Source organism: Gluconobacter kanchanaburiensis NBRC 103587 (assembly GCF_007988905.1).
GTDB lineage: Bacteria > Pseudomonadota > Alphaproteobacteria > Acetobacterales > Acetobacteraceae > Gluconobacter > Gluconobacter kanchanaburiensis.
Genome location: NZ_BJVA01000017.1, coordinates 1 through 56076, shown reverse-complemented (window position 1 = coordinate 56076; position 56076 = coordinate 1). Strand labels below are relative to the sequence as shown.

General features: G+C 57.5%; 56 protein-coding genes and 1 tRNA gene (1 of these 57 only partly in view). 40 read left to right on the top strand and 17 right to left on the bottom strand.

The window, feature by feature from the left end; all coding sequences use genetic code 11:
- Positions 1-180, bottom strand: partial view of an imidazoleglycerol-phosphate dehydratase HisB gene (gene hisB / locus GKA01_RS11670; RefSeq protein ID WP_146863225.1) — the 5' end (the start) only. Its footprint begins 417 nt before the window's first position; only the first 180 of its 597 coding nucleotides appear in the window; it begins with the start codon at positions 178-180; its stop codon lies off the left edge, out of view.
- Between the two features lie 210 nt (positions 181-390).
- Between hisB and GKA01_RS11665 the strand changes: the two genes are divergently transcribed.
- The 3 genes from GKA01_RS11665 to GKA01_RS11655 are packed head-to-tail and all read left to right on the top strand — an operon-like array spanning position 391 to position 3236.
- Positions 391-993, top strand: coding sequence for a nitroreductase family protein (locus GKA01_RS11665; protein ID WP_146863222.1), 603 nt, complete (start codon positions 391-393; stop codon positions 991-993).
- A 4-nt stretch (positions 994-997) separates the two neighbouring features.
- Positions 998-2182, top strand: a complete 1185-nt coding sequence (gene ubiM, locus GKA01_RS11660) for a 5-demethoxyubiquinol-8 5-hydroxylase UbiM (protein WP_146863219.1) — start codon at positions 998-1000, stop codon at positions 2180-2182.
- 40 nt (positions 2183-2222) lie between these two features.
- Entirely contained in the window at positions 2223-3236 is a 1014-nt protein-coding gene (locus GKA01_RS11655) for a zinc-binding alcohol dehydrogenase family protein (protein WP_146863216.1), read from the top strand.
- 7 nt (positions 3237-3243) lie between these two features.
- Here GKA01_RS11655 and GKA01_RS11650 read toward each other — a convergent pair whose 3' ends face one another.
- The 3 genes from GKA01_RS11650 to GKA01_RS11640 form a co-directional block, all read right to left on the bottom strand.
- Positions 3244-3729, bottom strand: a complete 486-nt coding sequence (locus GKA01_RS11650; protein WP_146863213.1) for a hypothetical protein — start codon at positions 3727-3729, stop codon at positions 3244-3246.
- A 93-nt stretch (positions 3730-3822) separates the two neighbouring features.
- Entirely contained in the window at positions 3823-6249 is a 2427-nt protein-coding gene (locus GKA01_RS11645) for a DUF3772 domain-containing protein (protein WP_194265887.1), read from the bottom strand.
- Positions 6250-6459: 210 nt separating this feature from the next.
- The gene (locus GKA01_RS11640) at positions 6460-7533 is read right to left on the bottom strand and encodes a quinone-dependent dihydroorotate dehydrogenase (RefSeq protein WP_146863210.1); all 1074 of its coding nucleotides are present in this window, start codon (positions 7531-7533) and stop codon (positions 6460-6462) included.
- Positions 7534-7657: 124 nt separating this feature from the next.
- Here GKA01_RS11640 and GKA01_RS11635 point away from each other — a divergent pair, with 124 nt between their 5' ends.
- Entirely contained in the window at positions 7658-7945 is a 288-nt protein-coding gene (locus tag GKA01_RS11635; protein ID WP_167506368.1) for a hypothetical protein, read from the top strand.
- Here GKA01_RS11635 and GKA01_RS11630 read toward each other — a convergent pair.
- Positions 7893-8141: a hypothetical protein gene (locus GKA01_RS11630; RefSeq protein WP_146863204.1), complete on the bottom strand. Its 249-nt coding sequence runs from the start codon at positions 8139-8141 to the stop codon at positions 7893-7895. The two genes, GKA01_RS11635 and GKA01_RS11630, sit on opposite strands and share 53 nt — an antisense overlap.
- Before the next feature lie 113 nt (positions 8142-8254).
- On the opposite strand from GKA01_RS11630, the gene dusB reads away from it, so the two are divergent.
- From dusB to hflX, 6 genes are all read left to right on the top strand, one after another.
- A complete protein-coding gene (gene dusB, locus GKA01_RS11625; protein ID WP_146863201.1) occupies positions 8255-9361 on the top strand; it encodes a tRNA dihydrouridine synthase DusB in 1107 nt (368 codons plus the stop codon).
- A gap of 57 nt (positions 9362-9418) precedes the next feature.
- The gene (locus GKA01_RS11620; protein ID WP_146863198.1) at positions 9419-10162 is read left to right on the top strand and encodes a sigma 54-interacting transcriptional regulator; all 744 of its coding nucleotides are present in this window, start codon (positions 9419-9421) and stop codon (positions 10160-10162) included.
- Positions 10159-12558, top strand: coding sequence for a sensor histidine kinase NtrY-like (locus GKA01_RS11615; RefSeq protein WP_146863195.1), 2400 nt, complete (start codon positions 10159-10161; stop codon positions 12556-12558). The genes GKA01_RS11620 and GKA01_RS11615 overlap by 4 nt, the downstream gene beginning before the upstream one ends.
- A complete protein-coding gene (gene ntrX / locus GKA01_RS11610) occupies positions 12548-13960 on the top strand; it encodes a nitrogen assimilation response regulator NtrX (protein WP_146863192.1) in 1413 nt (470 codons plus the stop codon). The genes GKA01_RS11615 and ntrX overlap by 11 nt, the downstream gene beginning before the upstream one ends.
- Before the next feature lie 62 nt (positions 13961-14022).
- Positions 14023-14262 carry an RNA chaperone Hfq gene (gene hfq / locus GKA01_RS11605; protein ID WP_228120049.1) on the top strand — a complete coding sequence of 80 codons (240 nt, stop codon included), beginning with the start codon at positions 14023-14025 and terminating at the stop codon, positions 14260-14262.
- On the top strand, positions 14259-15572 hold the full coding sequence (gene hflX / locus GKA01_RS11600; protein WP_146863186.1) for a GTPase HflX: 1314 nt from the start codon (positions 14259-14261) through the stop codon (positions 15570-15572). Before hfq ends, hflX begins: the two co-directional genes overlap by 4 nt.
- Before the next feature lie 9 nt (positions 15573-15581).
- On the opposite strand, the gene GKA01_RS11595 is transcribed toward hflX, so the two are convergent.
- Entirely contained in the window at positions 15582-16742 is a 1161-nt protein-coding gene (locus GKA01_RS11595) for an OpgC family protein (RefSeq protein ID WP_146863183.1), read from the bottom strand.
- A 149-nt stretch (positions 16743-16891) separates the two neighbouring features.
- Positions 16892-18346, bottom strand: coding sequence for a SulP family inorganic anion transporter (locus tag GKA01_RS11590; RefSeq protein WP_146863180.1), 1455 nt, complete (start codon positions 18344-18346; stop codon positions 16892-16894).
- A gap of 493 nt (positions 18347-18839) precedes the next feature.
- On the opposite strand from GKA01_RS11590, the gene GKA01_RS13875 reads away from it, so the two are divergent.
- Both GKA01_RS13875 and GKA01_RS11580 read left to right on the top strand, forming a co-directional pair.
- Positions 18840-19007 (top strand): hypothetical protein, encoded by a 168-nt coding sequence (locus GKA01_RS13875; protein WP_228120044.1) that lies wholly within the window; start codon positions 18840-18842, stop codon positions 19005-19007.
- A 150-nt stretch (positions 19008-19157) separates the two neighbouring features.
- Positions 19158-19233: transfer RNA gene (locus GKA01_RS11580), tRNA-His, on the top strand.
- A 37-nt stretch (positions 19234-19270) separates the two neighbouring features.
- Here GKA01_RS11580 and GKA01_RS11575 read toward each other — a convergent pair.
- The gene (locus GKA01_RS11575; protein ID WP_146863177.1) at positions 19271-20200 is read right to left on the bottom strand and encodes a DMT family transporter; all 930 of its coding nucleotides are present in this window, start codon (positions 20198-20200) and stop codon (positions 19271-19273) included.
- Positions 20201-20453: 253 nt separating this feature from the next.
- Here GKA01_RS11575 and GKA01_RS11570 point away from each other — a divergent pair, with 253 nt between their 5' ends.
- Positions 20454-21875: a mannose-1-phosphate guanylyltransferase/mannose-6-phosphate isomerase gene (locus GKA01_RS11570; protein WP_146863174.1), complete on the top strand. Its 1422-nt coding sequence runs from the start codon at positions 20454-20456 to the stop codon at positions 21873-21875.
- A gap of 10 nt (positions 21876-21885) precedes the next feature.
- Here GKA01_RS11570 and GKA01_RS11565 read toward each other — a convergent pair whose 3' ends face one another.
- Together GKA01_RS11565 and GKA01_RS11560 are read right to left on the bottom strand one after the other, a co-directional pair.
- Positions 21886-22809 (bottom strand): SDR family oxidoreductase, encoded by a 924-nt coding sequence (locus tag GKA01_RS11565; protein WP_146863170.1) that lies wholly within the window; start codon positions 22807-22809, stop codon positions 21886-21888.
- On the bottom strand, positions 22806-24254 hold the full coding sequence (locus GKA01_RS11560; RefSeq protein WP_146863167.1) for a hypothetical protein: 1449 nt from the start codon (positions 24252-24254) through the stop codon (positions 22806-22808). The genes GKA01_RS11565 and GKA01_RS11560 overlap by 4 nt, the downstream gene beginning before the upstream one ends.
- Positions 24255-24581: 327 nt before the next feature.
- On the opposite strand from GKA01_RS11560, the gene rplM reads away from it, so the two are divergent.
- Complete coding sequence (gene rplM, locus GKA01_RS11555; RefSeq protein WP_011252036.1) at positions 24582-25055, top strand: 50S ribosomal protein L13; 474 nt, start codon at positions 24582-24584, stop codon at positions 25053-25055.
- 10 nt (positions 25056-25065) lie between these two features.
- Positions 25066-25557 carry a 30S ribosomal protein S9 gene (gene rpsI / locus GKA01_RS11550; RefSeq protein ID WP_062028979.1) on the top strand — a complete coding sequence of 164 codons (492 nt, stop codon included), beginning with the start codon at positions 25066-25068 and terminating at the stop codon, positions 25555-25557.
- A gap of 81 nt (positions 25558-25638) precedes the next feature.
- Here the strand turns inward: rpsI and GKA01_RS11545 are convergent, their stop codons facing one another.
- Positions 25639-26184, bottom strand: a complete 546-nt coding sequence (locus GKA01_RS11545; RefSeq protein WP_146863164.1) for a DUF2975 domain-containing protein — start codon at positions 26182-26184, stop codon at positions 25639-25641.
- Between the two features lie 279 nt (positions 26185-26463).
- Here GKA01_RS11545 and GKA01_RS11540 point away from each other — a divergent pair, with 279 nt between their 5' ends.
- A complete protein-coding gene (locus tag GKA01_RS11540) occupies positions 26464-27543 on the top strand; it encodes a branched-chain amino acid aminotransferase (protein ID WP_146863160.1) in 1080 nt (359 codons plus the stop codon).
- A gap of 10 nt (positions 27544-27553) precedes the next feature.
- Here GKA01_RS11540 and GKA01_RS11535 read toward each other — a convergent pair whose 3' ends face one another.
- Positions 27554-28150 (bottom strand): nucleotidyltransferase family protein, encoded by a 597-nt coding sequence (locus tag GKA01_RS11535; protein ID WP_228120043.1) that lies wholly within the window; start codon positions 28148-28150, stop codon positions 27554-27556.
- Entirely contained in the window at positions 28147-29118 is a 972-nt protein-coding gene (locus tag GKA01_RS11530) for an XdhC family protein (RefSeq protein WP_146863157.1), read from the bottom strand. The genes GKA01_RS11535 and GKA01_RS11530 overlap by 4 nt, the downstream gene beginning before the upstream one ends.
- A gap of 165 nt (positions 29119-29283) precedes the next feature.
- Between GKA01_RS11530 and GKA01_RS11525 the strand changes: the two genes are divergently transcribed.
- The 7 genes from GKA01_RS11525 to GKA01_RS11495 all read left to right on the top strand — a co-directional run bounded on the left by GKA01_RS11525 (position 29284) and on the right by GKA01_RS11495 (position 34246).
- On the top strand, positions 29284-30480 hold the full coding sequence (locus GKA01_RS11525; RefSeq protein ID WP_146863154.1) for a molybdopterin molybdotransferase MoeA: 1197 nt from the start codon (positions 29284-29286) through the stop codon (positions 30478-30480).
- Positions 30470-31504 carry a GTP 3',8-cyclase MoaA gene (gene moaA / locus GKA01_RS11520; RefSeq protein WP_146863151.1) on the top strand — a complete coding sequence of 345 codons (1035 nt, stop codon included), beginning with the start codon at positions 30470-30472 and terminating at the stop codon, positions 31502-31504. Before GKA01_RS11525 ends, moaA begins: the two co-directional genes overlap by 11 nt.
- 31 nt (positions 31505-31535) lie before the next feature.
- Positions 31536-32018 carry a cyclic pyranopterin monophosphate synthase MoaC gene (gene moaC, locus GKA01_RS11515; protein ID WP_146863148.1) on the top strand — a complete coding sequence of 161 codons (483 nt, stop codon included), beginning with the start codon at positions 31536-31538 and terminating at the stop codon, positions 32016-32018.
- Positions 32015-32854 (top strand): NTP transferase domain-containing protein, encoded by an 840-nt coding sequence (locus tag GKA01_RS11510; protein WP_146863145.1) that lies wholly within the window; start codon positions 32015-32017, stop codon positions 32852-32854. Before moaC ends, GKA01_RS11510 begins: the two co-directional genes overlap by 4 nt.
- Positions 32851-33345, top strand: a complete 495-nt coding sequence (locus GKA01_RS11505) for a molybdenum cofactor biosynthesis protein MoaE (RefSeq protein WP_146863142.1) — start codon at positions 32851-32853, stop codon at positions 33343-33345. Before GKA01_RS11510 ends, GKA01_RS11505 begins: the two co-directional genes overlap by 4 nt.
- Before the next feature lie 113 nt (positions 33346-33458).
- Positions 33459-34049, top strand: coding sequence for a hypothetical protein (locus GKA01_RS11500; RefSeq protein ID WP_194265886.1), 591 nt, complete (start codon positions 33459-33461; stop codon positions 34047-34049).
- Positions 34049-34246, top strand: coding sequence for a hypothetical protein (locus GKA01_RS11495; protein ID WP_146863136.1), 198 nt, complete (start codon positions 34049-34051; stop codon positions 34244-34246). Before GKA01_RS11500 ends, GKA01_RS11495 begins: the two co-directional genes overlap by 1 nt.
- A gap of 41 nt (positions 34247-34287) precedes the next feature.
- Here GKA01_RS11495 and GKA01_RS11490 read toward each other — a convergent pair whose 3' ends face one another.
- Both GKA01_RS11490 and GKA01_RS11485 read right to left on the bottom strand, forming a co-directional pair.
- A complete protein-coding gene (locus tag GKA01_RS11490) occupies positions 34288-34494 on the bottom strand; it encodes a TOBE domain-containing protein (protein ID WP_146863133.1) in 207 nt (68 codons plus the stop codon).
- Positions 34495-34641: 147 nt separating this feature from the next.
- Entirely contained in the window at positions 34642-35781 is a 1140-nt protein-coding gene (locus GKA01_RS11485; RefSeq protein WP_146863130.1) for a type III PLP-dependent enzyme, read from the bottom strand.
- Between the two features lie 411 nt (positions 35782-36192).
- Here GKA01_RS11485 and GKA01_RS11480 point away from each other — a divergent pair, with 411 nt between their 5' ends.
- Positions 36193-37233: a YihY/virulence factor BrkB family protein gene (locus tag GKA01_RS11480; protein WP_244289208.1), complete on the top strand. Its 1041-nt coding sequence runs from the start codon at positions 36193-36195 to the stop codon at positions 37231-37233.
- 61 nt (positions 37234-37294) lie between these two features.
- On the opposite strand, the gene GKA01_RS11475 is transcribed toward GKA01_RS11480, so the two are convergent.
- Positions 37295-37945: a septal ring lytic transglycosylase RlpA family protein gene (locus tag GKA01_RS11475; protein ID WP_146863127.1), complete on the bottom strand. Its 651-nt coding sequence runs from the start codon at positions 37943-37945 to the stop codon at positions 37295-37297.
- A 153-nt stretch (positions 37946-38098) separates the two neighbouring features.
- Here GKA01_RS11475 and aroQ point away from each other — a divergent pair, with 153 nt between their 5' ends.
- Genes aroQ through GKA01_RS11455 form a run of 4 tightly spaced genes read left to right on the top strand, consistent with a single transcriptional unit; the run spans position 38099 to position 40930 of the window.
- A complete protein-coding gene (aroQ, locus tag GKA01_RS11470; protein ID WP_041112562.1) occupies positions 38099-38548 on the top strand; it encodes a type II 3-dehydroquinate dehydratase in 450 nt (149 codons plus the stop codon).
- Positions 38545-38994: an acetyl-CoA carboxylase biotin carboxyl carrier protein gene (locus tag GKA01_RS11465; protein WP_146863124.1), complete on the top strand. Its 450-nt coding sequence runs from the start codon at positions 38545-38547 to the stop codon at positions 38992-38994. Before aroQ ends, GKA01_RS11465 begins: the two co-directional genes overlap by 4 nt.
- Positions 38994-40346 carry an acetyl-CoA carboxylase biotin carboxylase subunit gene (gene accC / locus GKA01_RS11460; protein WP_146863121.1) on the top strand — a complete coding sequence of 451 codons (1353 nt, stop codon included), beginning with the start codon at positions 38994-38996 and terminating at the stop codon, positions 40344-40346. Before GKA01_RS11465 ends, accC begins: the two co-directional genes overlap by 1 nt.
- Positions 40347-40360: 14 nt before the next feature.
- Positions 40361-40930: an NIPSNAP family protein gene (locus GKA01_RS11455; protein ID WP_146863118.1), complete on the top strand. Its 570-nt coding sequence runs from the start codon at positions 40361-40363 to the stop codon at positions 40928-40930.
- A gap of 90 nt (positions 40931-41020) precedes the next feature.
- Here the strand turns inward: GKA01_RS11455 and GKA01_RS11450 are convergent, their stop codons facing one another.
- Complete coding sequence (locus GKA01_RS11450) at positions 41021-41695, bottom strand: YfdX family protein (protein ID WP_146863115.1); 675 nt, start codon at positions 41693-41695, stop codon at positions 41021-41023.
- Between the two features lie 401 nt (positions 41696-42096).
- On the opposite strand from GKA01_RS11450, the gene edd reads away from it, so the two are divergent.
- From edd to flhA, 12 genes are all read left to right on the top strand, one after another.
- Positions 42097-43944, top strand: coding sequence for a phosphogluconate dehydratase (gene edd, locus GKA01_RS11445; protein ID WP_146863113.1), 1848 nt, complete (start codon positions 42097-42099; stop codon positions 43942-43944).
- Between the two features lie 12 nt (positions 43945-43956).
- The gene (eda, locus tag GKA01_RS11440) at positions 43957-44580 is read left to right on the top strand and encodes a bifunctional 4-hydroxy-2-oxoglutarate aldolase/2-dehydro-3-deoxy-phosphogluconate aldolase (protein ID WP_146863110.1); all 624 of its coding nucleotides are present in this window, start codon (positions 43957-43959) and stop codon (positions 44578-44580) included.
- Between the two features lie 137 nt (positions 44581-44717).
- On the top strand, positions 44718-45281 hold the full coding sequence (locus GKA01_RS11435) for a metal-dependent hydrolase (protein WP_146863107.1): 564 nt from the start codon (positions 44718-44720) through the stop codon (positions 45279-45281).
- Positions 45278-46855 (top strand): bifunctional phosphoribosylaminoimidazolecarboxamide formyltransferase/IMP cyclohydrolase, encoded by a 1578-nt coding sequence (purH, locus tag GKA01_RS11430; protein ID WP_146863103.1) that lies wholly within the window; start codon positions 45278-45280, stop codon positions 46853-46855. Before GKA01_RS11435 ends, purH begins: the two co-directional genes overlap by 4 nt.
- Positions 46852-47202: a hypothetical protein gene (locus GKA01_RS11425; RefSeq protein ID WP_146863100.1), complete on the top strand. Its 351-nt coding sequence runs from the start codon at positions 46852-46854 to the stop codon at positions 47200-47202. The genes purH and GKA01_RS11425 overlap by 4 nt, the downstream gene beginning before the upstream one ends.
- Positions 47203-47452: 250 nt before the next feature.
- Positions 47453-48709 (top strand): flagellar hook-length control protein FliK, encoded by a 1257-nt coding sequence (locus GKA01_RS11420; RefSeq protein WP_146863097.1) that lies wholly within the window; start codon positions 47453-47455, stop codon positions 48707-48709.
- A gap of 14 nt (positions 48710-48723) precedes the next feature.
- On the top strand, positions 48724-49455 hold the full coding sequence (locus GKA01_RS11415) for a flagellar hook assembly protein FlgD (protein WP_146863094.1): 732 nt from the start codon (positions 48724-48726) through the stop codon (positions 49453-49455).
- A gap of 175 nt (positions 49456-49630) precedes the next feature.
- Entirely contained in the window at positions 49631-51310 is a 1680-nt protein-coding gene (gene fliF, locus GKA01_RS11410) for a flagellar basal-body MS-ring/collar protein FliF (RefSeq protein WP_146863090.1), read from the top strand.
- Positions 51310-52320 carry a flagellar motor switch protein FliG gene (locus GKA01_RS11405; RefSeq protein WP_167506369.1) on the top strand — a complete coding sequence of 337 codons (1011 nt, stop codon included), beginning with the start codon at positions 51310-51312 and terminating at the stop codon, positions 52318-52320. Before fliF ends, GKA01_RS11405 begins: the two co-directional genes overlap by 1 nt.
- Complete coding sequence (locus GKA01_RS11400; RefSeq protein WP_146863084.1) at positions 52320-52964, top strand: FliH/SctL family protein; 645 nt, start codon at positions 52320-52322, stop codon at positions 52962-52964. The genes GKA01_RS11405 and GKA01_RS11400 overlap by 1 nt, the downstream gene beginning before the upstream one ends.
- A 13-nt stretch (positions 52965-52977) precedes the next feature.
- The gene (gene fliN, locus GKA01_RS11395) at positions 52978-53295 is read left to right on the top strand and encodes a flagellar motor switch protein FliN (protein WP_146863081.1); all 318 of its coding nucleotides are present in this window, start codon (positions 52978-52980) and stop codon (positions 53293-53295) included.
- Between the two features lie 24 nt (positions 53296-53319).
- Positions 53320-55458, top strand: a complete 2139-nt coding sequence (gene flhA, locus GKA01_RS11390) for a flagellar biosynthesis protein FlhA (RefSeq protein WP_228120040.1) — start codon at positions 53320-53322, stop codon at positions 55456-55458.
- Positions 55459-56076 lie beyond the last annotated feature (618 nt).

Genomic DNA, 56076 nt, shown 5'->3' with positions numbered 1-56076 from the left:
CCCTACCGCTTTCAGCTCCAGATCGAAGCCGCCATGTTTGGCCAGCGCTGTCAGCATATGGTCGAAAAAACCGATGCCGCTGTCCACGTCCGAGCGGCCGTGGCCGTCAAGCGTGAGGGCAAGCGTGATATCGGTTTCGCTGGTTGCGCGATGCAGGCGGGCGTGACGGATTTCGTTCATGAACTTCCTGCTACACTACAGTGGTGCGGATTTCCACGCTCCGCGGCGAACATGGCTGTAAAAACCTGAGTTGGCCCGCAGGAAAAGCCATGCCTGGGAAGATGCCGAAGCGTATCGACCGTCCTGAATTGTCCTCACTATTTCTTGAGATGTGCCGGGACGGGAAATTGCCCTTGGCGGGGCGGGGAGAAGGGGCCATATTTCCGGACTATGGCACATCATCATTCCCCCCTCGACGTCCTTCTCTCCCGCGCCTCGACGGACCATCTCGTCGAGCCGCCGCCTAAGGGGGATGAACTCCGGACCATTCTGTCGGCCGGCCTGCGGGCCCCCGATCATGGAAAGATGCGCCCCTGGCGCTATACCGTCATCAAGGGCAAGCACCGGGAGGCCTTTGCCGATCTCGTCGTGGAGGCGATGGGACGGCAGGAGCCGGATGCGCCTGCTGCCAAGAAGACCAAGCGACACCAGCGTTTCTCCAGTATGCCGATGATTGTCGCGCTGGGCATGCATCTGCGTCCGGAAGGCAAGATCCCTGTTATCGAACAGGAAATGGCAGTTGCCGCGGGAGCGATGAATGTTCTCAATGCCCTTCATGCTGCTGGATTTGGCGGAATGTGGGTGACTGGTCCCTTCTGCGAGGATCGTGCCCTGCTTGAGGCTCTGGGTCTGCCCGAGCCCCATCGTCTTGCGGGGTTCTTGTTTGTGGGAACGCCTGCCAAACATTCTGACGAACGCAAGCGTCCCGAAATCGATGACTATATGGCGGTGTGGAAGGGAGAGCCCGTAAAATTTCCCGCAGATGCCGGCTGATCGGATGCGTTACGACGTTATTGTTGCCGGAGGTGGCCCGGTCGGTCTGGCCTGCGCCATTTCTCTTGGACGGGCCGGCCGGAAGGTCTGTATTGTCGAGCGCTCTCCCGCAGCCGTACTGGCCGACGCGCCTTTTGACGGGCGTGAGATCGCACTGGCGCACCATGCATCCGAGTGGCTCCGGTCGATCGGGGCATGGGAGGAAATCCCGGCGGGCAGCATCTGTCCGATGCATACCGCCCGGATCGAGACCGGCAAGGCCGGGAATCCCCCCCTTCTTTTCGATGCGCCTGCGGACGGCCCGGATGCTCTCGGTCATATGGTCGCGAACCATCTGATCCGTCGCGCCCTTTATCGGGTGGCGCAGCGGACGCCAGGCGTGGAGATCCGGGCCGGCGAAGGCATTGCCAGTTCGTGGCATGATGCCCGGTCGGCAGGGGTTGTGCTGGCGAACGGGGAGCGTCTGGAAGCGGACCTGCTGGTCGCGGCGGACGGGCGTTTCTCGCGCCTGCGCAAAGAAGCCGGAATTGGGGCGATTGTTCATGACTTTCAGCGGAACATCATGGTCTGCCGGATGCGCCATCCTGAGCCTCATGCCAATACCGCGCTCCAGTGGTTCGACGAAGGGCAGACGATCGCTCTTCTTCCCGTCGCTCCTGACGACCGCCCGGGCTCGTGTTCATCGCTGGTCCTGACGCTCGAACCCGAAGAAATCGCACGTCTTCAGGCGCTGGACGGGCGGGCTTTCAGTGAAGACATCACGGCCCGGACGCAGGGGCGAATGGGACAGATGACCCTGGAAAGTGCCCGCTGCGTCTATCCGCTCAAGGCTGTCTATGCCCACAGGTTCCAGGCGCAGCGTCTGGCGCTGATCGGCGATGCGGCCGTGGGGATGCATCCCATCACGGCTCACGGATTCAATCTCGGGCTCAAGGGGCAGGAGGTTCTGGCGCGTGCCATTGCTGACGGCCCGGGAGACGCGGGAGACCCGTCGGTCCTGTCGCGTTTCGAGAGGACGCACCGCCTGGCGACAGCGCCGCTCTTTGCGGCCACCAATGCAATCGCAACCGTTTATACCCGCGACGAGACGCCATTCCTGATGGCGCGCCGGGCGGGTCTGGCACTGGCCAACCGGCTTCTGCCCTTCAAGGCAGCGGTGACGAACATGCTGATGGATCGTCACGGCTGAGCCACTCTGCTGCGACATTCCGGACTGAAGGATCATTCTTATGAAAGCTTTCGGACACAGGCGTGCCACGCGGATGGACGAGGCGGACGCTCTGGTGGAACTGGATATTCCGACGCCTGTGCCCGGACCGCGCGATGTCGTTGTTGAAATCCGGGCTGTTTCGGTCAATCCGGTCGATACGAAACTACGGTCGATGGACCCGCCGGACAACGAGCCTCGTGTTCTGGGATATGATGCCGTCGGGACCGTCGTTGCAACGGGAGGACAGGTGCGGGGCTTCCGCGCCGGGGATCGGGTCTTCTATGCAGGCAGTGCCCAGCGTCAGGGCAGCGATGCGCGGTTTCAGGCCGTTGATGAGCGCCTGATCGCATTAGCTCCGAAGACGCTTTCGGATGCAGAAGCCGCCGCGTTGCCCCTGACGTCCCTGACCGCTTGGGAACTGCTGTTCGACCGGCTGGGGGTTACGCTGGGCCAGATGGAAAATCCGGATGCGATCCTGATTGTCGGCGGGGCAGGAGGCGTAGGCTCGATCCTGACCCAGATTGCCCGTCGTCTGACGGGGCTGACCGTTATCGCCACCGCGTCCCGTCCCGAAACGATAGCGTGGTGCCTCGAAATGGGTGCCCACCATATCATTGACCATCGCCGCCCGCTGGATCAGGAACTGGCGCGGATCGGACTTCCGCAGGTGCGTTATGTGGCAGGCCTGACAGCATCGGGCGAACATCGGGATGCGATCGTCCGCTCTCTGGCGCCGCAGGGTGCGCTGGCGCTGATCGACGATCCCGGTGAGTTCGATATCATGCCGTTCAAGCGTAAATCGCTCTCCGTGCACTGGGAGTATATGTTCGCCCGTCCGATGTTCGAGACGCCGGACATGCAGGTTCAGGGCAGAATTTTGGGGCAGGTGGCGTCTCTGGTTGAGGCCGGGCTGCTGAAGACCACCCTGCATGACATGCTGGGCCCAATCACGATCGCCAACCTGCGCAGGGCGCATGAACTGCTTGAAAGCGGCCGTGGCATTGGAAAGGCCGTGCTCTGCGGTTTTGAATGACGGCCTGTCAGTTGAAATGGGCTCTCAGCAGCGGGGTGGACGAAATGCAGAGCATGATCAGTCCGAACAGCGCCATGACTTTGATAACGAAAAAACAGGCGTGCTGACGGGCCTCCGCACCGGTGGCCAGCATCATGAACGGGTCCGGATCGGGAAAACCGGTCCGGCTCCCGATCTGAACCAGTTCGAGTGCGCGCTGGCGGCTCGCGGCAGCCTGTGAGCGTCGGCGGACCATTTCCGTTCCGGAAATATCCGCTTTTTCATGCATCGCCGTGAGATAGAGTTCGAGATCCTCGCGGCGATAGGCGATTTTGCCATCCGGGGTCTGGGTCCGTGCCGGGCCTGTCCCAAGAACCGTCAGCAGTTTCATCCGCCGCTCCGGCAGCCCCAGATAAACCGCTGCTTCCGCCATGGAGAGCGTCCTTGAGCGCACCGGCAGGTGAAAGACCTGTCCGGCTATCTTTTCATCAGGAAACTGTGTCGGGGATGGCATCGGTCGGGATTCTGGCCTCTCTGAACAGTTTGACCTTAAGGACAGGACGGCCGGAAATCGAGCATTTCCCGGCGTCCTGTCCCGGAATTGTGATCAGGCTGTCGTAATAGCGATATCCTCGGCGTGGAAGCGGCGGAACACATCGAAAAGAATGGCATCCTGAACGCTGCCGCCATCGCGTGCTGAAGCAAGTGCGACGCTCAGGGTCATCGTCAGGCTGTCTCCGGCGATGGCGCTGACCCGGACCTTGGGAGACGGCGTGGCGAGTACCTCGTCCCGATGGGCCGCAACTTCCAGCAGCATGGCTTTCGCTTTTTCCGGATCAGTCGTCAGCGGGACCTGGAACGTCAGGGTCAGGGCGCCGGTCGCACCACTGAGCGTGGCGTTCTTGATGCTGGTCGTGATGAATTGGGAGTTCGGAACGATCATGGTCGAGCCGTCACTCAACCCGATATCGGTGGCGCGGATGCTGATGCGCTTGACGTCTCCGCGCGTGCCCGCGATCTCGACCATGTCTCCGACCCGGACGGGACGCTCCGCCATCAGGATCACGCCGGAGACAAAATTCTGTACGATGGATTGAAGGCCAAAGCCGATACCGACCGAGAGTGCGCTGACTACCCAGGTCAGGTTCTGCACGGACACACCGGCAATCGACAGAATGCCCAGTCCAACGATGATCCAGGAGCAGTAGGTAAAGATGCTCAGGATGGAGGTCCGGCTGCCGATATCCAGACGGGTGGTAGGGAAGAACCGGTCCCGGATCCACGAGCGTGTCTGACGGATCGCGTAATAGGCGACGACGAGCAGGACGATGGCGAGGACCACTGTGTCCAGTGAGATCTTCACACCGTGGATCGTGTTGCCGACGAACAGAAGCCAGAGACGGTTGGTGATGTCGGCGACGCTGAAGCTGCCATCCGTCTGGGCGATGGAAAACAGCAGCAGCAGGAGAAGGACGTTTCCCGCGCCCGAGAGAATGACCCCGATCTGGGACAGGCGGCGTTGGGTCAGGCCGAGCTGAACGAGGCGGCGGCTGAAAAATCCGCCCTCGGAGAACAGGCGCTCCAGCACATCGCGCCAGCACAGTCCCAGCAATGTAACGATGGCGACGCCCGTACCGAGGGAGAGCAGCCAGCCGTTGAGGGTGAACGCGAAGGCCACGTAACCCAGAAGGATCGAGATGACCGTTACCACGAGCAGAAGGCTGGAGACGCCTAGGGCGGAAGGGGCGAAGCCGCGGGTATCGTTCTGGTTGCCGAGTCTGCGGAACGTATCCACCGCGCAGGCGGCGACGCCGATCGAGAAAGCGATTTCAAGCAGGATCTGAAGTGTTTGGCCGAAAGCATCCTGAGCCTGAAAGGTGCGCAGGAGGTCGAGGAGAAGGATGCTGATCGCGAGGATCCAGTCCACGCCGTGCAGGGCTTTGCGCTCGCCGGGATTGCCCTGTGCGAGAACGCCCCTGCGTCCGAAGATCGGCAGCCCCGCGCCAATGATGAAGCCGCAGACCGGTACGGTTTCGCCGATTACGGCCGCGATCGGGCCTCCATCTTCGGGAAGGGCTGCGGCGGCCCAGATGAACCAGGCCAGAGTGGCGATCAGGGCTTCGAGTGCGCCATTCAGCGTGATGGCGATAATGCTGCCGGAGAGGGCTTCACGCACGCTGTCTTCCGTTGCCGTGCGGAAATGGGCGCCACAGCGTTTGAGAAGGCGAAGGATCAACGGCGAACTCACGCCGATGGCGGCGAAGGTGATGGCACATCCGATCAGGAGGTAAAGCCAGTCTGACAGGACGCCGCCTGCGTGCAGGGAATAACGGTTCTCGGCGCGTTCCGTCAGAAGGGTTCGCCAGAAACGCGGCGCCAGCGGCGAGACGGTGTGCTCGGACAGGGCGGCGTGCTGGAGTCGGGTGCGGCGGGCGTTGATGGCGGTGCCAAGCTGCTGGGCCTGAAGATTATACAGCTTGGCTCTCATCAGCGCCGACTTCACGGACTGGGAGTTCTGCTGCATCCGCTGACGCTGGGAGGTGACGGAGACATCCTCGTTGTCTGCGGCCTTGGGGCCGAGAATCTTCAGGAAGGATTCGATGATGCTGTCATAGGACTGGATCTGTGTGACGGCATCCTGCGTGTTCTGCTGGACCTTCTGGACCTGTGACGACAGGGCGTCGAGCTCACTGTTGCCGGTGGTCGCATCCTTGCGGTTCAGGATCGCGAAGACTTGGCGCAGGACTGTGGCATTATCGTCAAGCTGGCGGCTTATGGATGCGGATACCGCGCTCCAGCCCAACCCTGAGGTGGCCTGATCGGCAGGTGCGCCTTTCGACGCGTCTTTCGGGGCCTCTTTGGCGGGAGCGGTAGACGTCTGGGCAGCGGCCAGAGCGGGTGTACCGATACTGGAGAGGCCGGCACCGAGCAGCGTCAGAACAAGAAACAGAAAACCCGGCAGTGGTCCACGGACAGTCTCGGAGCGCGGTTTGTTGGGGTATGGAAAAGCGCGCGCGGCAGGCCGTGTGGTCATGCGAATTTATTCCGTTCAGTGGCTTGGTAAGGGGGCTTGATAGGGGATTCAACGAGCCCGGAGCGGAGAGGTTCGATTGCGTCGGGGTTTCCGGGGCTGCCGGAAAAAGGGCGCCTGGAAAAAAGGGCATCTGTCCCTCGGCGGGAAAGATGCCCTGAGATAAAGACGCCCCGCAAAAAGAAACCTTTGGAGATGAAAGGGCGGGAGGGATCAGTGCGGGCGATCGACGCCATGGGCATCGGCCACGGATTCGAACCCGTCCCGGCGCATGGCATCCAGAAGTTCCGTTTTCATCCGTGTGAGAATGCCGGGTCCCTGAAGAATGAAGGACGAATAGATCTGCACCATGTCCGCACCCAGACGGATGCGGGCGAGAATGTCCTCGCCGGTTTCGATGCCGCCACAGGAAATCAGCGCCAGACGCCCCCTGTTCAGACCGGAGACAATCCGCAGGACATCGCGTGACCGCGGGGCGAGCGGTCGGCCCGACAGGCCACCGATCTCACGGGCCGCGGGATCGCGCAGGCTGCCGGGACGGGCGATGGTGGTGTTGGTCAGGATAAGACCCTGCGCACCGCCTTCAATGGCGGCTTCGAGGATTGGTTCGTAGGAGCTGTCGTCCAGATCCGGGGCGAGCTTCACCAGGAGCGGAGGACGCTCGGGATTGCGCGCGTTGATCGCGGCCAGCAGTTCTTTCAGCATGTCGGCCGACTGGAGATCCCGCAGCCCCGGTGTGTTGGGCGAAGACAGGTTCATGGTGATGTAATCGGTATAGGGCCGGACTCGGGCCACAAGGTCCGGATAGTCCCGCAGCGGGTCAGAGCCGGTTTTGTTGATTCCGATATTTACCCCGAGCGGTACGGTTGCGCCCCGCATCCGGCCGTTGGGCATTGGACGATGCAGGCGGCCAAGGCGACGGCAGAAGCGGTCGACGCCACAGCCATTGAAACCCATGCGGTTAATGATCGCGCCATCCTCGACCAGCCGGAACAGGCGGGGGCCGGGATTGCCGGGCTGCGGGCGGGGGGTGACGGTCCCGGCCTCGATATGTCCGAAGCCCAGCTTTGCCAGCGGACGAATGGCCCGTGCGTCCTTGTCGAACCCGGCGGCAAGGCCGATCGGGTTGGGAAAGCGCAGGCCGAGCGTGCGTGTCGACAGGGCCGGGACGTCCTTGGCGGCTTGACCGCCGAGACCGAGGGCAAGGGAGTGAATGGCGAGTTCATGCGCCGTTTCGGTATCGAAGCGGTGCAGAAGCGGGGTGACGAGCGTTCCGAGATCGATCATGACTCGTTTCCTTACCCTAAACTGGAGGGCTATGCATCAGGTGGGGGATGGCTTGGCGTGCCTGAGTGAGGATGAACGGGGTTTTGTCTTGGCGGGCGGACGGGGACGCGATAGACGCGAAGACATGCCCAACGCCCCCGCAGTTGAATCCGTTCCTGAGTTCGTTCCGCAATCCGGCCTTCAGGCTGGCAGTGAATTTTATGACGAGCCCTATCTCGAGACATGCTGCCGCTCCACGCTGCACCGGCTTTTGCTGTGTGCGTCCGCGGGGCGTCCGACGGGTCTGAAGGACCAGCCTTGTCTGGAACGGTTGGAGCGACTGGGGCTTTCCGAACTGCGTGAGGACGGACGTTTCGTCATCACGCAGGACGGTCTGAAGCGGCATCGCTCGGAAATCGGCGCGACGGATTGACGTCAGGTTCGTCGAGAAACACCATATGGGCGTTGTCCTCGAACTCGACGTCGGTGCAGTTGGACATGTGCTGTGCCTCCCGGGACGGTCCTTCCGGCAACAGAAGACTACCCTTGCGTGCGATCAGGTAGCTGTGCCGCGGTTTTTCGTAGTGAATGCGGGTTCCGTCGCTGGGCGTGATGTGGGGTATGCTCATCTTCCTGGCGGGATGGCCTGAAGAGATGGAAAAATAGCGTACGGACCGGGGGCGGAGTTGCGTGCAAAGGAGCGTTTGCGCTTGCGGGACGTGACGGTTAAATTGGGCGGGCCATGACAGCTCCCTCTCCTTCTGACGTTTCCGAAACCGCGCCTCCGAACCGTGTTCTGCGACCCATTGATTTGGGGCAGGGCGTCGTGATCGAGGATCCGGTGATCCTGGCGCCCCTGTCGGGTGTCACGGATCTGCCGTTCCGTCAGCTCGCCCGCGATCTGGGGGCAGGGCTGGTCGTGTCGGAAATGATCGCGTCGTGGGCGATGATCCGTGAGAACGAAAACACCATGCGCATGGCCCGGATGGCCGAGCGTGGGCCGAACGCGGTCCAGCTTGCCGGGTGCGATCCTGAGGCGATGGCGCAGGCGGCGAAGATTTCGGCGGATGGGGGGGCGAACCTCATCGATATCAATTTCGGCTGTCCGGTGAAGAAGGTGGCGATCGGGCAGATGGCGGGTTCCGCGCTGATGCGGGACGAGGTTCTGGCTGGAAAGCTGTTGGAAGCTACCGTCCGCGCTGTGAATGTGCCGGTGACGCTCAAGATGCGTATGGGCTGGGACCATAACTCGCTGAATGCGCCGCGTCTGGCGAAGATCGCGGAAGAGAGTGGCATCCGGCTCGTAACCGTTCATGGCCGCACCCGGCAGATGTTCTATAATGGGACGGCGGACTGGCGTTTCGTGAAGACGGTGAAGGATGCGGTGTCGCTACCGGTTATCGTCAACGGGGACATCAATACCATCCGGGACGCGCGTGAAGCCCTGCATCAGTCCCAGGCCGACGGTGTCATGATCGGGCGCGGCTGTTATGGGCGGCCCTGGTTTACGGCTCAGGTCGCACAGTCCCTGCGGACGGGCGAGGATGTGCCGGACCCGGATCTGGCGACCGAAAAGGAAATCGCGCTGCGGCATTACCGGATGATGCTCGATCATTTTGGCGAACGGCCGGGGCTGCGTCTCGCGCGTAAGCATGTGTCCTGGTATTCCGCCGGGCTTCCGGGGTCGGCGACGTTCCGCTCCACGATCAATGGAGTGGAAAGTGCGGCCGAAGCGACGGGTCTGCTTGAAGCGTTTTATGACCGGCATATCGATGCAGGTGTCGTCCGTAACCGGGAAGCCGGGCCGGCGGGCAGCCTGAGTCGCGACGGCACCCGTGAAGCAGCCTGAGGCCGTGCGGGGAACCGTTGTTCTGAAGGTCTGTGATGTCTTTTTCCGGCATGGCTCATGACGGAGCAGCCTGCAACTGATGCTGCGACAGACTTGGCCGGGCATGGCTGTCATTCGGTGTTTCTGTACGGGGCTTCGCGTCTCGACAGGCAGGACGTGGCCCGGCGGCTGCACAGTCACAGTCCGCGCGCGAAGCAGCCGTTTGTGATTGCCGCGTTGACCGCCACGCCCCGCGCCCTTCGCGAGGCCGCCTTGTTTGGAAACGGTGAGGCAGGCTGGGTCCAGCAGGCTCAGGGCGGAACCCTGCTGCTGGATGAGATCGACTGTCTGTGCCCGCAGATGCAGGACCGTTTTACGGACTGGCTGGGACAGGAGAGTACAGATCTGCGCGTGATTGCTGGGAGTCGCCATGATCCGGCGCTGCTCCTGCGGCAGGGCGGGTTGATGCAAGGGCTGCATCAGTGGCTGGCGGCCCTGCCGGCCGGACAGCGTCTGGGGCCGGAGCGGATCAGTGCGGTCTGTCGTCTGGTCGCCGGCACGGGGAATACGCGTCCCAGGGGACTGGAGCGGGCGCTGGAGCGGCCTTTGTCCGAATATCTTGAGGGTGATCTGGAGAATACGGCCGGTGATCTTCATGCCTGTGTGGTGGGCGAAGTCGAGCGGCCGCTGATTACGATGGTCCTGCGCCGGACCTGCGGCAACCAGTTGCGTGCGGCAGCCATTCTCGGGGTGAATCGTAACACCCTGCGCAAACGCATCCGCGAACTGGATATCACGATCCCAAAAGGCATCGACGAGTGAGAATTCCGTCCCTGAGGCGCCTGTTCGCAAGGCTGACGAGCACCAACGGGGCGGTTCTTCTGACGGTTCTGGCCCTTGTGCTCGCCTTCGCCACCTTCGTTGTGCTGTCGGGCGGCATGTCTCTGGCGCACCGTCCGCAAGTCCAGGCGATCGTGTTCCTGCTCGACTTCATCATGCTCATGCTGATTGCGGCGGCGGCAGTGGTGCAGATCGGGCGCATGGTGGCCGAACGCCGGCTTGGTCTGGCGGGCGCGCGGCTGCATGTCCGGCTGATCACCCTCTTCGGCATCGTGGCGGTCGCGCCGACCATTGTTGTCGGCGCGGTGGCGACGCTGTTTTTCCATTATGGCGTGGAGATCTGGTTCTCCAACCGGGTGAACGATGCTCTGACTGAGGCGCGATCAGTCGCGGTCGGGTACCTGCAGGAGCATAACGATAACGCCCGGACAGAGGCGTTCGCGCTCGCGAATACCCTGATTACCGTTCAGAACGACGAGCTGTTTTCCCGCGGGACGGATCTGTTTCATGATCCGGCGCGTCTTCAGGAATTTCTGGACGATGAAGTTACCGAGCGCGGTCTGACGGATGCGGAGGTCTTCGATCCGCTGACCTACAAGGTGCTGGCGGTTGGCGGCCTTCTGGGTAGTGATGCGGATATGTCGACGGCGCCACCGTTGCCGCCCAAATCCGTTGTGGAACTGGCCCGGCATGGTGAGGCGGTGATCCTCGACCGTCCCGATCAGCGCAAGGTGCGCGCCGTGGTGGCACTGGGCGGGAATTCCGGGCTCATGCTCGTCATCACCCGTCCTGTCGATCCCGATGTGGTTGAACACATGCGCCGGACCGATGCGCTGGTGGCGGACTACCAGCGGCTGATCACCAATCGCGGCAAGACGCAGGTTCTGTTCGCGGTCATTTTCGCGCTGATGGGTCTGCTGGTGCTGGCTGTCGGGATGCTGACGGGACTGGCGCTGGCCAATCGCATTGCCAATCCGCTGGGTTTGCTCATTCTTGCCGCGCAGCGCATTTCGCGCGGGGATCTTGGCGTTCGTGTTCCGGTGCCGGACGACACCGGTCAGGACAAGGATGACGAAGTGACGGGTCTGTCCCGGGCGTTCAACAGTATGACCGATCAGCTTGAAAGCCAGCGTTCCGAGCTGATGCAGGCTTATGACCAGATCAACGAGCGTCGTCGCTTCACCGAAACTGTTCTCGCGGGTGTGTCTGCAGGTGTGATCGGGCTGGACAGGGCGCAGGTCATCGAACTGCCGAACCGGGCGGCGTCCATTGTGCTCCAGCGCGATCTCCAGCCCTCGATCGGCAGAAAAATGACGGATCGGGTGCCGGAGTTCTCATCTATTCTGGATGAGGCGCGTCTTGCGCCCGAGCGCGTTCATACGGCTGAAATCCAGGTCGATACCGATGGCGCGCAGCGTCCCGGCGGTCCAGGCGAGGGGGCGGGGGCAGGAGCGGGGCGCACGCTTCTCGTGCGGGTCGTGGCGGAACTGCGCGGACAGGATGTCGCGGGTTACGTCGTAACTTTCGATGACATCACGGATCTCCAATCCGCGCAGCGCAAGGCGGCCTGGGCGGATGTAGCGCGGCGCGTGGCTCATGAAATCAAGAATCCGCTGACGCCTATCCAGCTTGCGGCAGAGCGACTGAAGCGGCGCTTTCTCAAGGAAATCCAGTCCGATCCCGAGACCTATACGCAGCTTGTTGATACGATCGTGCGACAGGTTGGCGATATCGGACGGATGGTTGACGAGTTCTCCGCCTTCGCGCGGATGCCCCAGCCTGTCATGCAGCCGGAAGATTTTTCGCGGCTGTGCCGGGAGGCGCTTGTGTTGCAGCGCAATGCTCATCCCGAAATCGTGTTCGATACCTCCGGTCTGCCGCCGTCAGGGCCGCTGGTGCGGTGCGACAGGCGACTCATCGGCCAGGCCCTCACAAATCTGCTACAGAATGCAGCCGATGCGATCAGTATGACGGGCCGCGGAAAACCGGGGGAAAACCCGTCAGGGCAACCCGTGGGACAGGTAGTGCAGCCAATCGGACACATTGTGGTGGGCTTGCACATTCATGGCGGGCATGTCCTGCTAGACATAGAAGATGACGGGATCGGCCTGCCGACGGTGGAACGCCACCGGCTGACCGAGCCTTATGTAACCCACAAGGCGAAGGGCACCGGCCTCGGCCTTGCGATTGTCAAGAAGATCATGGAGGACCATTCCGGGATGCTTCAGCTCACTGATCGGGTACCAGACCAGTCCCCAGGCCTGCTGACCGGGCAGAAGGGAACGCGTGTCACCCTGTCCCTGCCGTTATGGGAGCAGGAGAGCCATGGGCCCGGCGGCACCGATCTCCAGACCACGAGGGCAGCAGATGGAACATGAGATCCTAATCGTCGATGACGAGCCGGACATCCGGTTTCTCATCGAGGGCATTCTGAACGACGAAGGCTATCGTACGCGGACCGCCGCCAATTCGGATCAGGCGCTCGAGCTTTTTCGCTCGCACCGTCCGTCGCTGGCGATTCTGGATATCTGGCTTCAGGGCTCGCGCCTTGACGGTATCGAACTGCTTAAGATTTTCCAGATGGAAGAGCCTGGGCTGCCGACACTCATGATTTCCGGTCACGGAACGATCGAGACGGCGGTGTCCAGCCTGAAACTCGGTGCATACGACTTCATCGAGAAGCCGTTCCAGTCGGACCGGCTTCTGGTCGTCGTGCGACGTGCGCTTGAAGCCGCGCGTCTGCGTCGGGAGAATGCGGAACTTCGTCTGCGGGCGGGACCGGAGACGACGCTGTCCGGAGAAGGGGCTGCCATTTCGGCGGTTCGCGCCCAGATCGAGCGTGTCGCCCCCACCAATTCGCGTGTGCTGATCAGTGGGCCTGCCGGATCGGGCAAGGAAGTGGCGGCCCGCATGATCCATGCGCGCTCGCGCCGGGCAGAGGGGCCGTTCATTGCGCTGAACTGTGCAACACTGGCCCCCAACCGTTTCGAGGAAGAGCTTTTTGGCCTTGAGGGTGAAGACGGCCAGCCGATGCGTCGGGGTGTGCTGGAAAGAGCGCACCGCGGCACGCTTCTGCTAGACGAGGTCGCCGACATGCCACCTGAAACGCAGGGCAAGATCGTGCGTGCGCTTCAGGACCAGACATTCGAGCGTCTGGGAGGCAATACGCGGGTGAAGGTGGATATCCGCGTTATCGCCACCACCAACCGCGATCTTCAGTCCGAAATTGCGGCACAGCGGTTCCGTGAGGATCTGTATTACCGTCTCGCGGTTGTGCCCCTGCGGATCCCGTCCCTGCGGGAGCGGCGGGAAGACATTCCGGGTCTGGCGCGGCATTTCCTCGAACGTTGTGCCCAGTCTTCCGGCCTTCCGGTCCGGGAGCTCTCCGTGGATGCGCTTGCGGCGCTGCAATCCTATGAGTGGCCAGGCAACGTGCGCGAACTGCGCAATCTGATGGAACGGCTGCTGATCATGATGCCGGGGACGGGGAACGATCCAATCCGGGCGGACATGCTGCCCGCCACGATCAGCCAGGGGGCGCCCTCGATGACGCGCCTCTCTTCTGGAGCGGATGTCATGAGTCTGCCGCTGCGTGAGGCACGGGACCTGTTCGAAACGCAGTATCTTCAGGTGCAGCTCATGCGGTTTGGCGGCAATATCAGCCGGACGGCCAGCTTCGTCTGCATGGAACGCAGCGCGCTGCATCGCAAGCTCAAGCAGCTTGGGGTCACCACGAATGACGAGCGTGCGGGTGGGCCTTCCACGCCGGTCAGTGGCTGAGTTCATGCGCCGTTTTTTTTCATTTCCTTCAGTCGACTGATAACAGCGTGACTTCAGAATCCTTGTCTTCCGTCGGACACCGGGCCGTGCAGGATGTCTTTCTCGATTATCTGCGCAGGACGGAAGCATCCGTCACCGTCTTTCTCGTCAATGGCGTGAAGCTTCAGGGCATTGTGGCGCAGTCCGATGCGCACACTCTTTTGCTGCGTCGTGACGGTCATGTGCAGCTTGTTTATAAACACGCCGTCAGCACCATCATGCCTGCTGCGCCAATGTCCCATTTTATGGAAGAAGAACTTTGAGCGGTTTCGAGACCAAAAAGCCTGCAACCAGGGCAGCAGTCATCCTGCCATGGGAGAAGTCGGGACCGCAGGAAGAAATTCGCGCAGCCGATGCGCGGCTTGAGGAAGCGGTCGGTCTGACCGCTTCGATCGGGCTCGTGGTGGTGCGTCAGGCGGCGATCCTGCTGCGGGCACGGCGCCCCTCGACCCTTCTGGGGAGTGGTCAGGTCGAGCAGCTTGCCGAGGCGGTCAAGCTGGATAACGTGGACGTGGTCGTTATCGATGCCCGCCTCTCGCCCGGTCAGCAGCGTAATCTCGAAAAAGCTCTGGGCTGCAAGGTCGTAGACCGGACCGGCCTGATCCTTGATATTTTCGGCGCGCGTGCTGCAACCCGTGAAGGTGTGCTCCAGGTTGAGCTGGCGCATCTGGAGTATCAGCGCTCGCGGCTCGTGCGGCTGTGGACCCATCTTGAGCGTCAGCGCGGCGGCTTCGGCTTTCTTGGCGGTCCGGGCGAGACGCAGATGGAGGCGGATCGCCGGATGCTGGCCGAGCGGATCGGCAAGATCAAAAAAGAGCTGGAACAGGTACGCCGGACGCGAGGATTGCATCGTGAATCCCGTAAGCGCGTACCGTTCCCGGTCGTGGCGCTTGTGGGATATACCAATGCAGGAAAATCCACGCTGTTCAATGCCCTGACGGGGGCGTCTGTCCATGCACAGGATCAGCTTTTCGCTACGCTGGACCCGACAATGCGTGGTCTGCGCCTGCCGTCGGGGCGCAATGTGATTCTGTCCGACACGGTTGGATTTATCAGTGAACTGCCGACCGAACTGATTGCGGCTTTCCGGGCGACGCTTGAAGAAGTGGCGCAGGCGGACGTGATCTTGCATGTTCGGGATATTTCGCATCCTGACAGTGCGGCCCAGCGGGCCGATGTTCTGAACGTGCTCGACGGTATGGTGCGGGACGGGATGCTCGATTCACACTGGTCCGACCGGACCGTTGAAGTGCTGAACAAGGCCGATCTGGTCGGGGGCGTCGAAGCGGTGCCGCGGCGAGAGAACGCGATTGCGATTTCTGCGATTACGGGCGAAGGGCTGCCGGATCTTTTCGAAATTCTGGATCAGTACCTGACGCGTTCGATGAAATCCGTCGATGTGCGTCTGGCGATCACGGACGGTGCGGCTCTGGCCTGGCTCTATCAGCATGGTGAAGTGACCGGACGGACGGATCTCGAGGATGGGATGGATGTTCAGGTCCGTCTGTTCTCGGCAGATCTTGAGCGGTTCGAACTGCTATATCCAGACCGTCTCCTGCCTTACGAAAGCTGACGGGTTGTCCTATTCTGACGCAGGGGCAGGCTTCAGGGGCACTGCTGGACTCCGCGCCGCCTTGGCGCGCTGTCGCGCCCGGTCCAGAGGGATGGCCAGTGCGTAAGTCAAGCCGAGGCCTACGGCGTTCATCACGACCTGATCCCACAGGTTGATGCCAAAGCTGGCGAACATCAGGCGCCCGAGCAGATCCAGCACGGTGCTGAAGGCGAAGACTTCCAGAGAATTGCGCCCGAGGAGTGCGAGGCTTTGTCCGATCCGGTCCGCCGAAAGGCGACGCAGAGCCGTAGAAGACTGGACCAGATAGAAAATCGCCATGATGTCCAGCAGGCGCCAGATGGCTAGCGTCGACTTTCCTGTGTTCGGTGGTGCGGGGAAGATCCTCAGGGAAGGGACGTGCCAGTATTCGTAGGGAAAGCACAGAATGAACGCGCCGGCCAGATAGGTCAGGCAAAGAACCTTGGCCCAGCGACGGTACGGCAGATCGCCCTTGTGCTTCGAGGCCCACACCGCTCCCAGAATCCCGAGAATATAGAGAAACTGCCATCCGAATGGGTTGAGATACCATCCATTGGGATCGAGCCAGTTGGGTATGGTTATGTGCGGGTCTAGGTTGGCGATCGCCCAGATGGCCACGCTCAGTGCGAGCAGAAGCCACAGGCTGCGTTTGAGAACCCAGTAGATCAGCGGAAACAGTGCCAGAAGCACGACGTAGAGCGGCAGGATATTGAGATAGCTTGGCAGCGCATCAAAAGTCAGGATACGCCAGAGCCAGCCATAGCCGTGGGCAAGCTGGGGTTCGATCGTATATTCGGGAAGCGGCTGGTAATGCCGCCACTGGCGAACGGTCCAGACGAAGATCAGGGTCATGCCGGTCTGGTACAGATAAAGTCTGACGCAGCGAGCAAGGATGCGGTGGATGCCGGTCTTCCAGCCTTCTCGGTCGATCAGTCGTCCATAGGCCAGATAGGACGCATAACCCGCGAGCATGACGAAGATTTCGGCGGCATCTGCAAATCCGAAGTTTCGGATAGTGATCCGGTTGAGGAGATCGTCAGGCACATGGTCCACCAGCATCATCAGCAGGGCGATACCCCGCAGAGCGTCCACGCGATGATCGCGTGGGGTCTTTCGCGCTAAAGATGCGGAATGTGTGACGGGCGGCTCCATGACTTCTTCTTAACGTCGCAAAAGGGGGAGGGGTATGGGTGACTGATTACGATCAGATTAAAGATTGGACGGAATTACTGGATGTGACGGTCCGTATCTGTTGGATACGGACCGCCTGAAATGGCTCGCGGCTTTGCCGGAAGCCTTTTTCAAAGCGCCAGAAGCGTCTCGTCCGACTGGCGGTTAATGATGTCGTGGAGGTCGCTGCGAAGGCCTGTGACCTTCACGTCATGCCCATGTGATCGCAGTTTTCCGATAATCTTTTCGAGTTCCTGGACTGCAGTGATGTCCCAGAAACGGGCGTGAGAGAGATCAAGGACAACCGTTTCGGCCTGGGTGTGATAGTCGATGGCGTCTGAAAGATTGCTGGCAGAGGCGAAAAGGACCTGCCCGGTGACAGTGTAGGTCAGGGTGTCGCCTGCCGGTTGTTCAGTCACATGCAGCAGCTTTGACGCCTGCCAGGCGAAGAACACGCCAGACAGCATGACGCCGACCGCGACACCTGCGGCAAGATCGTGTGTCACGACTACGACAGCGACGGTGATGATCATGGTCAGGCTGGACAGGCGTGGATGACGTGCCAGATCCCGCAGGCTGCTCCACGAGAAGGTACTGGCGGATACCATAATCATGATGGCGACGAGAGCGGCCATCGGGACCTGACCAACCCAGCGGTGCAGCAGAACCATGAGGGCCAGCAGAAATGCGCCAGCGGTGAAAGTGGACAGGCGTCCGCGTCCGCCATAGCGCAGGTTGCCGACGGTCTGGCCGATCATGCCGCAGCCGGCGATACCACCGAAAGCGCCGACAAGAATGTTGGAAATGCCGAGACCGGTGCATTCCATACGCTGGTCGCCATGTGTGTCGGTGATGTCATCGACAACGGAGGCCGTCATCATCGATTCCAGCAGCCCGACCGCCGCCATGGCCAAGGCATACGGCAGCACCACGGACCATGTAGTCCAGGTCAGGGGAATATGCGGGAAGGTGAGGCTGGGCAGGCCAGTGGGAAGGTCTCCGAGGTCCGCGACAGTGTGGACGGGCATCGGATGGAGCATCGTGATGGCGGTGAGCACGACGATGCAGATCAGGGGCGACGGGATGGCGTCTGATAGTCGGGGCAGCAGATAGATGATGACGAGACCCAGAACGATCAACGCATAGGTATGCCAGGTGACGCCAAGTATCTGCGGAACCTGCGCGGCGAAGATCATGATGGCCAGCGCGTTGACGAAACCCGTGCGGACTTCGGCGGATACGAACCGCATGACCGCCTGAAGACGCAGCACGCCAAAAAGGACTTGCAATGCGCCAGCCACCAGGGTGGCGAGGAGCATGGCCTGAACGCCGTGGGCGTGGACCAGGGGAGCGGCCACCAGCGCTACCGATCCCGCCGCGCCGGAAATCATGCCGGGACGGCCACCAAATATGGCGATGGAGACGGAAATGACGAAAGACGCGAACAGTGAGACGGCCGGAGACACCCCGGCGATATAGGAAAAGGCGATGACTTCCGGGATGAGCGCAAAGGTGCCGACCATTCCGGCCAGCACTTCGCGCAGCGGGTTCTGTGCCCACTGGCGTCGGTAGAGAGCGGGAGTCATAAAAATCCTTGAAAGCAGGGCGTGACGGGGTGCGACGTATTCAGGCCCGGCGCGGCAATGAGACCTACAGTCTAGCTCGGTTGACCTCAGGATTGAAGGTGCGGATAGCGGCCGGGCCGAAACACGACGTCATTGCTGCGGCTTGAATATCCCGAGGTTCCGGTGAGTTGCACGTCGGCTGTCCCTCACTGTTTCCGGAGTATAATCTCTGCCCAACTATCCGTTTCTGGCGTTCAGGATGTCGCCTCGGGATCGGATTCCGGGGTAGGCATCCCGGGCAACGCCGCGTCCTGATCGTGGGGAGCAGAGCTATGTCGTCATGATCTGCTGCACAGGAGGATCGCCATCATTACTGGCGAAGACTCCGGAATCGGATATGCCGTCACGGAGTTCGTACGGATCGATATTTTCGTGAACAACGCTGCATTCCTGATCGAACGTCCGTCGCTTGCAGGTGTCAGTGATGAGGAATGGGGCAGGACATTTGATATCAATGCGTGAGCCACGTTCCGCATGGCGCGCCTGGCTGCTGGCCGCGCTGCTGAGTCCGCCGATAATGGAGCCGGAGCATGTGGAACGGTTTGGCGCCGATACGCCGATGAAGTGTCTGGGCCAGCCTGCCGAGCTGTCGGGAGTCTGCGTTTTTCTTGCAGGTGACTGAGGTGAGTTGTGTTTCGGGCACGATGATCGCCATCACAGGAGGTATCCCGGTCATCTGATTCGGGCGGATGGTGCGAGGGTAATGAAAAAAAATACATCAGGGGACTGGACGACAGCCCCGACAATCCTCTAGAGAGTGCGTCGCTGTGTGGCGGATGTAGCTCAGTTGGTAGAGCGCCGGTTTGTGGTACCGGTTGTCGCGGGTTCGATCCCCGTCATTCGCCCCAGCAATCCTTTCCAGATTTAAAACGCTGTCTGTCGATCCTAAGGCTTTGCGGCTTTGGCATGATCGTGCCGGTGTTCCCAGCGCTCTTCCAGGGCCATGCGTTCAAAGCGCAGTTTCTGCCGGATCCAGTTCAGCATTCCGGACAATGTGACGATCACGATCCCGACGAACGTCCAGTTATCCAGAGGCTGGTGAAACAGCAGGTAGCTGAATGCCACCGCCCAGACCATCTGGCTGTACTGGGGCAGTGCGACCCGGTTTGCCGGAGCGACGGCTGTGGCCATCATCATGAAAAGCTGCCCCAGGGCTGCGAGAAATCCATAACCGAACAGGATGATCCAGGCTTTGGCCCCATGCGGCCATGAGGCATGGGCGATCATAAGGAGTCCATCGCCGATCAGGGGGCCGAACAGGCTCGACCCGAACAGGGACAGGCGGGCGCTGCCGTTTCCTGCCAGCCGGTAGGCCACGACGCTTGCGGCATTGGCAAGAGCGGCGAGGATGGCGCAGACATGTCCGAGGTGGAAAGTCCTCGCTCCGGGGCGCAGAACGATCAGGACGCCCAGAAAACCTACGGCGACGGACAGCCATGTCCAGAATGACACTTTTTCCTTCAGGAACGTCACCGAAATGATGGTGACGAAGAAGGGCATCAGGAACATCAGGGACAGGGCTTCCGGCATGGGCAGCAGCATGAAAGCCATGACGCTGGCGGCCGTGGAGACAAAAGTGGATACCGCTCGGAGGATCCACATGCCCGGTCGTGTCGTTGCAAAGATATCGGAATAGGGCTCGTCCGGGCGCCGGATAAACGGCAGCAGGAGGAATCCGAATATGCCGCCTGAGAACGCGACCTCGAACGGATCAAGGTGCCCGGCAAGGCCTTTTGAACATGCGTCGCTGATCGAAAAGGCCGCGTAACCGAGAAGCGCCAGAAGGATGCCTGAGGAGAATAGGGTCTGTTTCATGAATGTGCTTGCTCCATCGGCGGCGGATACCCTGCGTCTGGGGACACAGAAAAACCTTCGCGCGCGTATGCAGTCAACATGCTCTGTCTGTGCTTCTGTACGTTATGAAAGGTTGCGTGTTTTGTCTGGGAAGGGTCGGATCCCGACAGGCCGACTGCGCGTGAATTGGAAAGGCTGCGCCCCTGATGTATGGTGCCGGTCCTTTGGGCAGGCCGCATGGCCCCCGTCTCGTGGATAAAAGCGTAAGCCTCTCATGTCCCAGAAGATCGTCCCAGTTATTCTCTCCGGTGGATCAGGCAGCCGCCTGTGGCCCGTTTCACGCAGCAGCTATCCAAAGCAGTTCTGGCCTCTCCTGACGGAACGGAGCCTCATTCAGGAGACCGCTCTGCGGGGCGCCCGTGCGGGGCTGGCGGCGCCGATCGTCATCTGTAACGCGGAGCATCGCTTTATCGTGGCTGAGCAGCTGCGTGATGTCGGCGTTGATGATGCCCGGATCGTTCTGGAGCCTGTCGGGCGTAATTCCGCTCCTGCCATTACTGCCGCTGCGTTTCTGGTGGCCGAAACGGATCCAGATGCCGTTTTGTGGATCATGGCTGCGGATGCAGCGATTACCGACGAGGCTGCCCTGTATTCCGCGCTTGAACAGGCTGTGACCGCCGCTGCGGACGGACGCATCGTGACCTTCGGAATGACGCCGACACGCGTTGAAACGGGTTATGGGTATATCGAGAGTGGCGCGTTACTGTCAGGGATTGACGGCGTTTTCGAAGTTTCGCGTTTTGTTGAGAAGCCGGATCTGGCAACTGCGGAGACGTTCTTCCGTGATGGCCGTTATCTCTGGAACTCCGGTATGTTCGTCACCCGTGCGGATGTGTTCCTGTCCGAGATCGAGGCTTTCGAGCCGTCTATCCACTCGCATGTCGGGCAGGCGGTGCTGAACCGTAAAAGTGATCTCGACTTCGACCGGCTGGACGATGCCAGTTTCCGGCAGTCACCGGATATTTCGGTGGACTATGCGGTGGCTGAGCGTACGAAGCGTGCGGCCGTTGTGCCGGGGACATTCGGCTGGTCAGATATCGGAAGCTGGGATGCTCTGTGGGATCTGTCGCCCAAGGATGCGGAAGGCAATGCCACGTTCGGAGATGTGTTTCTTGACGGCACGCGCAACTGTTATGTCCGCTCTGACGGGATCGTCGCGACAGTTGCCGGTGTCGAGGACCTCGTGGTGGTCGTGACGCAGGATGCGGTCATGGTGTCGCATCGCGACCGTGCGCAGGACGTCAAACATATGGTCAGCCGCCTCAAGAAGGCGGGACGCAAGGAAGCGGCGGCCCATAATCGTATGTATAGGCCTTGGGGATTTTATGAGAGCCTGATCCAGGCGGATCGCTTCCAGGTCAAGCGGATCGTGGTGGAGCCGGGCCAGAAACTCTCCCTGCAGAAGCATTTCCATCGCGCCGAGCACTGGGTGGTCGTTGGCGGCACCGCGCTTGTAACGCGTGACGCCGACCAGATCATGGTGCGTGAAAATGAAAGCGTTTATCTGCCGCTTGGCTGTGTGCACCGGCTGGAAAATCCGGGCCGGATTCCTCTGACCCTCATTGAAGTTCAGTCCGGCCCTTATCTTGGCGAGGATGATATCGTCCGAATTGAGGACGTTTACTCCCGTAACTGAAGACCGTGGTTCAGGTGTCCTGCTTCACATGGGAGCGGGCCCCGAACAGGGTATGCAGCCCGTTGGCGAGGGGCACGGGAGTAATTCCTAGGCGCTTTTCCATCGGACCGATGTCGAAATTCTTGTCTTCCAGAAGACGCCTGATTTCTTCAGGCGCGATTTTCGGCAGGCCGGGAATGTGGCGTGTTACGGGAGACAGTGCTCTGAGCAGCCAGCCTGGCAGAGAGATGACCGGCCGCCCGCCAAGTCCCGAAAAATAAAGCACCATGCGGACGAAAGTCCGGTATGCGACGGCCGTCGGACCAGCGATCACGATGCTTTCAGGTCCGGTAACTTCTCCGTTCCGGAGAAGATGGATGGCGGCGACAACGGAGCGTGTCACATCCCGCTGGTCAATGGGCTGCACGAGTGCTCTGCCGCCCCCAGGAAGCGGCACGATTGGCAGTCGCTCCAGAAGTTTGGCAAGGCGCTGCACATTGTCTTCGCCCTGTGCGCCATAGATCATGGTCGGGTGCAGAATGATGGAAGGCCTTCCGTCCTGTTTCAGGGCAGACTCCCCGGCGAGGACCCCGCGTCCGTGATCGTCGGGCCAGCGCGTGAATTTACGTGTGCTGCCCAGGGCGACGACGGGGGCCGTGGTGGCGGCAAGGATGGCAGGCAGATGTCGGGCGTGGGCCGTGTTGACCACGATGGCCGCATTTTCGAAGGCCAGTGGAAGGGTATCGGTCTGCGTGAGGTCGGCAATGCGCACGGCCTGACAGGCCTGCGCGATGTCTGGTGCGAGCGTACCCTGACTCCGCACCACCGCGATGATCGGCTGTCCCTCAGCAAGAAGGGCGCGGCACAGGGCTGAGCCCGACCGACCATTTGCCCCAATGATGCAGACAGGGCCGTCTGAGAGCGACGGGGGACGTACTCTGGCGTCGTCGGTCATTGTACGGATGCCTTCAGGTCGGGTGAGGCCACCAGCGCCATCAGGCTGGGAGGAGAGGCCCCGATATCGTTCAGGACCGTGAGCGGTGTGGGGTTAACGGGGACATAGGTCAGTGTCAGGGTGCGGTTGGCGGGGCGTGTCACATAGTCCGGGATGGCTGTCAGCGCCGGATTGACAGACAGAACGGCCTGGAGTGCCTGTGCCGTCCGCGCACGGATCTGCTCGGCAGTGGTGCCTCTGCCCGACTGACGAGCGGACAGCGTAAAGCCGGTGTCGATAAACCTGTCGCCCTGAATGGAGAACGTTGCCGACTTCAGTGTTGTGGCCTGAAGGACTTCCTGTGGGGTGGACGGGCTGCCCAGAGCCGAAGGTCGGCTGATCACAAGATCGAGCTTCATGGCCGCAAAATCCGGGATCGTCAGGGTTGTCGTCGTGTGTGATGTGTGGACGCCCAGATCCGTCACCTGAGTGTAATGCGCGGTCGAAGCCGTCCCGTTGACAGGGAAAGGAAGTTTTCGATCACTTCTGAAGTGGAGGCCTTTCAGGTCCAGCGTCAGGGTTGCGATCTGTTTGTCGAGATTGCCGGTTCCGCGCAGATCATCGAGACGCGCCGTTCCTGATGGCATGTTCAGCCTGAAATTATGCAGGCTGAGGCTTTCTGGTGGAAGGGTCTGGGAAGGCATGCGCTGCCCCTCCCACATCGCGGCAACCTGCGCGGCGAGATCCTTCTGTCGCAGGTCGCCTCGCTCGAGGCTGGCCTGGCCGCTTATGATCTGCGGTCCGGGCAGTTGGCCGGGAAAGGGGACGTGTGACTTTACGGTCCGTTCGTAAGCGAGTGTCCCGCCGGCCATGTGAACCGAGGTCACGAGTGCCGGACCATAATTGTCCACGACAATATTGCTTGCGAAAATACTGTGGATATTGACTGGGCCGGGAGAAGAGGACGCGGTCAGGTTCTGGATCGAGAGCTGGTTGATCTGTCCGTGGGCGAGAGCGACGTGGCCAAGATCGATGCGGGAATGCGGTGCGGATCCTGACGAGGACGCCTGGGAAGGCGCCGGGAGGGAGGGAGGCAGAATGAGCTGTCGCAGGCTCAGGGATGTGCCGTGGATGATCTGGCCCGGCGTCTGGAGGAAAGGCTCACGCACTTCAACTGTCCGGATTGAAATTCCACCATCCGGCGTAGGACGGGGATGACCGAGCCGCATCCGGGTGGCGCGGAAGGTTGTGGTGCCCTCGCGCAGGGTGATGTCGGTCAGGGTAGCGCCCAGCGACAGGATTGCCGGCGTCGCGCTGCTGTAGGTGAAAGTCGTGCCGGGAGGAAGGGCGGCCCGGAAGCTCGACAGGCCGCGGATAACCTCCATGTGAGCTTCGTGACGAACGCCGGCGACGCCGATGACGGCGATCACCGAGATCAGGCTCGTCGTGAGCCAGGGTCTTTTCACGTTGATATTCCTGTCTGAAACGGTCCCGCACGGTGTCGGGCGTAAACGGTCTTTGAGCCGCGTCAGAATATCATTGTCCTGACATGGGGCAATGCGGACGTCGAATTTGTTGCGGTAAAATGATACCGCATAGCGGAAAATGGCGGAAAACTGCTGCGAATCACATAATTCAATATGTAAACGGGGCTTGACGCGGACGCTGGAGACGGCAATAAGGCGCCACCTGATCCGCTTTGCCGCGGGGGCGGTGTCTTTTCGACATTGCTTTTGCGACGGGCGCCATCCACGGCGCGGCTTTATTCCGCGCCCCAAGCTGGAATGTCATCAATGAAGACCACACGTTCGCTGAAGCCAGCGGAGGTGACGAAGAACTGGGTGCTGATCGACGCCGAAGGGCTCGTTCTCGGCCGTCTCGCCACCATCATCGCCACCCGCCTGCGCGGAAAGCACAAGCCGCAGTTCACTCCGCATGTTGATTGCGGCGACAACATCGTCGTCATCAACGCGGAAAAGGTTGTCCTCACGGGCAACAAAGTCGGCCAGAAGCTGTTCCACTACCACACGGGGCACCCGGGCGGTATCAAGGAGCGTACCATCACGCAGCGTCTCACGGGCAAGAACCCGGGTGAAGTTGTCGAGAAGGCCGTCGAGCGCATGATCACCCGTGGTCCTCTGCAGCGCGCCCAGATGAAGCACCTGTATGTCTATGCCGGTTCCGAGCATCCGCATGACGGACAGAAGCCCGTCAAGCTGGACGTTGCTGCGATGAACCGCAAGAACACCGTAACCCACGAGTCGTAAGGCCTGTATCATGTCCGAGACCCAAGAGCGCACCGGCACGCTGCAGGACCTTGCGAGCGTTGCTCCTGCCGTTACCTCCAACGCTGCCCCGGTTCACGAAGTCAAGCGTGACGCCCAGGGCCGTTCCTACGCAACCGGCCGTCGTAAGGACGCCGTGGCCCGCGTATGGATCAAGCCTGGCAAGGGTGACATCATCGTCAATGGCCGTCCGGTCACGACGTATTTCGCCCGTCCGGTTCTGCGTATGCTCCTCACGCAGCCGTTCCTGATTTCTGATCGTTACAACCAGTTCGACGTGTACTGCACGGTCGCTGGTGGCGGTCTGTCCGGTCAGGCTGGCGCCGTCCGTCACGGTATCTCCCGTGCGCTGACGTATTACGAGCCGAGCCTGCGCGGTATTCTGAAGGCTGCCGGCTTCCTGACGCGTGACAGCCGTATTGTCGAGCGTAAGAAGTACGGCCGTGCGAAGGCACGTCGTTCCTTCCAGTTCTCCAAGCGCTGATTCGTCAGACTTTGCGAACAGAAAAACCCCGGCCAGATGGCCGGGGTTTTTTATGTCCGGTTGCTGAAAACCGTCCGTAGGTCAGACCACGTCGTCCAGTTCACGACGCAGTTCCAGCCCCTTGCTGAAAATCCACGCCATGACAAAAGGCAGTGCGACCAGCCCGAGATCCGAAAAAGTCTCGACGTCATAAAATGGTGCATGGGTGGAAGGCGTGTTGGCTGGGAAACCCATGACCCCCTGCACAAAACCCGACAGGAAAGGTACCCCGAGACTTGCAAGACCCGCAAAGCCGATGAGGCGAAGGGAACGGACATTGGTGGCCGTGAAAATCTTTTCCTGAAGGCACTCGAACACGAGGGCTGCGATCCGGTAGAGAATGACAGCCTGGCAGATATCCTGGAAGGCGCGTCCCAGATGCGTCATCGTCGACAGATCCTGCCACGGTCTCATCAGAAACTGCCATCCGATCCAGTGCGTCAGGAATGAGGGCAGACTATTCTGCAGGGCAGCGCAGACATGTCCAGCCGCCACAAGGACGGAGATGCCCGCCGGGATGTGAAACAGGACGGAGATGCTTTCCGCTGTAGTGCGGGTCGTCGGGAGGGCGGGGTCGGAGCGGATCATGGATTCTCCATACGGCGATAGTCTCTTTATTTATTGTAAAACGATAATATCGAAAAGCAATAATAATTTAGGCTTCTAAAATCTGGTCCGGTTTTTAGGGGCGGCGTGCATAGTGAATTAGAACAGATAAATTGCTAAAAATTACCTATAAAAATAATAAAATTATAATCAATATGTTTTAATAATCATCTTATTCCGATATCGCCAGAGCGTGCATCCTGTGCCACATTGCGCTCGCCATTTTTTCGAGACCATGATCTTACCGGAAGCTGTGACCTCATGACGCCTTTCCTCATTGAAAAGACCGCAACCCCGACCGATCCCGTGAAGCGGACGGAACTTCTGGCCAGCCCGTCCTTCGGGCGGGTGTTCACCGATCACATGGCCATCATTCGCTATACGGTGGAAAAGGGATGGCACGATGCGAAGATTACCGCCCGCCGACCGCTCAGCATCGATCCTGCGTCCACGGTTCTGCACTACGGGCAGGAAATCTTTGAGGGCATGAAGGCCTATTGTGAAAAGGACGGCCATGTCGCCACGTTCCGTCCCGAAGCCAATGCCGCGCGTTTTGCTGCGTCCGCCCGTCGTATGGGCATGGCCGAGTTGCCGGAAGATCTGTTCGTTCAGGCGGTAGACGAACTGGTTCGTGTGGATCAGGATTGGGTGCCGTCCGGAGACGGGCAGAGCCTCTATCTGCGTCCGTTCATGATTTCCAATGAAGTGTTCCTCGGCGTGAAGCCCGCCACGGAATATCTTTTCATTGTCATCGCCTGTCCTGTTGGCGCCTATTTCGGTTCGGGCTGCGTTTCCGTCTGGGTTTCCGAGACATACACGCGCGCTGCCATTGGTGGTACGGGTGAGGCCAAGTGCGGCGGTAATTATGCTGGCAGTCTGGTCGCGCAGGCTGAAGCCAAGGAGAAGGGTTGTGATCAGGTCTTGTTCCTTGATGCGCGCGAACGTCGCTTCGTTGAGGAAATGGGGGGCATGAACGTGATGTTCGTCCGCAAGGACGGCAAGATCGTTACCCCGCCGCTTGGAGGTACGATCCTGCGTGGCATTACCCGTAACAGCCTCATCCAGCTTGCTGCGGATCAGGGGATCGAGGTTGTCGAGGAGCCGATTGAGATCGACGAACTCTTCGCCGGCGCGAATGCGGGCAAATATACCGAGGCCTTTGCGTGTGGAACGGCGGCCGTGCTCTCTCCGATCGGAAAATTTGTCCGCCCCTCGGGAGAAGCGGTGTTTGGTGATGGTGTGACGCCGGGACCGGTGTCGCAGATGCTGAAGAAGACCCTGACGGATGTGCAGGGTGGCCGGAGCAATGACGTCCATGGCTGGATTCATCGGGTTTCCTGAGCCTGGGTTTTCAGCTTTCGTCGATCCATCCGTTCCGAACGGCTGTCTCAAGCTGTTCGGGCGTATCGATATCGAAGGCGAGTTCCGGAGCGCTCACTATCGCAGGGGCGCTCCCTGCATTTTTCCAGATCTGGCGAAGCCCGGTATCGCCCCGCAGATCCCCGATATGGCGCTGCGTGGCAGCGGTGAGCAGGACGGGGATGCCCCGTCCTTCCGCCCCGTAAGCCGTTATGGCGTCTTTTCCGGTTTTGCCCTGATCCAGAAGAGCGAATAAATGCGCTTCCCGCAGGCAGGGCTGGTCTGTCCCCGCAATGAGAAGGGCGGCTCCATCCTTCTTCAGTGACTGAAGACCGCATCCGAGCGAGGATGCCATGCCGGTTTCCCAGTGAGCATTATGGGTCATGATGATGTCCAGACCTTCAAGCGCCTTGCTGACACCCTCCTGCGCGCCGCCTGTCACGATGACCAACTGCTCCGGATCTGTCGCCAGAAGAAGTTGTGCGACGTATCGTACCAGAGGGATGTCGTCGATTGTCAGAAGCTGTTTGGGTCGCCCGAGCCGTGTACTGCCCCCTGCGGCCAGAAGCAGGGCAGAGTGTTTCATCATCGGGGACGCGTCGCCGTGATCTGGGCGAGTATGGACAGGGCGATCTCCATCGGGCTTCGGGCATTGATGTCGAGCCCGGCGGGCAGATGCAGGCGTGTCAGCTCTTCCGTGGAGATCCCTCCGGCTTGAAGCGCTTCGATCCGGTCAGGAATTTTTCGTCGGCTTCCGAGGATACTGACGCAGAAGGCTTCGGAGTGTAGGGCGTGTGCTGCTAGTGCCAGATCCTGGGCAGCGTCATGTGTCAGGCTGTAGACGGCTGTCCAGCGATCGAGCCTGAGCTTTGTTAGCGCTGTGTCCAGATTGCCGCGGATATAGCGTTCCGGGGGCAGGCCGGACGGTGGATCATGTGGGCCGCCGGGGCGGAGCAGAAAAGTTTCGAGTCCCATGGATGTCGCAAGCGACAGCGTAGCGAGCGTCACGGGATCTCCGCCACAGAGAATGAGCCTGATGGGTGGCAGGTAGTGGCGGCAGAAAACGGAAGGGTCTGATGGCGTGGGGATTGCGCCGTTCTGGAATTTCATGTCGCCCGTTTGCAGATCCGTTATGAGCGTTATGGCGTGACGGCGTGTTCTCGCAGTTTGGAGTGTGGTCACATGAGCGGCCAGATCCGGCAGGGGACGTACGAAAATCCCGATCCGGCCGCCACAGGTCAACTGGATGTCCAGAACCGGGCTGCCCGCACCGTAATCGAGCATACGAGGCTGTCCGTCGCGCAGGGAGTCGAGAGCTTCGGTGCGGACGGCAGCTTCAACGCACCCCCCTGACACATAGCCCTGTACGTCGCCGTCCTCGCAGATTGCCATCTCACTGCCGAGCGGTCGGGGCGACGACCCGTCGATCTGGACGAGCGTCGCGAGGGCTGCGCGTTTTCCTGCTGAAGCCCAGCGCTCCAGCGCCGGAAGCAGATCGTCAGTCAGGCCGTAATCCGGCCATTGGGGAAGAGGAGAGAACTGTACGGCGGCCGTCATGGAGGGGTCCTGATACTCTTTGAGGACTTAAGGGTAACGTCAAAGACGATTATGACATACCCTGTCCGTTACGGGCTGTTGATCCATGGGCCATCGGGTCTATATCGGCAGGGAACGTCGCTTCGGCATTCCAGCCAGCGGACAGAGACCACGACCGGAGCGGTAATGAGCGATCTCCTGAGCGTCACACGGGCCATGGAACTGGTGCTGGGTTATGCCGGCACCTTCGGGACGGAGACGGTTGATCTGGAGATGGCGGCCGGACGCGTTCTCCAGCAGACGATCCGGGCCGAACGGGCGCAGCCGCCTTACGACCGCGTCATGATGGACGGCATCGCATTCCGCTACGGAAGTGATCTGCCGTTGCTCTCTCATGGCACACAGCGTGCGGGTGCGCCGGGGCAGGCGCTGCCTGAAGGGGCCGCCTGTCTCGACGTAATGACGGGCGCGGTCCTGCCTGAAGGGGCCGATACGGTCGTCCCGGTTGAGCGTCTAGTCCGCGACGGGCGCATGGTGCGCTTTGAAGACGGGTATGAGCCGCGTCAGGGTCAGTTCATCCATCGTCGCGGTTCTGACTGCGCGGCGGGAACGGAACTGCTGTCGGGCGGCCGCCGGCTGGACGGGCCAGCGCTTGCGGTTCTGGCAGGCAATGGACATGCGCAGGTTTCGGTCTCACGAATTCCCTCCATCGGCATCGTGGCGACCGGCGATGAACTCGTGGACGTGGGTGGTCCGGTGCGCGACTGGGAAATCCGGCGTTCCAACGAATATGCCCTGACCGGCGCGCTTCTTTCGCGGGGATTCAACTGCATCGAGCGTTCGGTCGTGCCGGATGACCTCCCGCTGATGATGGCCGCCTTAAGGGAACAGCTTTCGCGACACGACGTGCTGATCCTCAGCGGCGGTGTTTCGATGGGGGCGTTCGACCATGTTCCCAGAGCGCTGTCCAAACTCGGTGTCGAGCGGGTTTTTCATAAGGTGGCGCAGCGTCCGGGCAAGCCGCTCTGGTTCGGTGTCGGGCCAGAGGGGCAACGTGTGTTCGGTCTGCCGGGCAATCCTGTTTCCGCCACGACCTGTGGAGTGCGGTACGTCATGCCCATGCTTCTGGCGGGGCAGGGGCTGTGCCGGGGCAAAACCCATGCTGTCAGACTTAAGGCTGAGGCCGAATTGATCCCGACACTGACGCGTTTTTTGCCGGTTAGGGTCGGGCATGATGAGACGGGTCAGGCCGTCGCGATACCCTATCCAATGCCGACGTCGGGCGATTTCAGTTTCCTTGCGGCGACGGATGGATTTGTGGAGCTGCCGCGCGGAGAGGGTATGGCGCCGCGTGGAACAGTCGCGTTGTTTCATGGCTGGTAAGGATGTTTCCGCTCTGACCGACGTTCATGGCCGTCCGCTGCATGATCTGCGGATTTCCGTCATGGACCGGTGCAATTTCCGCTGCCCGTACTGCATGCCGGAAGCGACCTATCACGAGCATTTCCGTTTTCTGGAACCGAAGGAGCGCCTGAGCTTCGACGAAATCGAGCGCGTGGCGCGCGTGGCGGTTTCGCTCGGGGTCCGCAAGTTGCGCCTGACTGGCGGGGAGCCTCTGCTGCGTCCGAAACTCCCGGAGCTTGTCGCACGGCTGGCCTCCATTGATGGGGTGGAAGACATCGCGCTGACGACGAACGGTGTTCTGTTGGAACGTCATGTCGCGGAGCTGAAGGCAGCAGGACTGAATCGCGTGACGGTCAGCCTCGACAGTCTGGATCCCGCGGTTTTCGCGCGGATGAGCGGTGGCCGTGCGCAGCTTGACCCTGTTCTGGAGGCGATCGACAGTGCCGCAGCCGAAGGGTTTTCCGGCGGGGTGAAACTCAATACCGTTATCCAGCGCGGGCTGAACGATGAAGGCGTGGAGTCTCTGGCGGAGCGTTTCCGTCATAGTGGCGTGGTTCTGCGGTTTATCGAATATATGGATGTCGGAACGCGCAATCACTGGGAGCGGGCTGAGGTGGTTCCGTCGCGTGAGCTGCTTGAGCGTCTTGAGACCCTGTGGCCCCTTGAACCTGTCGATGCCCAGTATCGCGGGGAAGTTGCCCGTCGCTACCGCTACTGCGATGGGGGCGGAGAGGTCGGGTTCATTTCCTCGGTGACTGCCCCGTTTTGTGGAGACTGTTCACGGGCGCGCCTGTCGTCGGAAGGGCAGCTTTATACATGTCTGTTCGCTTCGGAAGGGACCGATTTGCGGACGCTGCTGCGCAGCAGCGATGATGATGCCGCTCTTCGTGCGCTGTTGGCCGAGGTGTGGCGCCAGCGGACGGACCGGTATAGTGAGGAGCGGGCCGCGTCTTCGGATGCGCCAGCACGCCGCCGCATCGAGATGAATTATATCGGCGGTTAGAAACGGCAGTCGGACCGGGAGATCGAACACGATGAAAACGCTGACCCATGTCAACGAGCGCGGCGAGGATCCGCGCATGGTGGATATCAGCGGCAAGGACGTGACAGAGCGGAGCGCGCATGCCCAGGCGCGTCTGGTTTTCCCGTCGGAGATGGCGCGTACCCTGTCTGAGGCCGGGTTCATGACGGCCAAGGGCGCGGTTCTGACGGTGGCGCAGATTGCGGGCGTCATGGGTGTGAAATCCACATCGCAGCTTATCCCGCTCTGTCATCCGCTGTCCCTCAGTGGCTGTCGCGTGGACATCACGATCGAGGGCGACGAAGCCGTGATTGACTGTCGCGTGTCCTGCAAGGGGCGGACGGGCGTGGAAATGGAAGCTCTGACTGGCGCTTCCGTGGCCGCGCTGACCATTTATGACATGTGCAAGGCGATGTCCCATGACATGATCATTCGCGACGTGCGGCTGATGGGCAAGGCAGGTGGCAAGCGGGATTTCCAGAGGATCGAGGGATGATGCCCCTGTACGGTCTGGTTCTGGCGGGCGGCGTCAGCCGGCGTATGGGAACGGACAAGGCGGCGCTCGACTATCACGGTCTGCCGCAGCTTCAGGCGGCGTTCGATGAGATGGTGCCGCTGGTTGAAAAATGCTTCGTCTCCGTGCGCCCGGATCAGGCGGCTGAGCCGCTCCGTGCAGGTTTTCCGCAGATTGTGGATGCCGTCGAGATCGATGGTCCCGCTGCGGGGCTGCTTTCGGCTCATCGGGCTTTTCCGGGCGTCGCCTGGCTGGTGCTCGCCTGTGATCTGCCGCTGCTGGACCGCGGAACACTGAAAAACCTGATTGTGGAACGGGACGGGCAATCCGTCGCAGTGGCGTATCGCAGTGAACATGATGGTCTGCCGGAACCACTCTGTGCGATCTGGGAGCCTGAAGCGCTGGACCGCCTCGCCCATCAGGTCGAGACGGGGCGGCTCTGTCCCCGCAGTCTTCTAATCAACAGCCCCACCAAACTTCTGGAGCCGCATGTCCGGGGTGCGCTCGACAACATCAATACGCCGCAGGATCGTGAGGACGCGGTCCGGCGTCTCGACGATCAGACGGGAGGGACCATGATTAGCGTGAGACTGGAATACTTCGCGCAGCTTCGCGAGCTGGCCGGAATGCGGGAGCAGGTAATCGAGACGGAGTCCGCAACCGCAGGGCCGCTCTATGAGGAGTTGCGCCGGACATATGCGTTCCCGTTCGAGGCCTCCAGGCTGCGCGTGGCGATCAACGGGGATTTCGCACCTTGGACGCAGGCTTTGAAGGATGGGGACCATATCGTGTTCATCCCGCCGGTGACGGGAGGATGAGCCGCTTTCGGATGGCGTCTGCGCCCGTGGATCTGAACATGCTGCGTGAAGATCTGCATTTGGCCGAAGCGGGAGGCTTCTGCACCTTTGAAGGTTGGGTCCGCAACAGGAATGAGGGCCGTCCAGTGGATGGTCTTGAGTATGAATCCTATGAGGCACTGGCGCAGCTTGAGGGCGAGCGCATCGTCGCTGAGGCTCTGGAACGTTTCGAAATCAGCCAGGCAGTGGCCATGCACCGGACGGGAAGTCTGAAGGTCGGGGACGTGGCGGTCTGGATCGGGGTCTCCGCACCTCACAGGGATGCCGCGTTTCGCGCCTGCCGTTACATCATCGACGAGATCAAGCATCGCGTGCCCGTCTGGAAAAAGGAACATTATCTGGACGGGGATGCGGAATGGGTGGCGTGCCATCACTGCCAGACCGCGCCGCGTGCTTCAGAGTCCGGTGGTCATGACCATGATCACGGCCATTGTGGGCATCATCATCACTGACGAAAGGTTTCTGCGGGAGAGCGGCTTCGTGTCCCGCAGGATGCTTTTTAGGTTGTAATTGCAAATCATTCTCAATTAGGGTGACTCCGGTTCTGCTGATTCGGAGTTTTCCCATGACACGGCTGTCGCTTTCTCTGTCCGATCTATGCTGCTGCGAACGCCTCGCACTGTGGAGCATCCGCTGCCTCGTCAGTCATTACCGGCTTCCGAACTGCCCCGAGACAAAAACGACGGACGGCCTGTTTCCGGCCTGTTTCCGCCCTGCTCTTGATGCAGCCGAGGGGGCCTTCGCGGATGCTACCTATCATCTGAGACTTGCGGAGCGGCCTTTGCTGACGGTGAATGCACCTGGCATGCAGTCTCTCACGCCGCTTGAAGAGCGGTTTCTGAAAGGAATTGTTGCTGCCCAGAATGAGGGGCAGCGGGAAGTCTTCGTCATTCTTGCCGAAGCGTTTCCGGACCGTTTCGTGCAGGGATGCCTGGCTATGGCACTGACCCTGCTGGCGGATTGCCTGGCGGGCGCCGGGCACTGGTTGCCCAGGGCGCTGGTGCACGACGAGAAAACCATTTCCGGAGGAGGGGCGCTGTCATCTATTAGTCGCTGGCGGTCGGTCAGCCCGTCACGGATGCGCGTCCTCTGGCCTCAGGACAATGGTCCGCTTGGGAAAAGCATGATGCCGGAAACAGATCGGGTGATGCACTGATGTCGCCGCTGCGGGTGCGCCGTCTGCACGGCGCGGCTGTCATGCGCCGCCCACGCCTTGAAGAGCTGGAACATATGACGGTCTGTCTGCTTTTGCTGGCTGTTGGGGTTGGCGGCTTCTGCTGGTTGGCATGTCTGAATTTGGAAATCTCGGCTGACGACCTTCTCGCTGCCCTAGGATATCAGGGCGGCCTGTAGTCGCTGTCTCCAGTAATGTTGCTGACAGGTCGGCCGGATGATCAGTCCACGCCGACCATGACACTGGAGGCCTTGATCACGGCATAGGCGTCTTTGCCGATTTCGAGGCCGAGATCTGTGACCGCTTCGTTGGTAATGGCGCTCGTAATGATGACACCGTTGATGTCAATTGTGATGTGAGATGTGGTCGCGCCTTTGGTGATCGACGTGATACGGCCGCGAAGCTGATTGCGTGCGCTGAGCTTCATGAAAACGTCCTCAATCTGGATGACAGGCGAACGTGCCTGTTCTTTTCATATCGGAAGGCCGCTGCGCTGCGTCCAGACCAGGATGTACGGAAACAGATTGGGTAAAGCGTGTTTCCTCCGGCTCCCGAAAGAGCCGGAGACGCATTTTCAGATGTAATATTCGGTCAGTGGCGGGAAACCGTTGAACCCGACTGAGCAATAGGTGGAGACATATGCTCCGGTAGCGAGGATTTCGATCCGGTCGCCGCATGTGAGTGAATCCGGCATCGTGATGCGGTTCTTTTCGTACATGATGTCCACGCCATCGCAGCTCGGGCCGGCGACGACACATGGGGAGCGGGTGCCTTCCTCTGCGTCGCGTGATGTCCGAAACGTGTAGCGGATGGCTTCACCTTCGGTCTCCGCCAGACCACCGAAGCGGCCGATATCCAGATAGACCCATCGCGGATCACTCGCAGCACCGCCTCGGCGGCTGACGAGAATGACCTCGCTGGACACCACGCCTGACTGTCCTACCATGTAGCGACCGGGTTCCAGTAAAATTTCGGGTGCGTCGTCGGGAAAGTTCGTTGTCAGGGAAGCGTGGATCGTATCGGCGAAGTCCTGAACGGATGGCACGTTCTCGCGATAATGCGTCGGAAAGCCCCCGCCCAGATTGAGCATTCCGAGATCCACGCCCTGTGCGCGCAGGTCGTGATACAGGGCTGCCGCCTTGGTGATGGCATGGTCATAGGCCGCGACACCGGTCTGCTGGCTGCCGACATGGAAGGAGAGCCCGTAAGGCTTCAGTCCCAGATCCCGTGCGTGCAGCATGAGTGCGCGTGCGTGTTTCAGCGTGGTCCCGAATTTGCGTGACAGGGGCCAGTCGGCACCTTCATTTTCGACGGCAAGACGGCAGAAGACACGCGCGCCGGGGGCATGCTGGCCCAGCTTTTCGAGCTCTTCGATGCTGTCGAAGACGAACAGCCGGATTCCCAGATCGTAGGCTTCACAGATCCATTCGGGCTTTTTGAGCGTGTTGCCGTAAGAAATGCGGTCCGGTGTGGCGCCTGCATCGAGGCACATCCGGATTTCCGCGATGGAAGCGGCATCGAAGCAGGAGCCGAGAGCAACCAGGCGGTTCAGGATCGCCGGTGCTGGGTTCGCCTTGATGGCATAATAAATTTTTGCTTCCGGCATGGAATGATGAAGGGCGTGAAAATGCGTTTCCACCACGTCGAGATCGACGACGAGGCAAGGGGTTGCCGGCTGCTGCTCGGCAAGGAAACGGGTGATTTTGGGAGTCATGACACTCAATTCCCAGAACCAGACTCGTCAGGGAACGACATCGCCCTGCGAGTGTGTTGCGAAACGGTCGAACGGACCGGCGAATAGCGGGAATCCGTAACGGGTGGATTCCTGAAGGCCAGAACGCTTGACGTCGTTGCGTAACCTCTAGAGGGCCAGTGGCACGTGCGTTGCTGCGTGAGGGCGGCATATGGGACCAAATCCCCTGTCGTGCAACTGATAATTTTGCATTGTGATGCTTTTGGCAATATTGGAGAGGTGAATCAGGGCAAATTCGGAACGCGGGAGGGGACTTTCGCGTAGGTACTGGCTCGTATCGTACCAAACTGGTCGGACCAGTCCGGAAAGCATCCGTTTTTCGGATTGGACGCCACCCGCTGCCCCAACAGGAAACTGCCGAGGACACCCTGCGTGAGTTTGACAACCGAGTCCGCGACCCTTTCCGGTTCCGATCCGGAACCGATGGGATCGACCGAGCCTAGAAAATCCGGCGCTGTGACGGCCGCGGATGACCCGGCAGTTCCCCTGTCACCCGATCGACTTCATCATGCCGCCTGGCGCGTCGTCGCTAGACACCTTTTCGCGGAAGTTGGCTCCAGCCAGACATCACTGTCAGCAGCAGGGTGTGCATTCTATGCTACGCTGTCTCTCTTTCCGGCGATCTCCAGCCTGATTTCCCTGTATGGCCTGGCGTTTGATCTTCAGACCGTCGAGCCTCAACTTGAGGTTCTACGTCATCTTTTGCCGCCCTCGGCTTATGAGCTTATCGGAGACAGGATCCATCAACTGATCTCCCAGCCTCATTCCTCTCTTACGATTGGACTGATTTTTTCGCTTTCCGTTGCACTGTGGTCGGCATCCGCCAGCACGAAGTCAATCCTGTCGGCCCTGAATATGGCGTATAACGCGCAGGAAACGCGCAGCTTTTTCAAATTTCAAGCGCTGGCATTCTCCACGACGCTGATGGCTATTTTGGGGGCTGCCTTGACCCTCGCCCTGATGGTAGCCGCGCCTGCTCTCGTGGATTACCTGCCACGGCATGTCAGCTTTCTGAGCGATCCGCCGTTTCCGATTGATCTGTTGCTGTCCTACGGGGCACCGATGGTGGTGCATACGCTGGCGCCCCTTCTCATGCTGCTATTCGTCTTCATAGCCGTGACGCTGCTTTACCGCTTCGCACCGTGCCGGGTTCATACGAAGTGGCGGTGGATTTTTCCGGGATCGGCACTGGCGACGGTTCTATGGGTAGCAACGTCGCTCGGATTTTCCTGGTATGTGGCGCATTTCGCGAGCTATGGCGCGACGTATGGGCCTCTTGGTGCGGTTGCGGCCATCATGATGTGGCTTTTCGTCAGCGCCTATGTCGTGCTGTTTGGTGCAGAGCTGAATGCCAGTCTTGAGGCCCGCGCCGGTCAGAGTCAGGCGATATCGCCGCAGGCGGCTTCTGTCTGAATTCGATATAGCGGCGTCAGGGCGGTTGAATTCGCCCTGATGTCTGCTTTGGCATCAGCTTTTAACGATGATGATGTGGAACCTGACGCGTTGAAGCCGGAGAGCGGGGCACAGCCGTTGCAGCGGGATCTGCGGCCTGAATGGCTTGCGCACTCGTATCTTCGGGGGGCGCTTCTGCGACTTCCGTCTCCGTTGCGGGGTGTATGGCGGGGGAGACATCCGCCATTTTTGCAATCGTGACGTGGGCCGTTCCCGCACCGAGCATACCGATCCGGGCTGCGGCGGCGTGGGACAGGTCGATGATGCGGCTGTTGAAAGGGCCGCGATCGTTTACCGTCACAACCACGGAGCGGCCCGTATCCTGTGACGTCACGAGAAGTTTTGTACCGATTGGCAGGGAGGGATGCGCCGCCGTCAGGTCATTGGTGTTGAAAATCGAGCCACTGGCCGTGTGCCGTCCATGAAAATGCCGTCCGTACCAGCTGGCGACCCCGTGCTGTGACCATGTGTGTGCGGCCAGATGTGCCCGCTTGGCGAGTGCGGCCCGGACCGAGTCCGCCCAGCTTGTCCTTGGGGTTCCATCAAGAGCAGACTCGTCGTTGGCCTGTGCCGGGTGGTGGCTGGCGAGCCCCGCGAGGGCGAGGGCGAACGTCATGCTACGCAGCGGGATGAAACGGAAGGGTTTGCGAAGGGCAGGTAGCTCAAAGCGCACTATATCAGGTTCTTCTCCAGTGAACGGGACGGGCTTGATTCCTGCCGGATAGCACAAAAATGCGGCCCTGTCCCGTTTTTGACACCCCGAACACGGCAGCAATAGGGCAATGACGCTTTCATGACGGCTCCGAAAGTGCTATCGCGCGGCCAGATGAAACGCCCTCTGATCACCGTTCTGAACGGTCCGAACCTCAACATGCTGGGTCTCCGCCAGCCCGGAATCTATGGCCATGCCACACTCGACGATGTCGAGCAGGTGTGTATTCAGGCTGCCGAACGGCTTGATGTCGCCATTGATTTCCGCCAGACGAACGGAGAGGGTGAGCTTGTGTCCTGGGTGCAGGAATGTCGCGGCCGTGCAGACGGAATCGTGATTAATCCTGCTGCTTATGGGCATACCTCGATTGCCCTGCTCGACGCGCTTCTGGCCGTCGAGCTGCCAGTGGTCGAGGTGCATATTTCCAATATCCATCGCAGGGAGCCGTTCCGGCATCACACCTACGTCTCGCAGGCCGCCATCGGCGTGATCTGCGGCCTCGGCGTCAGGGGATACGCGCACGCGCTTCAGGCAATCACCGACATGATCGAAGACGAAGGATGAGCCGTATGCTCGTGGACAAGGATGCCATTCGGGCATTGGCCGATATTCTGACGGAAACTGGCCTGACCGAAATCGAGATTTCCGAAGCTGACAGCCGGATCCGCGTGGCTCGCACCGTGAACGTGGTTCAGGGGGCTGCTCCGGCCGTTGCTGCCCCGGTTCCCGTGGTTACGGCAGCTCCCGTCGTGGCGCCTGCAGATCCGGCCAAGCATCCTGGCATGGTTCCGAGCCCGATGGTTGGTGTGGCTTATCTGACCCCCGATCCGGCATCGCCTCCGTTCGCCGTTGAAGGCCAGCCGGTGGCCGCTGGTCAGACGATTATGCTGATTGAAGCCATGAAGACCTTCAACCAGATCAAGGCACCGCGCGCCGGTACGTTGACGAAGTTCCTTGTCGAATCCGGTCAGCCGGTCGAGTTCGGCGAAGCGCTGGCGATCATCGAGTAATGATTTCCAAGGTCCTCATTGCCAATCGTGGTGAGATCGCGCTGCGGATCCAGCGCGCCTGCCGCGAGATGGGCATCAAAACCGTTGCCGTACATTCGACGGCCGACGCGGATGCAATGCATGTGCGTCTGGCCGATGAAGCCGTCTGCATCGGTCCGCCGAGCGCACGCGACTCCTATTTGAATGTTGCCGCCATTCTCTCGGCTGCCACGATCACGGGGGCGGATGCCATTCACCCAGGCTATGGCTTCCTGTCGGAAAATGCTGAATTCGCCGAGACCGTGGAAGAGCATGGTCTGGCGTTCATCGGACCGACGGCGGAGCATATCCGCACGATGGGCGACAAGATCACGGCCAAGACGACCATGCGTGCGCTTGGCGTGCCTCTGGTCCCGGGCTCCGACGGCGCTCTGCTGGATCTTCAGGCGGCCCGCGACGTCGCCGAGAAGGTTGGTTATCCCGTCCTGATCAAGGCTGCCGCCGGTGGCGGCGGACGCGGGATGAAGGTCGCGATGACCGCTGCCGACATCGAGGAAGCCTGGTCGGTGGCCCGTGCCGAAGCCCGTGCGGCCTTCGGGAATGACGAGGTCTATCTCGAGAAGTACCTCAATCGCCCGCGCCACATCGAGCTTCAGGTTCTCGGTGATGCGCATGGCAATGTTGTGCATTTCGGCGAGCGTGACTGTTCGCTCCAGCGTCGTCACCAGAAGCTTCTGGAAGAAGCCGGTTCACCGGCCCTGACGGATGCCGAGCGTGAGGAAATCGGCCGTACGGCGACTGAGGCTCTGTCGCGGATGGGCTATCGCAATGCTGGGACGCTCGAATTCCTGTATCAGGACGGGCAGTTCTGCTTCATCGAGATGAATACGCGTCTTCAGGTCGAGCACCCGGTGACGGAGATGGTCTGTAACGTCGATCTCGTGCGTGAGCAGATCCGCATCGCATCCGGTGAGCCGCTTGGTTATACGCAGGCCGACGTCAAAATGTCCGGTCATGCGATCGAGTGCCGTATCAACGCGGAAGATCCGGAAACCTTTATGCCGAGCCCTGGCACGATCAAGGTGTTCCATGCTCCGGGTGGGCTGGGTGTTCGTATGGACAGCGCCATTTACGCTGGCTACCGCATCCCGCCGTATTACGACAGCATGATCGCCAAGTTGATTGTGCATGCTCCGACCCGCGCAGAGGCCATTGCCCGCATGCGGCGTGCATTGGACGAATGTGTGGTCGACGGTGTGAAGACGGTCATTCCGCTGCATCAGAAGATCCTTGCAGATCCATCGTTCCAGAAGGGGGATTATACGATCCACTGGCTGGAAAACTTTGTGGCGGCCCGGCAGGGCGGTAAGTAAGGCGCAGGTACGTTATGGGTTACGCAGAAACGATTGTTCTTGATGTCCGCATCGCTCAGGTGCCGCAGGTGGTTTCTGTCGTAACCGGTCGGCCCGGGGTTGCGGTCTGGGTGAGTGAAATCGGTGTGTTGAACCGTGTCGTGTTGTTCCGTACGGCTGACAGCTATGCCGAGCTCCTCGACGGGCGCCCTGATCTTTTGTCGGTTCTGCCCGAAGATGCGCTTCTAAGCATTGATGTGACTGCCTGGCGCGTCATATCTCCGCTACTTCCGGCCGGACAGCATGGCAGCATCTATGAATGGCGCTGCTATGAATTGAAGGTTGGGCAGGTAGGGGATGTGGAAGAGGCTTTCGCGGCCGCTGTCCCGCATCGTCTGGAGCTTTCTCCGCTGCTATGCGGCATGATTTCGATCGAGGGCAGACCGCGCCTGGTCCATATCTGGCCTTACGCGGATATGAACGCCCGTTTTGATGTTCGTGCTCAGGCGGTCGCCAGTGGGGTCTGGCCTCCCAAGATCGGAAAAGGGCTGGTGGCCATGGAAAATGCGGTTCTGATCCCGGCTTCAGGTTCGGCTTGGCGCTGAGGTACGAGAGTTCGGTGCTCATGTCGCCGTTACGAAAAGAGCGGTGCAGATCAGGTCTGCACCGCTCTTTTTTTGCTTTATGCCGGAAAATTATTGAGCCGGAGCAGCCGGCTGTTGTGATGCGAGGGTATTTTCCGAAACAAAGATGACGGAATCGAGAGCTTGATTTAAGGCCTCCACAGCGTCATTCGGGTGATGGCCCTCGGTAAAGACTGTGGCCCGATAGAGAGCACCCTGAACTGGAGTGATCGGGGCGAGAGCCAGAATGAAATCGGCATCTTCGCCAACAACTTTCATCGTTTCTGCCGCCTGATCCGTGTTGCCTGATTTGAGCTGCGCATTTGCAGAGGCGATGGCAGTCTTTTTCTCTGGAGCTAGTGTCTCGCTGACGATGAACTCACCGCCGACAGGGAGCCAGTCGGTCTGACCTGTGACAGGCTGATGATTGGCTGACAGGGGATGTTGTGGGGCGGGGTGCAGGTCGTTTTCGGCGGCTTGGAAAGTCCTGTCGGCTTTCACGGCGGCAGTAAGACGCTTCTGCGCATCATAGAGAGCCGGAATGGCGGCTTCGGTCTTGCCGGTGGTCTGAAGGATATCCCGGGCTTTGAGAATATCTTGGAAGGCGCGCTGTCCATCGGCGGAAAGATGATGAAAGGCGCGATGAGCTTTGAATTTTTCCCAATGGGTATGAAGTGAATCGGCTTTTGCAACCGGCGATGTACAAATCAGGGCTGAAATCGCAGCGAGGGCCGGAATAAATTTCATTATAACGTCTCCATGAATATTTGTTTCTGATTGTCAGAGTTATTTCATAGGCCCTGATTGGGCAAATTACCGATCATTTAGTGATTGGGGTCGCTCTCCTGATCTCTCGTGAAGACGGAGGTGTATTCATTGGAAAAAGTCTTTGGAGTTCAGAAAACGGCTCGTAACATATGTAATTCGTTTTATTTCTCATGCGGTGTTATTTTTGCAACTTACAAACTTATATGCTGATTTTTTTGAAATAAAAAAGGAGATATCGGCACTTTCGTTTGGTCGATGGCTTGCTCTGGTCAGAGGCATTCCGTATGTACGGGGCCTCAATCACGATACCGTGCATGCACGGGGAAAGTCGGCCTTTCCCAAGTGCATCGCAGGCATAGCCGAGCAGCGAGTATTTCCAGATGTCCCTGAATTCCGTCGTCGAGAGTGTGACTGCCCGTATCATCGAGCGTTCGAAAGTCTCTCGGCGCCGGTATCTTGCCCTCATGGAGCGCAACCGGGCCAAAGGCGTGCTACGGCCCAAACTCGCCTGTGGCAATCTGGCCCATGCCATTGCAGCGTCTAGTCCGGACAAACCTGAACTGATGCGTCCCACCGGGACCAATATCGGTGTGATCACGACTTACAATGACATGCTTTCGGCGCACCAGCCTTACGGCCGTTATCCGGAGCAGATCAAGCTGTTCGCCCGCGAGGTTGGGGCGACGGCCCAGGTGGCCGGGGGTGCCCCGGCGATGTGCGATGGTGTCACCCAAGGGCAGGAAGGTATGGAGCTTTCGCTGTTTTCCCGGGATGTGATTGCGATGTCCACAGCGGTCGGGCTGAGCCATGGCATGTTTGAAAGCGTGGCTCTTCTGGGGATCTGTGACAAGATCGTTCCGGGCCTGCTGATGGGGGCGCTGCGCTTCGGTCATCTGCCAACCATGCTGATCCCCGCTGGTCCGATGCCTTCTGGATTGCCGAACAAGGAAAAGCAGCGCATCCGGCAGCTTTATGTTCAGGGTAAGGTTGGCCAGGACGAACTGATGGAGGCGGAAAACGCATCTTATCACAGCCCGGGTACCTGCACGTTCTACGGCACTGCCAATACGAACCAGATGATGGTCGAGATCATGGGGCTGATGATGCCGGATTCGGCGTTCATCAATCCCAATACGAAGCTGCGTCAGGCCATGACGCGCTCGGGAATCCATCGTCTGGCTGAAATCGGCCTGAATGGTGAGGACGTACGTCCGCTGGCACATTGCGTGGATGAAAAGGCCATTGTGAATGCTGCGGTTGGCCTTCTCGCCACGGGCGGTTCGACTAACCATTCGATCCACCTGCCCGCCATCGCCCGCGCAGCGGGAATTCAGATTGACTGGGAGGATATCAGTCGCCTGTCGTCTGTCGTCCCCTTGATCACCCGTGTCTATCCGAGCGGGTCTGAAGACGTGAATGCGTTCAATCGCGTTGGGGGCATGCCGACCGTCATCGCCGAGCTCACGCGCGCTGGAATGTTGCACAAGGACATTCTGACAGTTTCCCGCGGCGGGTTCTCCGACTACGCGTGCCGTGCCTCTCTTGAGGGCGAGGAACTTGTTTACAGTCATGCGAAGCCCTCAACGGATACGGATATCCTGCGGGACGTGTCTTCGCCGTTCCGCCCGGATGGTGGTATGCGTCTGATGACGGGAAATCTGGGGCGCGCAATCTATAAGAGCAGCGCTATTGCGGCTGAGCATTTGACAGTTGAAGCGCCTGCGCGGGTTTTTCAGGACCAGCACGATGTCATCACGGCCTATCAGAGCGGCGAGCTCGAACGTGATGTCGTCGTTGTCGTCCGGTTCCAGGGGCCGGAAGCCAATGGCATGCCGGAACTGCACAAGCTGACCCCGACTCTGGGTGTGCTTCAGGATCGCGGCTTCAAGGTGGCTCTGCTGACGGATGGACGCATGTCCGGTGCAAGCGGCAAGGTGCCGGCGGCCATTCATGTTGGGCCGGAAGCGCAGGTTGGTGGCCCGATCGCCCGCGTGAAGGACGGGGACATGATCCGGGTTTGCGCCGTGACGGGACAGATCGAGGTTCTGGTGGATGCGGCGGAATGGAACAGCCGCAAGCCTGTCGCCCCGCCGCTCCCGGCTCTGGGAACAGGGCGTGAGTTGTTCGCACTGATGCGTTCAGTGCATGATCCGGCTGAAGCGGGCGGTTCTGCGATGCTGGCCCAGATGGATCGCGTGATCGAAGCCGTCGGCGACGATATTCACTAAGGAAGATTTCCCATGATCGATACTGCCAAACTTGACGCCGTCATGAGCCGTTGTCCGGTCATGCCGGTGCTGGTTGTCCATGATGTGGCCCAGGCCCGCCCGATGGCTGAAGCGTTGGTCGCCGGCGGGCTGTCGACACTTGAAGTTACGCTGCGGACGCCCTGCGCTCTTGAGGCCATTCAGGAAATGTCGAAAGTGCCGGGCGCGCTTGTTGGCGCTGGAACCGTGCTCAATCCATCAGATATGGATCGTGCCGTGCAGGCAGGGGCACGCTTTATCGTCAGTCCCGGTCTGACCGAGGCTCTTGCGAAGGCGTCCGTTGCCCATGATGTCCCGTTCCTGCCGGGGGTGGCCAATGCCGGCGACATCATGCGTGGGCTTGATCTGGGGCTGTCGCGTTTCAAGTTCTTCCCGGCTGTGACAAACGGCGGAATTCCGGCACTCAAGAGTCTGGCTAGCGTATTCGGCAGCAGTGTTCGTTTCTGCCCTACAGGTGGCATTACGGAAGACAGTGCGCCGGAGTGGCTTGCTCTGCCGTTCGTGGGATGCGTCGGGGGGTCATGGGTGACGGCTGGAACATTCGATGCGGATACAGTCCGGCAGAGAGCAACGGCAGCGGCACTACTAAAAGTCTGATCGACTGGGCCAGATCTCTGCGTCACGGGTGCGTGTGGACTAGCCTGCGCCCGTGACAGTCTGTTGTTAAGATTTCGGGCAGAACATTTTATGAACAAAAGGTTTGCGGCGTAGACGGAAGCTGATCATAAGGGCATGTGACTGGACGTTCCCACCTGCTGATTGGCGGCTTTGCCGTCCTGTGTGCCATGCGTTGGCATATGTTATCGCCTGAGCCGTTTTCCGTTTGTACGGGGCTTTTGGGCAGCCTTCTTCCGGATCTCGACACCGAGCGCTCCATGCTGGGAAGCCGTCTGAAGTTTCTTTCCCGCTTTCTCGCGAAGACTTTCGGGCATCGGGGTCTGACACATTCGGGTCTGATGCTGCTGCTTGGGATGGCCGCGGTGGACGCTTTTGCAGGATCTGAGGGGCTGCGTGGCCCGTGGGGTGCGCTTCTGCTTGGAGTGGCAACCCATATTGCTGCGGACCTGCCGACGGGAGGGTGCCAGTTTCTTGCCCCGCTCAGCCGGTCACGGGTTTCGCTCTGGCCCTATGTCCGGACTGGCGGAATCGGGGAAATCATGCTTCTTGTGCCCATTCTCTGCCTTCTGGGTTGGGCAGGATTTTCTGGAAACAGACCTGTTAAGGGTCATGTTTCTCCTTTCGCGCATCACTCGCGGTTGCGTGGACATGTTTTGAAGGATATTTCATTCTCATCATGACTGAGACCCGACTCCCCGTCCGTCGCGCCCTTCTTTCCGTTTCTGACAAGACGGGACTGATCGAACTGGGGTGTGCACTCGCCGCCCACGGTGCGGAACTGCTCTCGACGGGAGGGTCAGCAAAGGCTCTTCGGGATGCGGGCCTGACAGTTAAGGATGTGTCCGATCACACGGGTTTTCCCGAGATTCTTGATGGCAGGGTCAAGACCCTCGTCCCGCAGGTGCATGGTGGCATTCTCGGGCGTCGTGATCTTCCGGCCCATGTCGACCAAATGGCGGAACATGGCATTGCGCCGATCGATCTGGTCTGTGTGAATCTCTATCCCTTTGCCGCGACCGTAGCGTCTGGTGCCGGGGACGAAGACTGTATCGAGAATATCGATATTGGTGGTCCCGCCATGATCCGCGCCGCAGCAAAGAACTTCGATCATGTCACAATCCTGACGAACCCGAAGCAGTATGCTGCAGTTATCGCATCTGTCGGGCAGGGGGGAACCGTTCTGGCCGAACGTCGGGCCTATGCGGCGTCTGCCTACGCTCATACGGCTGCTTACGACAGCATGATCTCCCGCTGGTTCGCAAAGCAGGCGGGTGAAATCCTTCCCCCCGTGCTGACACTCAGCGGGACACGAGACGACCTTCTGCGTTACGGTGAAAACCCGCATCAGAAAGCAGCATTCTATCGTGACGGCAGCCAGCGTTACGGGGTTGCGAGTGCGCGTCAGCTTCAGGGCAAGGCCCTGAGTTATAACAACATCAATGATACAGACGCCGCTTTTGAAGCCGTTGCCGAGTTTGATGAGCCAACAGTTGTGGTCGTCAAGCATGCGAATCCGTGTGGTGTCGCTTCCGCCACGACTCTGGAGCAGGCCTGGATTGCAGCTCTGCGCTGTGATCCCGTTTCGGCGTTTGGTGGCATCGTGGCGGTTAACCGCCCCTTGGACGCGGCAACAGCCCAGCGCATCAGCAAGATTTTTACGGAAGTGATCGTAGCACCTGATGCTGACGCAGAAGCTGTCGAAATTCTGGAACGTAAGAAAAATCTGCGTCTGCTTTTGACGAACGGGATGCCTGATCCTGAAGCTGAAGGTCTGGCGTTCCGTTCTGTGGCGGGGGGATTTCTGGCCCAGACGCGTGACGCAGGTCGTGTGACTGAAGCAGATCTCAGGGTCGTGACGAAACGGGCCCCGACCCCACAGGAAATGAAGGACCTGCTATTCGCGTTCAGGGTCGCCAAGCATGTGAAATCCAATGCTGTCATTTACGCCCGAAACGGCGCGACAGTCGGAATTGGTGCAGGGCAGATGTCCCGTGTTGACAGTGCGCGGATTGCTGCTCGCAAGAGTGAGGATGCGGCAAAGGAAGCGGGCGAACATACGCCGCTGACACAGGGTTCAGTTGCCGCTTCGGATGCTTTCTTTCCGTTCGCAGACGGTCTGGAGAGCGTCGTTGCAGCCGGAGCCGTGGCAGTTATTCAGCCGGGCGGTTCCATTCGTGATCAGGAAGTGATCGACGCGGCAGATGCAGCGGGCATCGCCATGGTATTCACTGGCATGAGGCATTTCAGACATTGAAACAGTTCGTTCTCGTCAGTCTGCTGCTGGCATCTTCTTTCTGCGTGGCTAAGGCCGCGCCCTGCGTTTATGATATGACGCCTCTGCCAGTGACGCAGGGAATTGTTTCGGGGATTACCCCCAAGGGTGTCAAACTTCGTGACGGCACGACAGTCATCCTGCCCGATGAGTTTCTGGCAAGCGTCCGATTAAACCAGAAGTTGGCTGTGAGAGGGCTAGTTTCAACGGCCACACATACAGTCCAGGCCCTGGCTCTGGACGGGATGCCGCCTGTCTGTCCAAGCGTTCCAGCAATTCCACGCGGCCCGTTTGCAGGCTCGCCTGCGTATGATGCCATTCGTCCATGAACGTCGCCGGTTTTTTGATTTAACTCTCTCGGGAAGCCATGTAGCTTTCAATAGGCCGTCCGGAAAGGTGGCGCAGCCCGCAGAGGGAAGTGCCCATAGTGGGCGAGTTGCATCATGCGTTCTTCTGTAAGCTAAACGCTTTCTTTACATTTTTTGTGCCATCAAATTCGCGGATTTCCAATCTTCAGCGGATCCGGAGGCACACCTATTGTCACAGGTCACGACACCCGTAACGCTACAGACGGTCGGAGTGGCGCGCAGTGCAATTGCGCCCGAGGTGCAGCTTGCGTCCAATGAACGTTTCCATGACCTACTCGAAAGTTACGTGTACTCAAAGGCGCCGGCGCATGCGCTCCTTGATCAGGAAGAGCAGACCGGCAGACTGTCTCCTTCCAAGCAGCAATACTTGGATAACGATCCGACGACGCCGTCGGAAAAATTTCCGAGAGTACAACAGGAGATAAAGGACGCCGGTAAAAACGATTTTGCCCGTGCTTCAAGTGGAAACGGTCTTGCAGATGAATTTCATTCTGTAACCGAATCGACTTCTTCTGAAGGTAGCCAGCAAGAGGGCCAGGATTCTATCAACGTGCAGGAGCCGGATCAAAGTCCGGACAATTCACAGCCTGTATCTTTACAAAAGGGGCTTGAAATCAAACAATCAGGTTCTGCAGGAAAGCTGATTTCGACCTCGGCGCAGCATGAGTCTGCTTTGCCAGCACCAGCGACATCCAACTCAGGCCCCGTTACGCCGGAAATATCGGGGCCTGAAACTTCGGAAGAACAACCTGTTCTCTCTGAGGATACTATAACGGATGCCACTCTTTCATGTGCCGGAAAAGAGGGTGATAATTCGCTTACTCCAGAAAATAGAGAGTTTGCGGTTGGATCTGATGCAACAGTCGTATCGGCAACGAATGAGCATTCTGAAATATCAGTACTCACGGAAAATGTTTCGTCGCCCCAAACAGAAAATACTGCTGACGAGACTCACGGCACTGAACCGTCGAGTGAAAAGTTTTCGGCTTTTCCAGATCAAAATACGGACGAAACAGGTCTCTCGGAAACGCAGTTATCTCATAAATCTGTGCAGCAACCACTTCTTTATCAAAAAACTGATAATGGTGTTACAACAACTCATATTGAGATGAATGTGGGATCACACGAAAAGGTCCATGTTCAGATCAGCGGAAATTCCAATAAAGAAAACCGTATCCACATCGATACGGATAATCCGGAAATCTATCAGTCACTCAAAGATAATCAGGGTACTTTAATTGCAGCGTTAAGCGAGAATTCAGTATCTATTCCTGACCTAAATTCGATGGTTCCGTCAAATATTCAGATCAATCTCTCAAAAGGGGCGTTTCTAGAATTTGCCTCTGATGAGAATCGATTTGGCGACGATAATCATTCAGCAAGCGTCTCTCATAGTAAAACCTCCCAAAATTCAATGTCTAGACACGAGCGTCGTACATTACGCAGTGTTGTAGATTTTACTGTTTAGAATAGGAATAAATCATGGTTTCTTCCGTTAGCGGTACGTCAGTAAGTGCGTCTCTTTTGAGCTACGCTATTTCAGCTGCACAAAGTAATGCTGTAACAAATTCAGCTTCTAGTGCGTCGACATCTGCAAGTAGCTCAAGCAGTTCCCTATCGTCGCTAGGAGGGAATTTCAATCAGTTCCTTACTTTGCTGACAACGCAGTTGCAGCATCAGGATCCTAGCAATCCAACAAGTACAGATTCGTTCACAGCCGAGCTGGCCCAGTTTGCGGGCGTTCAGCAGCAAGTTGAGACCAATACAAATCTTACGAGTCTCATTTCAGCGACACAGGACAATCAAATGGCATCCGCGGTGAGTCTTATTGGCAAGACGACAACGGCGAGTAGTTCGAGTCTACCCTTGCAGAGTGGCGCAGCATCTCTTTCGTTCACTGCGCCTCAGGCAGGAGACGTGGCGATTGCGGTGACCGATAGTTCGGGCACCGTTGTCAAGTCAGAGACAGTCAGCGCGACAACAGGGATCAACACGTGGAAATGGGACGGTACTACCAACAGTGGAACTCAGCTAACAGATGGCGCCTATAACGTCGCTGTTGAGGGAAGCTCTACGGATGGCAGCAGCGTTGCACTTCCGACAACGGTAACTGGCTTGGTCACGGGTGTTTCAAAAACTTCGACAGGTGTTGATGTCGATATGGGGGGGGTCAAGATCGATATGACCGCTCTAACAGGCTTTTCGGGAGCGTGATTTAAGGGAAAGCCAAAAAGCTTGTTAGGCGCGTGTTAACCTTTTTATTCCACAATAAGCCTCATTGATAGTCCGTTTATGAGGAGGGTTTGTACATGCGGCAAAAACGGAAAGAGTTTCCTGAAGCAGCTTGTAAAGGCCACGCCTCACCGGTCATGGGAAAAGAGAGCAAACGGTGAAAGCGCTTCTGACGAATCTCAAACAACTGGGCTTGCCCCGCCTGGCTGCTCTAGGTGGCGTCGGTACAGCGATGTTGATCCTGCTCGGTGTCTTGGTCATGCATGGCATGAATACTACGACCGGACTGCTCTACCGCGATCTCGAAGCTCACGAAGCTGGCGAAATAGTAGATCAGCTTGCAAAGGCACATATCAAATATCGTCTTGAAGACCAAGGTAGTACAATCATGGTGGCCGAAGATGACGTAGCCCGCGCTCGGCTTATGCTCGCCGAAAACGGGTTGCCTTCGGGCGGTTCGGTTGGATACGAAATTTTCGACAAAGGTAATGGTTTTACAGCCACACAGTTCGAGCAAACCATTAATGAAACGCGTGCACTTGAGGGAGAATTAGAGCGATCAATTCGTCTTATACACGGTGTACGGAATGCGCGTGTTCACCTTGTTCTGCGTCACAGGGAACTATTTTCAACTGACGAACAGAGTGCTCAGGCGAGTGTTCTTCTTTCCATGGACGGTGGTCGTCGTTTGGATGAAGAGAATATCTCTGCAGTTGTAAATCTTGTTTCCGCCGCGGTACCTGGTCTCGATGCCCGAAATATTTCCCTTATAGACAATAGGGGGCATGTTCTACTGAAAGAGGGACAAGGGGCGTTGGGCGGTGGTCAATCTCCGGAAGAGCAGCGAAGATCAATAGAACAACGTGTGGCTCGGGAAGTTGAAGATTTGCTTGGAGCTTCATTAGGCCCGGGGCATGTCCGTGTTGAGACGAACATTTCGATGAATAACGATAAGGTGCGTGAGACACAAGAAAGCTATGATCCCGATCAGCAAGTTCTTCGTTCGCAGCAAACAAAAAGTGAAAAAAATATCAATACGCAAGGAAATACAAATACTACGGTATCAAACAACCTTCCTAATGCTAATGCAGGACAACAACAGAGCGGTAGTCAGAGTAGTAGGCAAGAGCAGACTAATAACTATGAGATTGGTAAAACAGTTCGGACTTTGATCCAGGATCAGCCACGAATTTCGCGGATTAGTATGGCGGTAATGGTCGACGGGATTAGCCAAGCTGACGTCAAGGGACATACAGTCTGGCAGCCCCGAAGTTCTGAAGAACTGGGGCGTCTAACCGCTTTAACGAAAAGTGCAATTGGCTTTGATCAAAACCGTGGAGACATCGTGACAGTGATGTCTATGAAGTTCAATGATGTCGAGACAGACATGAAACCATCGGCTTCGGCCTGGGAAAAATTCTTAAGTCGATCCAATCAAATGGAGGCCGTAAGGTTTGGATTGTTTGTAATCTGTCTTGGCATGGTCTTGTTCTTCGTGGTCCGGCCATTGCTGCGCCCTGTGGGCAAACAGAATAACTCTGCTCTGCTTTCACCACCCGGCTCTAGTGTCGGTGCGGAATCTGGAATTTCATCACAGCAAGAAAATCTAGATAGTTCTGTAATTATGACTTCGGACCAACTGCCCGCTTCGACGGGACCATCTTATGTTAACGCGGAGCCTCTGGAAGAAAAGACGGTGTCGGTAAATGGAGTTCAAGGACGGATTAGAGCGTCCTCTGTACAAAAAGTTATAGATCTTGTGGAGACGCATCCATCAGAAAGTATTTCACTGGTACGAGGTTGGTTAATGCCTCCTGAGGGAGGATTGGCGCGATAATGAACATCGAAAAAAACATTTCTGGTGTTCAGAAGGCTGCCATTCTCATGATGGCTTTGGGTGAAGACAATTGCTCTCGTCTCTTCGAGCAGATGCATGAAGAAGAAATAAGAGAAATTTCTTCAGCAATGGCACAGCTTGGAATGATTTCGGCAACACTTGTTGAAAGAGTTTGCCATGAATTTAGTCAAGGACTTGGCTCAGCAGAGGGGCTTATAGGTGATTTAGAGAGCACCGAAAAACTGCTGAAAAACGCTTTGCCCGCTAATCGAGCTGCCGCGATTATGGAGGAAATTCGCGGGCCAGCTGGTCGAACAATGTGGGATAAGCTGGGAAATGTATCTGAAACAGTTTTAGCTAATTATCTAAAAAATGAATATCCTCAAACTGTAGCAGTAGTCTTGAGTAGAGTGAAGCCTGCCCATGCAGCAAAGGTATTGGCACTATTTACTGAAGATTTTTCTCTCGATATCATGATGAGAATGTTAAAAACGGAAAATATACATAAAAATATTCTTCAAAATATTGAAAAAACGTTAAGATCTGAATTTGTTTCTAATATTCCCAGGGGCATAAATCGTAATAGCCACGAAGTCCTCGCAGAAATATTTAATAACTTCGATCGGCGTCTTGAAGGTAGGTTCATGAATGCTCTTGATGAGCGTAGCCATGAGGATGCGGAACAAATTAAGAGTCTTATGTTCACATTTGAAGAACTTGTTAATCTATCGGCGGAAAGCTTAATAATTCTTTTGAATCAAATATCTAGGGAGAGTCTACCATTAGCTCTTAAAGGCGCCAGTGATAAGTTGAGACAGGCTTTCTTTGCTTCTATGTCCGAAAGAGCAGGTCGTATTCTTTTGGATGAAATAGGAGATTTGGGACCTGTTCGTGTCAAAGATGTCGATACGGCCCAGAATGAAATTCTCATTATTGCAAAAGATCTTATAGAGCGAGGTGAAATTGATATAATTGATCATGAGCAGCCTGGAAATGAAATGATAGTTTGATGGATAATAAATTCATAAAGGATAATGAGCCAAGAAATTCATTATATCTTGAGGATTTCGATATTATGCCATCTCCAGAGAAAACTTTTTATGAAGACAAAGATAATACAATAAATGAAACAGATGTGAAAGAGGTATCTTTATGCGAAGAAAGCTACCGCAAAGGTTTCGAGGAAGGGAAAATATTATCAAAAAATAATATGGATAAAGAAAAATATAATATTATTAAGTTAATTGAAGAAAAAATACTTGATATAGAAAAAGATATAAATAATAAAATTAGAAATAGATTTGATATTATTTTCATGGAAGCAGGGGAAAAAATATATCAAATAGCGTTTTCAATGTTTTTAAACTTAATGAGACAATACGGAGAAAAGGAATCTAAAGAATATATAAAAAACGTAATTCCGTTATTGAAAACAAGAGATAAAATAAAAATCACTTGCTGTGAAAATCTTTATAAAAACATACATGAATACATAATAAATAGATCAGATGCAATAACTACAACAGTATTAGATGAAAATTTACAAAAAGGAGATTTTAAGATTTTTTGGGATAATGGCATTTTAACGCATGATGTAAGAATAATCATGGAAGACATAGAAAAAAAACTAAATAACTCTAATGTAGAAAAATAAGGAGAATAATACCATGGACCGAGAAAAAGAAGATTTCAATGCAGAAAATAATGATTTTTCACAAAATTCAGAAGAATATAAGAGTCCTCATGATTTGGGTGCCATTTATAATATACCTGTAACAGTTAGTGCTGTCCTTGGAAGGTCTGCAATGCCGATTAGTCAATTATTGCGATTGGGGCGAGGCGCCGTAGTAGAATTGGATAGGAAGATTGGAGACCCAATAGATATTTTGGTAAATAATAGACTGATAGCAAGAGGTGAAGTCGTTATGGTTGATGAAACACGTCTTGGTGTAACTATGACAGAAATAATAAAGTCAGATAAATAATATAAAATATTTCTTATGTATAATATGATGATCGATATGGCAAAAATGGAAAAAATCTCTAAAAAATTAAATTCCTTATCCCAGGTCTTTGGTTTGTCGAAAAGATTCAGCTTCATAAACAAATGGATTCCCGGATCAGATATAGGACTTGCACTGGCCATAGCTGCGCTTTTATCTATATTGGTTCTACCTCTGCCGACTTTTATATTGGATATCGGTCTTTCTATATCTGTTACATCATCTATACTTGTTTTGATGGTGGCTCTTTTTTTAAATAGACCTTTGGATTTTACATCTTTTCCCACCCTTTTGCTTTTGACTACTCTTTTGAGGCTGTCACTTGAAGTTGCCACTACGCGCTTGATTCTAAGTCGTGGATTTGAGGGAATATACGCAGCTGGGCATGTAGTGGCCGCTTTTGGCGGTTTTCTTATGGGGGGAGACGTCGTTATCGGCGGCATACTATTCTCTATTCTCCTTGTGGTTAATTTTATGGTTATTACCAAAGGTTCAGGTCGTATTGCTGAAGTGGCGGCAAGATTTTCTTTGGATTCGATGCCGGGAAAGCAAATGGCAATTGATGCCGAACTATCATCTGGGACTATTAACGATGTGATCGCTCGTAAGAAGCGTAAAGAGCTTGAGGAGGAAAGTGGATTTTACGGCGCTATGGACGGAGCTGCTAAATTTGTTCGAGGTGATGCAATTGCAAGTTTGGTAATTACAGCAATTAATATTGTTGGCGGTTTAATAATAGGTGTTATGCGCCATGGTATGTCTCTTTCTGATGCAGTGACAGCTTTTACGACATTGACCATCGGTGATGGCCTTGTTTCACAAATCCCAGCGCTTTTGGTTTCTACAGCTTCCGGTATTGTAGTTACTAAGGGCGGAACGGAAGGGGGGACGGACGAAGCGTTAGTTCGTCAGTTAGGTGGAAATCCAAAACCCTTGGCGCTGGCTTCGGGCAGTGCGCTTGTATTAGCCCTGATACCAGGGTTGCCTACATTACCGTTTTTATTTTTGGGATTATTGTCCGGAGTTGCAGCTTGGGCTCGTTATAACGCACCTGTCAGTTATGGTGATGACAGCGAAACTATTTCGATACCTGAAAATAATACTCCCGCAGAAGTATCTATTTCAGAAAGTCTAAAAATTGATCTTCTTAGATTGGAATTGGGATTCAACCTTCTCGCTATAGCAAGTGGAGAGGGAGCTCGATTGACGGAAAAAATAAAAATATTACGAAGAACTATTGCTGGTGATATGGGAATTGTACTTCCGCCTGTTCGTATTCAAGATAACCTGAGTCTTCCCCCAGACGCTTATTCAATTCATGTAAAAGAGATAGAAGTCGGGCGCGGCGATGTAAGACTTAACAAACTCCTCGTAATGAATCCGAAAGGAGGTGAGATCCATATTGATGGAGACATGACTAACGAGCCGGCATTTGGTTTGCCCGCACTCTGGATTGATCAAAATCAACGGGAAGATGCCATTATTCGCGGATATACTGTTGTGGATCCTACGAGTGTAATTGTTACTCACCTCACTGAGTTGGTGAAAGATAATATTGCGGATTTTCTCACTTATGCTGAAACTCAGAAACTGCTGGACGAACTTCCACGAGAACAACAAAAATTAATCGTCGACTTAGTTCCTTCGCAAATATCTGTAAGTATGATTCAGCGTGTACTTCAATGTCTTTTAGATGAACGTATTTCCATTCGGGATCTAGTAAGTATTTTAGAAGCTCTGCAAGAGGGGTGTAGTCTAGGATATAAGACTGTAGTGAACTTGGTTTCACATGTTAGGTGTCGTTTGGCTCGTCAGATAAGCGCATCTGTCACGGGAGCGCAGGGGTATATTGCTGTTATTTCGTTAAGTGCGGAATGGGAAAGTATAGTTTCTGATCACTTGGTGGGATCTGGTGAAAATAAACAAATAAATCTTCCGCCATCTAAGATGAATGAGTTTGTGTCCCGTATGAGAGTGTGTATTGATAATTCCCTGAAACAGGGCGAGACCCCTGTTATTGTGGTAAGTGGTAGTATTAGATTGCCAATAAGAAAAATAATTGAGCGTGTTCAATCATCAATTCCTGTTGTTTCTCAAGAAGAAATTTTTTCACGCTCAAAAATTCGTACTCTTAGCCTCATATAGTAGAAATTATATCCGAATTTTATAATTTTTTCTATATTCTGGCGCAAAAAATAGGAATTGGCCGGGGAAAATTCTTTGGTGTGCTCTTATTTTCCAGAGCGGTTTGTGTGATCGGGATACCGAGCGCGATGAAGCGATTGAGTAGGGGCCAGCAGATGTGGAATTCGGAAATTTGACATCAAAAATTTCGTGCCATGAGGCAACGGCCGAGCCTTTTGATGTTATGTATTTTCGTCTTGGCGTGACTTAGTTGGGATACCCGCTCTTCCGTTGTTAGATCGTTCCCCCGAAACGTTTTGATATCAGTATGGCCTCATTTTCGGCACGAGTATTAGAGCGTTTGCTGCGCTGAATGAAAAAGTTGGGATTCCCGAATTGGTTGCGATCTGAGTCGGGATGGGGGTCAGTTGCGGATGTCATCACGTACATTGTCTCTGGATCTTCGTGAACGTGTTGTTGCGGCTGTATCGAATGGTCTGTCGCGATGTCAGGCGACTGAACGGTCTGGTGTCAGTCAGGCGAGTGCAGTGCGTTGGTTTGTCCTTGCTGCCGCAACCGGCAGTACTGCTTCCTGACCCGTGTATTCATGCGCTGATTACCGCGAAGGACGATTTGACC

Bases quoted from the DNA above. Each gene is read 5' to 3' on its own strand.
- GKA01_RS11665 (WP_146863222.1), top strand. From the start codon at position 391: ATGGCACATCATCATTCCCCCCTCGACGTCCTTCTCTCCCGCGCCTCG.
- ubiM (WP_146863219.1), top strand. From the start codon at position 998: ATGCGTTACGACGTTATTGTTGCCGGAGGTGGCCCGGTCGGTCTGGCC.
- GKA01_RS11655 (WP_146863216.1), top strand. From the start codon at position 2,223: ATGAAAGCTTTCGGACACAGGCGTGCCACGCGGATGGACGAGGCGGAC.
- GKA01_RS11650 (WP_146863213.1), bottom strand. From the start codon at position 3,729: ATGCCATCCCCGACACAGTTTCCTGATGAAAAGATAGCCGGACAGGTC.
- GKA01_RS11645 (WP_194265887.1), bottom strand. From the start codon at position 6,249: ATGACCACACGGCCTGCCGCGCGCGCTTTTCCATACCCCAACAAACCG.
- GKA01_RS11640 (WP_146863210.1), bottom strand. From the start codon at position 7,533: ATGATCGATCTCGGAACGCTCGTCACCCCGCTTCTGCACCGCTTCGAT.
- GKA01_RS11635 (WP_167506368.1), top strand. From the start codon at position 7,658: ATGCCCAACGCCCCCGCAGTTGAATCCGTTCCTGAGTTCGTTCCGCAA.
- GKA01_RS11630 (WP_146863204.1), bottom strand. From the start codon at position 8,141: ATGAGCATACCCCACATCACGCCCAGCGACGGAACCCGCATTCACTAC.
- dusB (WP_146863201.1), top strand. From the start codon at position 8,255: ATGACAGCTCCCTCTCCTTCTGACGTTTCCGAAACCGCGCCTCCGAAC.
- GKA01_RS11620 (WP_146863198.1), top strand. From the start codon at position 9,419: ATGACGGAGCAGCCTGCAACTGATGCTGCGACAGACTTGGCCGGGCAT.
- ntrX (WP_146863192.1), top strand. From the start codon at position 12,548: ATGGAACATGAGATCCTAATCGTCGATGACGAGCCGGACATCCGGTTT.
- GKA01_RS11595 (WP_146863183.1), bottom strand. From the start codon at position 16,742: ATGGAGCCGCCCGTCACACATTCCGCATCTTTAGCGCGAAAGACCCCA.
- GKA01_RS11590 (WP_146863180.1), bottom strand. From the start codon at position 18,346: ATGACTCCCGCTCTCTACCGACGCCAGTGGGCACAGAACCCGCTGCGC.
- GKA01_RS13875 (WP_228120044.1), top strand. From the start codon at position 18,840: ATGCGTGAGCCACGTTCCGCATGGCGCGCCTGGCTGCTGGCCGCGCTG.
- GKA01_RS11575 (WP_146863177.1), bottom strand. From the start codon at position 20,200: ATGAAACAGACCCTATTCTCCTCAGGCATCCTTCTGGCGCTTCTCGGT.
- GKA01_RS11570 (WP_146863174.1), top strand. From the start codon at position 20,454: ATGTCCCAGAAGATCGTCCCAGTTATTCTCTCCGGTGGATCAGGCAGC.
- GKA01_RS11565 (WP_146863170.1), bottom strand. From the start codon at position 22,809: ATGACCGACGACGCCAGAGTACGTCCCCCGTCGCTCTCAGACGGCCCT.
- rplM (WP_011252036.1), top strand. From the start codon at position 24,582: ATGAAGACCACACGTTCGCTGAAGCCAGCGGAGGTGACGAAGAACTGG.
- rpsI (WP_062028979.1), top strand. From the start codon at position 25,066: ATGTCCGAGACCCAAGAGCGCACCGGCACGCTGCAGGACCTTGCGAGC.
- GKA01_RS11545 (WP_146863164.1), bottom strand. From the start codon at position 26,184: ATGATCCGCTCCGACCCCGCCCTCCCGACGACCCGCACTACAGCGGAA.
- GKA01_RS11540 (WP_146863160.1), top strand. From the start codon at position 26,464: ATGACGCCTTTCCTCATTGAAAAGACCGCAACCCCGACCGATCCCGTG.
- GKA01_RS11535 (WP_228120043.1), bottom strand. From the start codon at position 28,150: ATGATGAAACACTCTGCCCTGCTTCTGGCCGCAGGGGGCAGTACACGG.
- GKA01_RS11530 (WP_146863157.1), bottom strand. From the start codon at position 29,118: ATGACGGCCGCCGTACAGTTCTCTCCTCTTCCCCAATGGCCGGATTAC.
- GKA01_RS11525 (WP_146863154.1), top strand. From the start codon at position 29,284: ATGAGCGATCTCCTGAGCGTCACACGGGCCATGGAACTGGTGCTGGGT.
- moaA (WP_146863151.1), top strand. From the start codon at position 30,470: ATGGCTGGTAAGGATGTTTCCGCTCTGACCGACGTTCATGGCCGTCCG.
- moaC (WP_146863148.1), top strand. From the start codon at position 31,536: ATGAAAACGCTGACCCATGTCAACGAGCGCGGCGAGGATCCGCGCATG.
- GKA01_RS11510 (WP_146863145.1), top strand. From the start codon at position 32,015: ATGATGCCCCTGTACGGTCTGGTTCTGGCGGGCGGCGTCAGCCGGCGT.
- GKA01_RS11505 (WP_146863142.1), top strand. From the start codon at position 32,851: ATGAGCCGCTTTCGGATGGCGTCTGCGCCCGTGGATCTGAACATGCTG.
- GKA01_RS11500 (WP_194265886.1), top strand. From the start codon at position 33,459: ATGACACGGCTGTCGCTTTCTCTGTCCGATCTATGCTGCTGCGAACGC.
- GKA01_RS11495 (WP_146863136.1), top strand. From the start codon at position 34,049: ATGTCGCCGCTGCGGGTGCGCCGTCTGCACGGCGCGGCTGTCATGCGC.
- GKA01_RS11490 (WP_146863133.1), bottom strand. From the start codon at position 34,494: ATGAAGCTCAGCGCACGCAATCAGCTTCGCGGCCGTATCACGTCGATC.
- GKA01_RS11485 (WP_146863130.1), bottom strand. From the start codon at position 35,781: ATGACTCCCAAAATCACCCGTTTCCTTGCCGAGCAGCAGCCGGCAACC.
- aroQ (WP_041112562.1), top strand. From the start codon at position 38,099: ATGAAACGCCCTCTGATCACCGTTCTGAACGGTCCGAACCTCAACATG.
- GKA01_RS11465 (WP_146863124.1), top strand. From the start codon at position 38,545: ATGAGCCGTATGCTCGTGGACAAGGATGCCATTCGGGCATTGGCCGAT.
- accC (WP_146863121.1), top strand. From the start codon at position 38,994: ATGATTTCCAAGGTCCTCATTGCCAATCGTGGTGAGATCGCGCTGCGG.
- GKA01_RS11455 (WP_146863118.1), top strand. From the start codon at position 40,361: ATGGGTTACGCAGAAACGATTGTTCTTGATGTCCGCATCGCTCAGGTG.
- GKA01_RS11450 (WP_146863115.1), bottom strand. From the start codon at position 41,695: ATGAAATTTATTCCGGCCCTCGCTGCGATTTCAGCCCTGATTTGTACA.
- edd (WP_146863113.1), top strand. From the start codon at position 42,097: ATGTCCCTGAATTCCGTCGTCGAGAGTGTGACTGCCCGTATCATCGAG.
- eda (WP_146863110.1), top strand. From the start codon at position 43,957: ATGATCGATACTGCCAAACTTGACGCCGTCATGAGCCGTTGTCCGGTC.
- purH (WP_146863103.1), top strand. From the start codon at position 45,278: ATGACTGAGACCCGACTCCCCGTCCGTCGCGCCCTTCTTTCCGTTTCT.
- GKA01_RS11415 (WP_146863094.1), top strand. From the start codon at position 48,724: ATGGTTTCTTCCGTTAGCGGTACGTCAGTAAGTGCGTCTCTTTTGAGC.
- GKA01_RS11405 (WP_167506369.1), top strand. From the start codon at position 51,310: ATGAACATCGAAAAAAACATTTCTGGTGTTCAGAAGGCTGCCATTCTC.
- GKA01_RS11400 (WP_146863084.1), top strand. From the start codon at position 52,320: ATGGATAATAAATTCATAAAGGATAATGAGCCAAGAAATTCATTATAT.
- fliN (WP_146863081.1), top strand. From the start codon at position 52,978: ATGGACCGAGAAAAAGAAGATTTCAATGCAGAAAATAATGATTTTTCA.
- flhA (WP_228120040.1), top strand. From the start codon at position 53,320: ATGATGATCGATATGGCAAAAATGGAAAAAATCTCTAAAAAATTAAAT.